The 55,588-nt window shown below is 42.6% G+C and carries 45 protein-coding genes (1 of these 45 cut by a window edge); 26 read left to right on the top strand and 19 right to left on the bottom strand.

Translation table 11 applies throughout. The features are described 5' to 3' along the window. The 17 genes from DQW11_RS20255 to DQW11_RS20340 form a co-directional block, all read left to right on the top strand. A protein-coding gene (locus DQW11_RS20255) for a glycosyltransferase family 2 protein (RefSeq protein ID WP_113925997.1) crosses the window boundary here: on the top strand, positions 1-522 show its 3' portion. It extends 216 nt beyond the left edge of the window; 522 of the gene's 738 nt are visible here — the last part of the coding sequence; the start codon falls outside the window, past its left edge; the stop codon is at positions 520-522. After that, positions 515-2,767 (top strand): lipid-A-disaccharide synthase N-terminal domain-containing protein, encoded by a 2,253-nt coding sequence (locus DQW11_RS20260; RefSeq protein ID WP_113925938.1) that lies wholly within the window; start codon positions 515-517, stop codon positions 2,765-2,767. The genes DQW11_RS20255 and DQW11_RS20260 overlap by 8 nt, the downstream gene beginning before the upstream one ends. 77 nt (positions 2,768-2,844) lie before the next feature. After that, the gene (locus tag DQW11_RS20265) at positions 2,845-3,513 is read left to right on the top strand and encodes a response regulator transcription factor (protein ID WP_113925939.1); all 669 of its coding nucleotides are present in this window, start codon (positions 2,845-2,847) and stop codon (positions 3,511-3,513) included. After that, a complete protein-coding gene (locus DQW11_RS20270; protein ID WP_113925940.1) occupies positions 3,510-4,889 on the top strand; it encodes a sensor histidine kinase in 1,380 nt (459 codons plus the stop codon). The genes DQW11_RS20265 and DQW11_RS20270 overlap by 4 nt, the downstream gene beginning before the upstream one ends. Positions 4,890-5,207: 318 nt before the next feature. After that, positions 5,208-5,831 (top strand): hypothetical protein, encoded by a 624-nt coding sequence (locus DQW11_RS20275; protein ID WP_113925941.1) that lies wholly within the window; start codon positions 5,208-5,210, stop codon positions 5,829-5,831. 10 nt (positions 5,832-5,841) lie between these two features. Further along, a complete protein-coding gene (locus DQW11_RS20280; RefSeq protein ID WP_113925942.1) occupies positions 5,842-6,381 on the top strand; it encodes a YceI family protein in 540 nt (179 codons plus the stop codon). 32 nt (positions 6,382-6,413) lie between these two features. After that, positions 6,414-9,551, top strand: a complete 3,138-nt coding sequence (locus DQW11_RS20285) for an efflux RND transporter permease subunit (protein WP_113925943.1) — start codon at positions 6,414-6,416, stop codon at positions 9,549-9,551. Next, positions 9,535-10,746: a TolC family protein gene (locus DQW11_RS20290; protein WP_113925944.1), complete on the top strand. Its 1,212-nt coding sequence runs from the start codon at positions 9,535-9,537 to the stop codon at positions 10,744-10,746. Before DQW11_RS20285 ends, DQW11_RS20290 begins: the two co-directional genes overlap by 17 nt. A 3-nt stretch (positions 10,747-10,749) precedes the next feature. Beyond that, positions 10,750-11,886 (top strand): efflux RND transporter periplasmic adaptor subunit, encoded by a 1,137-nt coding sequence (locus DQW11_RS20295; protein ID WP_113925945.1) that lies wholly within the window; start codon positions 10,750-10,752, stop codon positions 11,884-11,886. Positions 11,887-12,087: 201 nt separating this feature from the next. Then, complete coding sequence (locus DQW11_RS20300) at positions 12,088-12,549, top strand: DUF2231 domain-containing protein (protein ID WP_113925946.1); 462 nt, start codon at positions 12,088-12,090, stop codon at positions 12,547-12,549. Between the two features lie 532 nt (positions 12,550-13,081). Continuing rightward, positions 13,082-15,586 (top strand): cation-translocating P-type ATPase, encoded by a 2,505-nt coding sequence (locus DQW11_RS20310; RefSeq protein ID WP_113925948.1) that lies wholly within the window; start codon positions 13,082-13,084, stop codon positions 15,584-15,586. Positions 15,587-15,743: 157 nt separating this feature from the next. Continuing rightward, complete coding sequence (locus DQW11_RS20315; protein WP_113925949.1) at positions 15,744-16,922, top strand: MFS transporter; 1,179 nt, start codon at positions 15,744-15,746, stop codon at positions 16,920-16,922. 496 nt (positions 16,923-17,418) lie between these two features. Further along, complete coding sequence (locus tag DQW11_RS20320) at positions 17,419-17,784, top strand: hypothetical protein (protein ID WP_113925950.1); 366 nt, start codon at positions 17,419-17,421, stop codon at positions 17,782-17,784. 67 nt (positions 17,785-17,851) lie between these two features. Continuing rightward, on the top strand, positions 17,852-18,139 hold the full coding sequence (locus tag DQW11_RS20325) for a hypothetical protein (RefSeq protein ID WP_113925951.1): 288 nt from the start codon (positions 17,852-17,854) through the stop codon (positions 18,137-18,139). 377 nt (positions 18,140-18,516) lie between these two features. Further along, positions 18,517-19,953 (top strand): NADP-dependent isocitrate dehydrogenase, encoded by a 1,437-nt coding sequence (locus DQW11_RS20330; RefSeq protein WP_113925952.1) that lies wholly within the window; start codon positions 18,517-18,519, stop codon positions 19,951-19,953. 263 nt (positions 19,954-20,216) lie between these two features. After that, complete coding sequence (locus DQW11_RS20335; protein WP_113925953.1) at positions 20,217-20,912, top strand: DUF1003 domain-containing protein; 696 nt, start codon at positions 20,217-20,219, stop codon at positions 20,910-20,912. 20 nt (positions 20,913-20,932) lie between these two features. Continuing rightward, positions 20,933-21,280 (top strand): hypothetical protein, encoded by a 348-nt coding sequence (locus DQW11_RS20340; protein ID WP_113925954.1) that lies wholly within the window; start codon positions 20,933-20,935, stop codon positions 21,278-21,280. A gap of 209 nt (positions 21,281-21,489) precedes the next feature. Here the strand turns inward: DQW11_RS20340 and DQW11_RS20345 are convergent, their stop codons facing one another. The 5 genes from DQW11_RS20345 to DQW11_RS20365 all read right to left on the bottom strand — a co-directional run bounded on the left by DQW11_RS20345 (position 21,490) and on the right by DQW11_RS20365 (position 28,538). Then, positions 21,490-22,017: a hypothetical protein gene (locus tag DQW11_RS20345; protein WP_113925955.1), complete on the bottom strand. Its 528-nt coding sequence runs from the start codon at positions 22,015-22,017 to the stop codon at positions 21,490-21,492. After that, positions 21,998-23,650 carry a SulP family inorganic anion transporter gene (locus DQW11_RS20350; protein ID WP_113925956.1) on the bottom strand — a complete coding sequence of 551 codons (1,653 nt, stop codon included), beginning with the start codon at positions 23,648-23,650 and terminating at the stop codon, positions 21,998-22,000. Before DQW11_RS20350 ends, DQW11_RS20345 begins: the two co-directional genes overlap by 20 nt. A 3-nt stretch (positions 23,651-23,653) precedes the next feature. Continuing rightward, positions 23,654-25,534: a proton-conducting transporter transmembrane domain-containing protein gene (locus DQW11_RS20355; protein WP_113925957.1), complete on the bottom strand. Its 1,881-nt coding sequence runs from the start codon at positions 25,532-25,534 to the stop codon at positions 23,654-23,656. A gap of 2 nt (positions 25,535-25,536) precedes the next feature. After that, on the bottom strand, positions 25,537-28,029 hold the full coding sequence (locus DQW11_RS20360; protein ID WP_113925958.1) for a YbcC family protein: 2,493 nt from the start codon (positions 28,027-28,029) through the stop codon (positions 25,537-25,539). A 92-nt stretch (positions 28,030-28,121) separates the two neighbouring features. Next, on the bottom strand, positions 28,122-28,538 hold the full coding sequence (locus DQW11_RS20365; RefSeq protein ID WP_113925959.1) for a hypothetical protein: 417 nt from the start codon (positions 28,536-28,538) through the stop codon (positions 28,122-28,124). Between the two features lie 327 nt (positions 28,539-28,865). On the opposite strand from DQW11_RS20365, the gene DQW11_RS20370 reads away from it, so the two are divergent. Genes DQW11_RS20370 through DQW11_RS20380 form a run of 3 tightly spaced genes read left to right on the top strand, consistent with a single transcriptional unit; the run spans position 28,866 to position 30,715 of the window. Next, the gene (locus DQW11_RS20370; RefSeq protein WP_113925960.1) at positions 28,866-29,513 is read left to right on the top strand and encodes a Crp/Fnr family transcriptional regulator; all 648 of its coding nucleotides are present in this window, start codon (positions 28,866-28,868) and stop codon (positions 29,511-29,513) included. A 7-nt stretch (positions 29,514-29,520) separates the two neighbouring features. Continuing rightward, complete coding sequence (locus DQW11_RS20375) at positions 29,521-30,435, top strand: DnaJ C-terminal domain-containing protein (protein WP_113925961.1); 915 nt, start codon at positions 29,521-29,523, stop codon at positions 30,433-30,435. Continuing rightward, complete coding sequence (locus tag DQW11_RS20380) at positions 30,422-30,715, top strand: chaperone modulator CbpM (RefSeq protein ID WP_113925962.1); 294 nt, start codon at positions 30,422-30,424, stop codon at positions 30,713-30,715. The genes DQW11_RS20375 and DQW11_RS20380 overlap by 14 nt, the downstream gene beginning before the upstream one ends. Positions 30,716-30,766: 51 nt before the next feature. On the opposite strand, the gene DQW11_RS20385 is transcribed toward DQW11_RS20380, so the two are convergent. After that, complete coding sequence (locus DQW11_RS20385; RefSeq protein WP_113925963.1) at positions 30,767-31,699, bottom strand: sugar phosphate isomerase/epimerase family protein; 933 nt, start codon at positions 31,697-31,699, stop codon at positions 30,767-30,769. Between the two features lie 120 nt (positions 31,700-31,819). On the opposite strand from DQW11_RS20385, the gene DQW11_RS20390 reads away from it, so the two are divergent. After that, positions 31,820-32,857, top strand: a complete 1,038-nt coding sequence (locus DQW11_RS20390; protein ID WP_113925964.1) for a DUF481 domain-containing protein — start codon at positions 31,820-31,822, stop codon at positions 32,855-32,857. Between the two features lie 320 nt (positions 32,858-33,177). Here DQW11_RS20390 and DQW11_RS22315 read toward each other — a convergent pair whose 3' ends face one another. Then, the gene (locus DQW11_RS22315) at positions 33,178-33,327 is read right to left on the bottom strand and encodes a hypothetical protein (protein ID WP_157966164.1); all 150 of its coding nucleotides are present in this window, start codon (positions 33,325-33,327) and stop codon (positions 33,178-33,180) included. A 170-nt stretch (positions 33,328-33,497) separates the two neighbouring features. Here DQW11_RS22315 and DQW11_RS20395 point away from each other — a divergent pair, with 170 nt between their 5' ends. After that, positions 33,498-34,253: an LOG family protein gene (locus DQW11_RS20395; RefSeq protein ID WP_113925965.1), complete on the top strand. Its 756-nt coding sequence runs from the start codon at positions 33,498-33,500 to the stop codon at positions 34,251-34,253. Positions 34,254-34,316: 63 nt separating this feature from the next. Then, positions 34,317-34,643 (top strand): DMT family transporter, encoded by a 327-nt coding sequence (locus DQW11_RS20400; RefSeq protein ID WP_113925966.1) that lies wholly within the window; start codon positions 34,317-34,319, stop codon positions 34,641-34,643. Positions 34,644-34,820: 177 nt separating this feature from the next. Here the strand turns inward: DQW11_RS20400 and DQW11_RS20405 are convergent, their stop codons facing one another. The 4 genes from DQW11_RS20405 to DQW11_RS20425 all read right to left on the bottom strand — a co-directional run bounded on the left by DQW11_RS20405 (position 34,821) and on the right by DQW11_RS20425 (position 40,232). Continuing rightward, the gene (locus DQW11_RS20405) at positions 34,821-35,861 is read right to left on the bottom strand and encodes a zinc-binding alcohol dehydrogenase family protein (protein ID WP_198669936.1); all 1,041 of its coding nucleotides are present in this window, start codon (positions 35,859-35,861) and stop codon (positions 34,821-34,823) included. A gap of 166 nt (positions 35,862-36,027) precedes the next feature. Continuing rightward, entirely contained in the window at positions 36,028-37,950 is a 1,923-nt protein-coding gene (locus tag DQW11_RS20410) for an alpha/beta hydrolase (protein ID WP_113925967.1), read from the bottom strand. Positions 37,951-38,232: 282 nt separating this feature from the next. Then, on the bottom strand, positions 38,233-39,153 hold the full coding sequence (locus DQW11_RS20420) for an RraA family protein (RefSeq protein WP_113925969.1): 921 nt from the start codon (positions 39,151-39,153) through the stop codon (positions 38,233-38,235). A gap of 188 nt (positions 39,154-39,341) precedes the next feature. Further along, on the bottom strand, positions 39,342-40,232 hold the full coding sequence (locus tag DQW11_RS20425; protein ID WP_113925970.1) for a glycoside hydrolase family 16 protein: 891 nt from the start codon (positions 40,230-40,232) through the stop codon (positions 39,342-39,344). Positions 40,233-40,543: 311 nt separating this feature from the next. On the opposite strand from DQW11_RS20425, the gene DQW11_RS20430 reads away from it, so the two are divergent. Beyond that, a complete protein-coding gene (locus DQW11_RS20430) occupies positions 40,544-41,035 on the top strand; it encodes a barstar family protein (protein WP_113925971.1) in 492 nt (163 codons plus the stop codon). A gap of 800 nt (positions 41,036-41,835) precedes the next feature. On the opposite strand, the gene lepB is transcribed toward DQW11_RS20430, so the two are convergent. Continuing rightward, complete coding sequence (gene lepB, locus DQW11_RS20440; protein WP_113925999.1) at positions 41,836-42,933, bottom strand: signal peptidase I; 1,098 nt, start codon at positions 42,931-42,933, stop codon at positions 41,836-41,838. Positions 42,934-43,379: 446 nt separating this feature from the next. Here lepB and DQW11_RS20445 point away from each other — a divergent pair, with 446 nt between their 5' ends. Next, the gene (locus DQW11_RS20445; RefSeq protein ID WP_113926000.1) at positions 43,380-44,414 is read left to right on the top strand and encodes an outer membrane beta-barrel protein; all 1,035 of its coding nucleotides are present in this window, start codon (positions 43,380-43,382) and stop codon (positions 44,412-44,414) included. A 108-nt stretch (positions 44,415-44,522) separates the two neighbouring features. On the opposite strand, the gene DQW11_RS20450 is transcribed toward DQW11_RS20445, so the two are convergent. From DQW11_RS20450 to DQW11_RS20480, 7 genes are all read right to left on the bottom strand, one after another. Next, positions 44,523-45,350, bottom strand: coding sequence for a ZIP family metal transporter (locus DQW11_RS20450; protein ID WP_113925973.1), 828 nt, complete (start codon positions 45,348-45,350; stop codon positions 44,523-44,525). A gap of 217 nt (positions 45,351-45,567) precedes the next feature. Further along, the gene (locus DQW11_RS20455) at positions 45,568-45,987 is read right to left on the bottom strand and encodes a DsrE family protein (protein WP_113925974.1); all 420 of its coding nucleotides are present in this window, start codon (positions 45,985-45,987) and stop codon (positions 45,568-45,570) included. Positions 45,988-46,060: 73 nt separating this feature from the next. Next, positions 46,061-48,469 (bottom strand): TonB-dependent receptor plug domain-containing protein, encoded by a 2,409-nt coding sequence (locus DQW11_RS20460; RefSeq protein ID WP_113925975.1) that lies wholly within the window; start codon positions 48,467-48,469, stop codon positions 46,061-46,063. Positions 48,470-48,600: 131 nt separating this feature from the next. Next, positions 48,601-49,863, bottom strand: coding sequence for an NAD(P)/FAD-dependent oxidoreductase (locus tag DQW11_RS20465; RefSeq protein ID WP_113925976.1), 1,263 nt, complete (start codon positions 49,861-49,863; stop codon positions 48,601-48,603). 138 nt (positions 49,864-50,001) lie between these two features. Next, positions 50,002-50,478 carry a nucleoside deaminase gene (locus DQW11_RS20470; protein ID WP_113925977.1) on the bottom strand — a complete coding sequence of 159 codons (477 nt, stop codon included), beginning with the start codon at positions 50,476-50,478 and terminating at the stop codon, positions 50,002-50,004. Positions 50,479-50,779: 301 nt separating this feature from the next. After that, positions 50,780-51,520, bottom strand: a complete 741-nt coding sequence (locus DQW11_RS20475; protein ID WP_113925978.1) for a LytR/AlgR family response regulator transcription factor — start codon at positions 51,518-51,520, stop codon at positions 50,780-50,782. Beyond that, positions 51,517-52,593, bottom strand: a complete 1,077-nt coding sequence (locus DQW11_RS20480) for a sensor histidine kinase (protein ID WP_113925979.1) — start codon at positions 52,591-52,593, stop codon at positions 51,517-51,519. Before DQW11_RS20480 ends, DQW11_RS20475 begins: the two co-directional genes overlap by 4 nt. Before the next feature lie 267 nt (positions 52,594-52,860). Between DQW11_RS20480 and DQW11_RS20485 the strand changes: the two genes are divergently transcribed. Beyond that, positions 52,861-55,374, top strand: coding sequence for a TonB-dependent receptor domain-containing protein (locus tag DQW11_RS20485; protein WP_113925980.1), 2,514 nt, complete (start codon positions 52,861-52,863; stop codon positions 55,372-55,374). Positions 55,375-55,588 lie beyond the last annotated feature (214 nt).

The raw sequence follows: 55,588 nt of genomic DNA on the forward strand, positions 1-55,588 counted from the left end.
CTAAGTGCAGCAATCAAAGCAGGATTCGATTATTCCACCACAAAATGGGTCGGTTATCTCGATGGAGACCTTCAAACCACCCCTTTGGATTTTCTCAAATTCGAGCTTTTCCTTGAGAATTATGATTTGATCACAGGAGAGCGTCAGAATAGAAAAGACAGCATGGGCAAAAAGTTGTCCTCTTCATTCGCTAATTGGATTAGGGATGGTTTTTTGAAAGACGGCATGAAGGATACCGGCTGTCCATTGAAAATCTTCAAAAGAGAATTTGTATTGAGTCTTCCTTATTTCAATGGATACCATAGGTTTTTTCCTGCCCTGACGCAGATTTATGGAGGAAGTGTAAAAGTGATTCCAATCCGTCATTTCCCCAGAAAAGAAGGGAAATCCAAGTTCAATGCATTTAATAGGATGATTCAGCCCCTGTTGGACCTGTTTTTGGTTTTTAGGCTCAAGCAAAGAAGGATTACCTACTCCGTCAAAGAATCAAGGACCTTCAAATCAGAAGTGTACCATGAATAATTTTTTGGTGCTTGGTTTGGGTTTGGTTGCCCAAGGCCTCTTCGCCGGAAGATTTGTAGTACAGTTGCTTCAATCCGAAAAGTCCCATAAAGTCGAGTCTCCTGCTTTGTTTTGGCAATTGAGCTTATTGGCCTCCTTCCTTTTGATTCTTTATGGCTTTATCCGCAGCGACATCGTCATCGTGGGTGGTCAATTTGTCGGATATCTGGTCTATATCCGAAATCTTCAAATCAAAGGAGAATGGAAAATTTTGCCTTATTCCATCAGGTTATTGGCCTTTTTGCTACCACCTGTTTTATTACTGTTTCTGATTTTTGGGGTGAATTACAACTGGGAAAAATTTATTGCCAACCCTGAAATTGAAGGATTATTATTGACTTGGGGAACCATCGGCCAGCTGATTTTTACCTCCAGGTTTGTGGTTCAATGGTTGTATTCAGAAAAACTCAAAGAATCTGCTTTCCCGGTTTCTTTTTGGTACATCAGTATTTTAGGTGCCGTGATGGTGGCTGTTTATGCTGTTTTGAGACAGGATGCAGTCTTATTTATAGGTCAGGCTTTTGGTCTACTCGCTTATTCCCGAAATGTTTTCCTTCATTTCAAGCCTTATTTCGACAGAAAGATTTCTTTGGTTTCAAAATTTGAAAAATACCGGTTTCCTGCCCTTATGATTTTTTTGGGAATGGTGCTGTATTTCAACCTTGGCAATTGGGAGGTAACGGAGAGCAGTGAAGCAAGGTATGCGCAAATACCTAAGGAAATGATCGATTCCGGTGATTATATCCATCCTACTTTGATGGGAATCTACCATTACCATAAACCCCCAATGACTTATTGGATCACTGTTGCTGCCTACAAATTATTCGGTGTATCGTCGTGGTCGGCCAGATTTTTTTTACAAATCGCGATTCTGATTCAGGTTTGGTTGGTTTACCAAATTGGAAAGATTTTACTTCCGGACAAGAAATCTGCTTTTTTTGCAAGTCTGCTTTTCGCCTCTTTCCCCATATTGATAATATCAGGCAGGGCTTTGACGACGGATGGGTATTTGGCAGTTTTTGTGTTGGCAGCCATGTATGCTTGGTTATCGTATCTCAAAAACCCCAAAAACAGATACCTCCTGATTTTCTACCTGATGTTGGGTTTGGGGTTTTTGACAAAGGGTCCTGTGGTATTGATTGTTCCGATTTCGGTATTGATATTTCAGAAATTCTACCAGAAAACAGCTTTTGGAAAACCTTGGATCCATTTGTTGGGGATTTCTATTTTCCTTTTTATTGGATTAAGTTGGTTTGTTTTCCTTTACTTGGAGGATCGTCAGTTTCTGGATTATTTTGTATTCAAACATACGCTCCAAAGGTTCTCCACCAATACTTTTAGCCGGAGTCAGCCTTTTTGGTTTTATTTTGTCATTGTGGTGGCGACGGCTTTTCCTTGGGTTTTGGTAATCCTTTCAGGGACCAAAAAAATTATCCAAAAAAGAAATCCCCAAAGCCTCATGCTGTTGGCATGGATATTTATTCCCTTGTTTTTTTTCTCCCTGAGTCAGTCCAAACTTGTCCTCTATATCCTCCCGATATATCCCGCCATAGCTTTGGCCGCTACGTCTGTGTGGATGGGATTGCCTGATCGGAGCCAAATGATTTGGGACAAAATTCAGTTCGTTTTCCAAATTCTGGTCATTTCAGCCTTAGCTGTCAGTCCTCTTTTTGAGCCAAAGATTACCCTGAGTTACAAATTTTTCTTTATCCTAGTTGTCACTGCTTCACTATTGGTTTCCATGCGTCTCATCGCAATCAAGTCCATGGACAGGGCCATATTGACAGCATTTTTGTTTTTCATGGGGATTACCGCTGCGTCCACCTATTTTATGGGGAATAATCCCGGTATGGTCAATGACAGAAAAAACATTGCTGCTTTTATCCAACAGGATTTACCAGATATGGAAAATATCCTGATCTATAACTACAGGTCGCCCTCAATGGCATTTTTGACCGATAAAAATATCATCTCACTGTTTGACGGTGCCGAGGATTTGAACAGGGAAACCCAATTCCAAAAAAACGAAGACTGGAAAGCCAACCTCATCAACCTCCAGGAACAACCGGATTGGCTGGTCAAAAAACTTCCCAAAAATGCTGTTTTGATGGTAAAGAAAAACCACCTTCATCTTGAAATCATCAAAGAGGCAGGAAAGGGATTTGGAAACTCAAAGGAAATGGATGGTTGGGTTTTGTTTTATTGAGCTGATTTCTTCTACTTGTTGTTGGTGGAGAAAAGGGTAGAATTTGTAATTTGTGAAAAAAGAAAACCTGTAGAAAAATGAGGATTTTGGTAATTGAAGATGAGCCCGGCATTTCGGGATTTTTGAAGCAAGGTCTGGAAGAGGAATCCTATGCTGTTGATGTCGCTGAGGAAGGAAAACTTGGTTTGGAATTGGCGTTGACCGGAGATTATGACCTTCTATTGATAGATTGGATGCTGCCCGGACTGAGTGGGATTGAAATTACCCGGACTTTCAGAAAATCCTTTTCGGATACTCCCGTGATATTTCTCACGGCAAAAGACACCGCAGATGAAGCGGTTTTTGCCCTGCAGGCAGGTGCAAATGATTATATCAGAAAACCTTTTCATTTTGAAGAACTACTCGCCAGGATCCGGGTGCAGCTACGGACCAAATCCGGAGAGCAGGTGAATTTTACCCTTGGGCCGATTGTCCTTTATACCGAAAATCACCGGGTGGAGAAAGATGGAAAGGAAATCATTCTTACCCAAAAGGAGTTTGCGCTCCTAGAATACCTCATCAGAAACAAAGGCAAAGTATGCAGAAGAAGCCGAATCATCGAAAGCGTTTGGGATATCCATTTTGAATATGATACCGGAGTGATCGATGTTTTTATAAATTCCATCAGAAAGAAACTCGGACTCACCAAAGAAGACAACTACCTGCAGACCATCAGGGGAGTCGGCTACATTGCTCAGGAAATATGAATTTACCCTACAAAATCCGGCTTTCCATTTATCTCTCCGGCGCATCATCGCTGATCGTGTTGGTTGCTTTTCTATTGATTTTTGGGGTAGCCAAATGGACCCTGCTCAGGACTATTGACAAGGATTTGGCTTTGGAGACAAAAGTTCATCAGGATCAGATCACGATTATCGATGGGAGTATCCGGTTTTCTCACAAAGACGAATGGGAGGAAGAAGAACACAAGGAAATCCAGTTCCATCCCATTTTTATCGAAATTGTAGACAAAGAAGGAAATCAGCTGGACAAATCCCCCAACCTTGGAAACCTGAGGCTTGGTTTCATTAATGGTCATTCTTCCCAGGACAATGGGTATAATCAGTTTATGGGCAATCAGGAATTGCGGCAAATGCAGATTGCGCTCAAGCACGAGGAAAAGATTGAAGGCTACCTTTTGGTCGCTACTTCTTTTGAAGAATCAAGAAACTTGCTCAATAACCTCCGGACAATCCTTTTTGTATTGTATCCGCTTATTTTGTTTTCGCTTTTTTTGACCATGAGGATTTTGGCCGGGAAAAGCATTCAGCCTGTGGATAAGATTACCAAAAGGGCAAAAATGATTTCCCAGAAAAACCTCAATGAGCGGATACAGCTACCTGTCAACAACGATGAAATTAAAGCACTCACTGTCGCGATCAATGATTTGTTGGAAAGGTTGGAAAATGCGATGAAAAGAGAGCAGCAGTTCACCTCAGATGCTTCCCATGAACTCCGGACCCCGCTTTCTGTCCTCAAAGGAAACTTTGAGGTTTTGATCCGAAAACCGCGAAGTGAGGAAGAGTATGTTTCCAAAATCAAAAATGGTCTTGACGAAATCGAAAAATTAGAAAGCATCATTGACCAATTGTTGGCCTTGGCAAGGGTCCAAAAAGATGCCTGGGATATCCATGAAATCGACCTGGAAAGTATCACCCTCGAAGTCACTGAATCCATCCGGAAAAGTGAGGGTAGGAAAATCCGGTTTACAAATCAATCCAAGGAACCACTATATGTTTTTTCCAATGAAAAATCACTTTTTATCATATTGACAAATCTCATCCAGAATGCCCTGAAATATTCTGAAAACCATACGGAGATTTCGGTTACCATTTGGATTGAAAATTCTACAGGAATCCTGGAAGTAAAGGACCATGGAATCGGAATTGAAAAAGAGGCGCAATCCAAAATATTCAATCCGTTTTTTCGTGAAAATTCCCAAGAGCTTGGCAAAATACAAGGCTCAGGATTGGGACTTTCTATTGTTAAAAAATTGTGTGACCACCTTGGGATATACATTTCATTGGAAAGTGAAAAAGGTCAGGGAACCGCGATACGACTTATTTTTCCTGATAAGGTTTGATTTAGTAGACCATAGATTGTGGTCGATAGTCCATAGCCTACAACAATTTTCCTTCATCTCACTTTTATCTATTTTGTGGCAGGATAGCGCATACTCATATCAAAATATTTACAATACCCCTCAATTAATCAGAAGCAAAAATTGAATGGATATGTAAGACACTTCGGTCTTCAGTTCTGTTTGTGGTAGAATTTTTGGCACTTGGCAAATAATAGGATAACCATTCAACTTTTTAAGCAAACCTTAAGAAATCCCTAAGAAAGGCCAAAGGTTGTCGGAGATACATTTGAGTCATCAAAGGTTTTTACTCTGTACACCATGAAAAAAATAATTTCGATCATCACCCTTTTCTTAGCCATTTTTTCTTCCGGGTTTGCCCAGGATGTGGACAGTCTTCTCCTGACTTTGGATGCAGAGGTGGAAGAACCGGTTCAATTGCTTCCTGACAAAATCATGTTTACACAAAGGATATTTTGGGGCGAAAGAGGACTCATGAGAAGAACCGGCATCATGCCGCTCAATGAGGAAAACAGAATGAAGGAACTTAAAATCCGGAGAACAATGCTGGTAACTCATCAGATTCTAGGCTATGCGACCCTGGCAGGAATGATCGCCCAAGGCATTGTCGGAGGGAAGCTGTACAATGGGGAAACCCAACTCAAGGATGCCCACGAAAGCCTCGCTGCCGCGGTCAACATCGGATACTTTACGGGTGCTGCCTTGTCTCTCTTTTCACCACCACCATTGATTTCCAAGCAAGTCAAGGGCCTCAATTCCATCAAAGCACACAAAATCCTGGCATCAATCCACTTTACCGCCATGGTTGCGACCAATATGTTGGCCGAAAAAGCTGAAGATCCCAAATATGCCAAAATCCACAAAGCAGCAGCATTTACGGCTTTTGGAGCATTTGCAGGAGCCACCATCGTCATGAAATTTTAAAAATATACCTATGAAAATCTCCCTAATGATAGTTGGTCTTGCCTTGGGTATCGCCGCGGTCATGCCCTCTGTCAGCATGAAATCCAAAAAAGAAGCATCGTCGATTTCCTACAGCGCCCACCATTCCCTCCATGATTGGACCGGCGTCAACAAGGACGTCAATGCGGTGGTTGTCTTGGATGATTTGGCGCAAAAAGTAGAAAAAGTTGCCGTGAGTGCATTGGTTGCAGGTTTTGACAGTGAAAATTCGAGCCGAGACTCCCACGCTTTGGAAGTATTGGAATCCTTGAAATATCCCAAAGTCCAGTTTGTGAGTACTTCGATCACTCAAAACAAGGAGGATTTGGATGTAAAAGGGAACCTCACTTTTCATGGTATCACCAAGCCGATTCAGTTTAAGGGGAAATTCAATAAGCAGCAAAACGGGATCGTCGTAGAAGGTGAATTTCCTGTTTCCCTGGAAGAATACAAAGTGGAGCGACCAAGCTTTATGTTGGTGAAAACCGATGACCTGATCACCATCTCTTTTCATGTGGAATTTTATCCTTAATCCATCGCCATTTTAATTAAAATTTTGAAACCATGCTAGATAAAATCATCCGTTGGAGTGTAGGAAACAAGATCATTGTTTTTCTATTCATCTTGGGTCTTATAGGCTTTGGCTTCTATTCTTTGTCACAGATTCCTATAGGTGCGGTTCCTGATGTGACCAATAACCAGGTTCAGGTTATCACCACCTCCAGAAACCTTTCTACCGAAGACGTGGAAAAATACCTGACCTATCCTATTGAATTGGAAATGGTCAACCTGCCGGGAGTCAAAGAAATCCGGTCGGTTTCCAAATTCGGGCTTTCGGTGGTGACCATTGTTTTTGAAGACAAAATAGGCACCTACCTGCCCCGTCAGCTGATTGCCGAAAAAATCAAAACAGCCGAGCAAAACATTCCCGCAGGATTTGGTCAGCCATTTATGGGTCCAATTTCCACTGGTCTGGGAGAGATATTCCAATACATCATCGATGTCAAGCCTGGGTATGAGGACAGGTACAGCCTGACTGACTTGAGGACGATTCAGGATTGGGTAGTCAAGAGACAGCTTTCCGGTATCTCAGGTGTGGTGGAAGTCAATACTTGGGGAGGATTCTTGAAGCAATATGAAGTGGCTGTCAGTCCCGAGCGGCTCAAAGCCATGAACATCGACCTTCTCCAGGTTTTCAAAGCATTGGAAGAAAACAATGCCATCGCAGGGGGTGGCTATATTGAAAAAACAAATGAATCCTTTTTTATCCGGGCAGAAGGTCAGGTAAAGACTCTGGAAGAAATCGGAATGATTGTAGTGGACAGCCGAAACGGTACTCCCATCTACGTCCGGGACCTTGCAAAAGTCGGCTTTGGCCATGCCAATAGGTTTGGCGCCATCACTGCTAACGGTCAGGGAGAAAAAGTCCTTGGTCAGGTAATGATGCTCAAAGGGGCTGATTCCAAAGCGACCATTGAGCGCGTCAAAGCAAAATTGGAACAGATAAGTCCCACGCTTCCGGAAGGAATTGTGGTCAATGGCTTTCTGGACCGCAGTGATTTGATCGGCAAGACGACGTTCACCATTGCTGAAAACCTGATTTTGGGCTGTTTGATTGTGGTATTTGTTGTGGTGCTGTTGCTTGGAAATTTACGTTCCGGCTTGGTGGTATCTTCGGTCATTCCTTTGAGTCTGCTTTTTGCACTGTCACTCATGTACCTATTTGGGGTTGATGCCAATCTGATGAGCCTTGGTGCGATCGACTTTGGTATCATCATCGACGGTGCGGTGATTATCGTGGAGTTTATAGCCTTTCAGCTTACTGCCAAGTATGGAATATTATTGGGACTTTCCAAGGAAGAAACCAGAATCCAAAAAGACAAGATTGCTATAGAAAGTGCTTCCAAAATGATGCATTCGGCTGTTTTTGGTCAGATCATCATCATCATTGTTTTTATCCCCATTCTGTCTCTTTCCGGAGTGGAGGGAAAAATGTTTGGCCCGATGGCGCAGGTTTTCAGCTTCGCCTTGTTGGGAACCATGATTTTGGGATTGACCTATGTTCCCGTGGTCTCCTCTCTTTTTCTCAAAGCCACTGACCCAAATAAAAGGAATATCACCAGCAGGCTGATAGATTGGATTAATAGCCTTTATCAACCCTCCATCGAGTGGGCGCTAGACAGAAAAAAGACAGTTTTGGCTTTGGCAGCCGCATTGTTGGTTGTCTCATTTGGGATTTTCTCCCGCATGGGTGCGGAGTTTATCCCCACTTTGGATGAAGGGGATTTTGTTATCCAACCTGTTCTCAAGACAGGAACTACCTTGAGCAATACCATTGCTACTACCACCGAGATTGAAAAAATACTTCTCGGATTTCCTGAAGTGGACCAGGTCGTCAGCCGTATTGGCGCTGCCGAAATCCCCACAGATCCAATGTCCATGGAGGAAAGTGACATTATCGTGACATTAAAGCCACCAAAAGAGTGGACCACAGTCTCTACCAAAGATGGTTTGGCGGATGCTTTTAAGGATTCGCTTTCGGTCATTGCAGGCTTGGAGTTTGAGTTTACCCAACCCATAGAAATGCGGTTCAACGAACTGATTACCGGAGTAAGGGCTGATTTGGCGATCAAAGTTTTTGGCGAAGACCTGAATATCCTCAACCAAAAAGCCAAAGAAATAGAAGCCGCCATCCACGATGTCGAAGGCGCGGCAGACATTATTGTGGAAAAGACAGCAGGCCTTCCTCAGATGAAGATCAGGTATGACCGGGAGAAAATTGCCAAATATGGCATCAACATCAGCACCTTGAATGACATCGTTACGATGGGATTTGCAGGAAAGGCCGCAGGGACTGTATTTGAAGGGGAAAAGCAATTTGACCTGGTGATCAGGTTTGCAGGTGAATTCCGAAAGGACCTGGACAATATCCGTCAGGCTTCCGTGAACCTTCCGGATGGCAGTTCTTTGCCACTCAGTGAGTTCGCGGAAATTTACCTGGACAAAGGTCCTGCAAAGATTTCCAGGGACGGATCAAGAAGAAGGGTCGTCATCGGGGTCAATGTCCGAAACAGGGATTTGCAGTCTGTGGTGACAGATATCCAGGCCATCATCCAATCCAAGGTCGAGCTTCCGGATGGCTATTACATTGATTATGGAGGACAATTTGAAAACCTCAACATGGCAAAAGCCAGGCTGATTATTGCCGTTCCCATTGCCTTGGCGTTGATATTCCTGCTTTTGTTTTTTGCTCTTTCTTCGATCAAGGAAGCCTTAATGATCTACACTGCCATTCCTTTTTCTGCAGTGGGAGGGATTCTGCTGCTCTATTTTAGAGGCATGCCCTTCAGTATATCGGCGGGAGTAGGATTCATCGCACTCTTTGGAATTGCGGTACTCAATGGCATCGTCCTGATCGAGCATTTCAAAGAACTCCAAAATGAACACGATGGGGACCTGAAATCCCTGATTTTGAGAGGGACCAAAGAGAGGCTGCGGCCTGTCTTATTGACTGCCGCGGCGGCTGCAATGGGATTTTTGCCAATGGCAATTTCCACTTCAGCAGGTGCGGAAGTGCAGCGGCCTTTGGCTACGGTCGTAGTAGGCGGATTGATTTCAGCGACATTATTGACCATGATTGTCCTCCCTGTATTGTACACCATGTTTCATTCAAACAAAAAAAACCATGAACTCCTACCATAAATTTATTCTCCTTTTGGTTGGCCTCATGTGGGTATTTCCATTTAGCGCTTTTGCTCAAAAAGAGTCGATCAATATTACTTCTGCCATAGATTCGGCTTTGCAAAATAACCTTGGATTAAAATCCGCCCAGCAGAAAGTAGAAGCCACCAAGGCCATGATTCCTATGGGTTTCAACCTTGACAAAACACAAGTCTTTTACCGTCATGACCAAAATGACATTGCCGAAAACGGGTATTCCAACACAGTATTCGGAATCAGCCAAAGCATGCTGTTTCCTACTGTCTACGGAAGTCAGAGAAAGGTATTTGAAAACATGGGGATGGTAGAGCAACAGCAATACCTGCTGACGCAAAACCAGATCATCAAGGAGGTTTCACAGACTTATTATACCATTGTTTACCTCCAAAAATTGGAGGACAATTACCGCTTCCTCGATAGCCTTTACCAGCAGTTTTCTATTGCTGCCAACAGGCGGTATGAACTTGGAGAAACCAATTACCTGGAGAAATTAACGGCAAGGAGCAAAATGAGAGAGCTTGCAGTAAGATTGGCACAAACGGCAGAAAGCAAAAACCAAGCTTATGTGATGCTCGATCAATTGATCCAATTGGAACGGGAATATGAAATCCCCGATCAGGATTTATTGCCTTTGCCGGTCCAAAATTGGGATTTGGAAACTCACCCCGGGATCCAATTCTATCAGCAGTCCATCGCCCTCAGGCAAGAAAATGTCACCTTGGAAAGACAACGACTTTGGCCGGATCTCTACGGCGAGGTTTTTCGTGGGACCAATACCGGACCCAATGCGAGGATTTATCCCGGAGTACAGGTGGGAGTTTCCATTCCGCTATGGTTTGGTGCCCAAAAGGCAAAAATCAATTCAACCAAGTATGAATTGGCGCAAACCAACTATGCTTCCGAAAACTACACCTTTCAACTCGTCAACAAGAGAAAGCAGCTGGAAATAGAACTGCAGAAATTCCAGGAAGCAATTTCCTTTTACACAGAAGAAGGACAGCAGCTCAGCAAACAGCTCATTGCTCAAGGAAATCAGGCTTACAAAGGCGGAGAAATCGACTTCTTCCAATATGTGTTGCTGATCGAAAACTCCCGGAACATAGAGGTCGATTACCTGCTCAATCTCCAAGGTTACAACATGACTGTTTTGGAAATCAATTACCTTATCAATCCCTGAATCATGAAAAATCTTCCCTACATATTCCTTCTTTTTGCCTTGACTGCGGTAGTTTTTGCCTGTGGTCCGGACAAAGAACAATCCATTGTGATCCCCGAGGAAATGGATGCCAACGAAATCATCATCACGCAGTCTCAGTTTGACAAAGCCGAAATGGAATGGGACTCACTTTCCGACCATTCCTTTTCTGATTTTATCCTGACCAATGGCAAGGTCAATATCCCTGCCGAAGGCCGCTTTGATGTCAGTTCTTATTTTGGAGGAAATATCGTTCAGTTTGATTTGCTGGTAGGTCAAAAAATCCAAAAGGGACAAGTGCTCTTTGTCATCGAAAATCCTGAATTTGTGCAGATGCAGCAGGATTACCTCGATGCAGTCAGCCAGCTTTCTTACCTCAAGTCGGACTATGAGCGCCAAAAAACCCTAAATGCCGAAAACATTTCCTCTCAAAAGAATTTTGCGAAAGCAGAGTCCGATTACAAAAGTACTTTGGCCAAAACTGAAAGCCTCAGGAAGAAACTCCAATTGGTCAATATCTCCACGACCCAATTGGACGCTTCCAAAATCACGTCAAGAGCCGCTATCTATGCACCCATATCGGGTTATATAGAATCTATCAAAGTCAATCAGGGCACTTACCTGAATCCTTCTGATATCGCCCTGACCATCATCAACAAAGACCATCTTCACATCGAGCTCAATGTTTTTGAGCAGGATGCCATCGCTTTGGAGATGGGACAGCCGGTCACTTTCTACTTACCTGATAACAAAAGCAGGGAGTTTGAAGGGAAAATTTTCCTCATAGGCCAATCCATCAATGAGAAGAGGATGCTCAATATCCATGTCCATTTGGACAATGAAAAAGAAGGAAATCTTCTCGTACCGGGGATGTTTATCGAAGCCAAAATCGGAGTCAAAAGTGCAGGAAAAGCAGCATTGCCCATCTCCGCTGTGATCAATTCGGATGAGGTAAATTATGTCCTGGAGCTGAGCCACCAAGAAAATGACCTCTTTTATCTCAAAAAAACCAAAATCGAGGTAGGCTTGCAAGATGGTCAGATGATCGAAATTTTGTCTGAAAATGCATTCAAACCAGGTACATTATTCCTCTCCAAAGGAGGTTTTCAATTGATAAAATAAAACTATATGGTTACACTCTTTCTTGAAAGTAGACAAAATTCACTGCAAACAGGACGCCTGCCTGACCGGTAGGCAGGGAAGACCGATGACGGAAGACAGATGCCACGGCCATTTTAGCATCCTTCCTAGAGTTATTTTGTGGTCCAGTTTAAAGTACAATTGTCTAAATCTATTTAATAAAAATTCTAAATCCACACCATCATGAATAATGCACATCTTCATCTTATTTTGAACCATTTTCCGATCATTGTTCCCATCATCGGGTTTTTGGTCATGATTGCAGCCTTTGTTTTCCGGTCAGAAATCCTCAAGAGAACCGCTTTGGCCATATTTGTTTTTGGGGCATTGTTTACCTTTCCTGCTTTCGGAACAGGAGAGGATGCGGAAGAAGTGATCGAAAACCTTCCGGGCATCGAAGAAAGCGTGATCGAAAACCATGAAGAGACTGCTGAGACTTTTGCATACTTTTCTTATGGCCTAGGCATTTTGTCATTGATCGGTTTCTGGGCTAATTGGAGGAAGAAAAAGTTCTCTAATTTATTGGCGACAGTGGTTTTGGTATTTACCGTAGTGGTTTTGTTTTTTGCTTTTCAGACAGGGTCAACAGGAGGGGAAATCAGGCATCCTGAAATCCGGGAGGGTTTTACTGCTCCAACGGAATAAAGGATGAAGTAAAATGGATGAGGGATGAAGTAAAATGTTAGGAGACACAAACTTTGGAGGAGGAAAGATCCCAAAGGGATCAAAATATTTTATTTACACTGGGTAAGGAACGCAACCCGGGGATAAGGAAAGAGACCAGCGAGTCCGGATTTTGGCAGAGGAAAATATGAAGAGAGAATCAAGCCTTTCGCCAAAAACATGGAAGGTCAAATCAGGAAATTCAATTCGTCGGGCATTTTGATACAATATTCAACTCCTTCAGAGTTGGCCTGACCTTGATCGCACTCGATCCCCGGTCCACTATAGCGATCGGGAGCAACCCGGGGTAAGTAAAAATTTGACCCCATTCGGGGTCAAAAATTATTCCTCGTTTCTGATATTTTTCTCTGTGCCCTCTGTGTGCTCTGAGGTAAATCTCTTTCTTTTGCTCCCCTTTCCAAAACCTTCTTTTCCTTTTCAGTAAAAGAAAAATTACCCTGCGGTAATAGGCCATTAATGTTTAAATTAGAATTCTCATACATTTTTAGATCTTATGGAATACAAAGGACTCAGTGATCATGAAGTGATTGCAAACCGAAAAGCTTATGGAAGTAATGTTTTGGTAGAAGAAACCAAAAATCCCATTTGGGGAATTTTGCTGGAAATCATCAAAGAGCCTTTGTTCGTTATTTTACTCGTTGCGGCTTCCGTTTACTTCATTCTGGGAGAAACCACGGAAGGGTTCATCATGTTGGTGGCCATCGGATTGGTTTCAGGCATTTCCATTTTTCAGGAAAACAAAAGCCGCAATGCAGTCAATGCCCTCAAGAAACTTTCAAGCCCCCAAGCCAAAGTTTACCGCAACGGGAAAGTCATCAGCATTCCCACCGAGGAAATCGTTGTCAAAGACCTGATCCTGGTCGAGGACGGCAACTTGGTTCCTGCTGACGCCAAGATCATCGAAGCGCATGATTTTTCGGTCAATGAAAGTATCCTGACAGGTGAGTCTCTTTCACTGTCCAAAGACCACCTTTCGGAATCCCCCATAATTTTTCAGGGAACAATGGTGGACACCGGCAACTGTGTCGCCGAGGTGCGGGCAATCGGGAGAAAAACAGAACTGGGAAAAATCGGCACCAGTCTTGGGGAAATCGAGCAGACCAAAACCCCTCTACAGACTCAAATCAAGAGCTTTGTGAAATCAATGGTCACATTTGGTGCCATTGCTTTTCTGTTGGTTTGGGGCATCAATTATTACATTTCAAGAGATATTTTGAATGCCTTACTTCAGGGGCTGACTTTGGCGATGTCGATTTTGCCTGAAGAAATCCCCGTCGCCTTCAGCACTTTTATGGCATTGGGTGCTTATCGGCTTTACAAAAGCAAGGTGATTACCCGCAGCCCGTATACAGTCGAAACCCTCGGTGCCGCTACCGTCATTTGTACCGACAAGACCGGAACGCTGACTGAAAACAGGATGGAACTCAAAGCAGTCTTTGATATAAAATCGGGCGCGCTGCAGGATTTTGCAAAAGACAGTCCGGTATTCAACGAGACATTGGAATATGCACTTTGGGCATCAGAGATTCTTCCTTTTGATCCAATGGAAAAATCCATCCATGCTTTTTATGAAAAGATGGCGCCAAGGGATGAAAGGAAAGCGGCAAAAATGCTTCATGAATACCCACTTGGAGGAAAGCCACCGATCATGACGCATATTTTTCAGAAGGGAAATGGTGAAAAGATAATCGCCGTCAAAGGAAGTGTAGAGGGAGTCCTTGGGCAAAGCCATTTGTCGGAGGCTGATTCTAAGGTGGTGGCTGCACGATTAGAGGAGTTTACCCAAAAAGGTTTTCGGGTCTTGGCTATAGGCAAAGCAGACCCTTCAATTCAGGCATATCCCAAAACCCAACAGGAATTCGACTTTGAGTTTTTGGGTTTGGTGGCATTTTATGATCCGCCAAAGAAAAATATTCAGAAAGTCCTAAATTCATTTTATAAGGCAGGAATCGAAGTAAAAATGATTACTGGAGATTATCCCCAAACCTCAGCGGCGATAGCTGTTCAGGTGGGTTTGAAATCAGATGGGTCCATCATGACCGGAGATGAAGTGATGGCGATGGAGGAATCTGTTCTTAAGCAAAAGTCCAAAGAGGTCCACGTCTTTGCAAGGATGTTTCCTGAAGCCAAACTCAAAGTAGTCGAAGCCCTCAAACAAAACGGGGAGATCGTCGCCATGACCGGGGATGGTGTCAATGATGGCCCTGCACTCAAAGCAGCCCATATTGGCATTGCGATGGGCAAGCGGGGCAGTGAAGTGGCCAAGTCAGCCGCGGCACTTGTGCTGATGGATGATGACCTTGGACACATGACCGAGGCGGTTGCTTTGGGAAGGAGGATCTATGAAAACCTCAAAAAAGCCATTCAATACATCATTTCTATCCATATACCCATCATACTGATTGTCCTGCTGCCTTTGGTTTTGGGTTGGGAATTTACTTTGATCTTTACACCTATCCATGTCATTTTTCTCGAATTGATTATGGGACCGACCTGTTCAATTGTCTTTGAGAATGAACCCATCGAACCTGATTCCATGACCAAATCTCCGCGCAAGATGTCCCAAACTTTCTTTTCCTGGGCAGAACTTTCTTTGAGTGTGGTTCAGGGATTGGCTATCACAGGGGCATGCTTGGGTTTTGGGTTTTACCTGATGGATTCCGGTCAGCCTGAAACTACAGTCCGGACCTTGATTTTCACCACTTTGGTATTCAGCAATATCTTCCTGACTTTGGTCAATAGATCTTTCTATTTTTCGGTATTCAAGACGCTGACTTATCCCAACAAACTTATCCCCATCGTATTGGGAATTTCATTTGGATTGTTGGTTATGATTTTGACTGTTCCGGCCTTTATGAAGGTTTTTGATTTTGAGCCTGTAAATTTCAATTTGTTGCTCTTTTCATTGCTGATTTCTTCTGTCGGGGTATTTTGGATAGAAGTGTGGAAGTTTTTTAAAAGGAAAAAGGAAGTCGGAAATTCAGAGTTAAGAATTTAAAATGAATAATGACACAAACTCCCCTGCGCGTCCTTTTTTTTAATTTCCACCTGCTTTAGCTGGTGAAAAGATTGAAAGCAAAACGAAACAGTATCACTGTCAAGAAACAGGGTAAAAAAATAATTTTGAAAAGAGAGAAATTGGTCATGATTAAGACATGAAAAAAGAAATACTTTCCCGCAATGTGATCGTTCTTTCATTAGTCAGTCTATTTACAGATGTGGCTAGTGAAATGCTCTATCCGGTAATGCCAATTTACCTCAAAACCATAGGTTTTTCTATCATATTGATTGGGGTTTTGGAGGGTTTTGCAGAGGGGCTTGCAGGACTTAGCAAGGGGTATTTTGGGAAAATGAGTGACAATACCGGAAAGCGCTTGCCATTTGTCCGTTTTGGCTATGCCCTGAGTGCCTTATCCAAACCACTTCTCGTTCTTTTTGCTTTTCCCGTATGGGTTTTCTTTGCCAGGACTTTGGACCGTTTAGGCAAAGGAGTCCGTACAGGTGCAAGGGATGCTTTACTCTCGGATGAAGCTACTCCCGAAACCAAAGGACGTGTTTTTGGTTTTCATAGGGCTATGGACACTACGGGAGCTGTGGCTGGTCCCTTGCTTGCATTGATTTATCTCTCCATTTGGCCTGAGGATTACAAGATGCTGTTTATTCTCGCATTTTTTCCGGGGATTTTGGCTATTGGGTTGACCTTTCTGATCAAAGAAAAGAAGGTCATAGAAGCCAAACCAGTCAAAAAAATCCGGATTTTAGAATTTGTCAAATATTGGAAAGAAAGCCCTGCTGCTTACAAAAAATTGGTTGCAGGGTTGTTGTTTTTTACTTTGTTCAACAGCTCTGATGTGTTTTTACTACTCAAAGTCAAAGAGGCAGGATATGGGGATACTTTTGTGATTGGAATTTATGTGTTTTACAATTTAGTCTATGCCGTATTTTCATACCCTTTGGGAAGTCTTGCAGATAAATGGGGGATGAAAAAAGTGTTCACTTCAGGTCTTCTTGTTTTTGCTTTTGTTTACATTGGCTTTGCATTTTTTGAACATCAATGGATGTTTGTTTTTCTTTTCTTTTTTTATGGCATCTTTGCAGCAAGTACTGAAGGAATCGCAAAAGCATGGATCAGCAACATCAGCGATCCTTCCCAAACGGCCACTGCGATTGGTACTTTCACTGCATTTCAAAGTGTCGGAATCCTGTTTGCCAGTTCATTTGCAGGTCTGATTTGGTATTCTTTTGGTGCGGAATATGTTTTTTTGTTTGGTGGAATAGCGGCTTTTGTGGTAGTGGTATACCTTCAGCTAGTTAAAGAAAAGAGAAGTTTTTAAAATAGTTTTTGGCGAAACCATTTTTCCCTTGATTTTAATTTCCTCCTGCTTAAGCTGGTGGGTTGATGGGTAGCAATTGTTTTTGGGCTTTAGCCAAAAAGGAAGGAATATTTTATAACGAATAATGTTTGTTAAAGCACAACCATTTGCGGCAAAAGCGAAAAGCAATCAAAAATTCAGAAGCACATTTCCTTAGTTAATTGACACTTTTCGACGAATGATCATGAAGGGATCAAATAATAATAACCCCGAGGAAGGAACGCCACTCGGGGATAAAGGCAAACTAGACGGTTCTGGTTTTTAGCCGAGGAAATTTCAATCGGGAATTAGGCATTCCGCCAAAAACAAGCAGGTTCAAAATTCTGTGCGCCCCTGTGCGGAACCTTTTATTCATTTGTGGATCGATCTCCTGTAATATATCTTCCTTCTATAATTAAATTCATTCCAACCGCAAAAGAGACAATTAAAATTATTAACTTTTAACCTTATCTGGGTAATGAAAAAAACATTCCAAGGATTGGGAATACTGTCTCTTCTTTGTTCCTTCATCTTTCTTACGTCAAGTCATAATGGGTCAGAAATCACCCATGGGGATAACTTTGATTTTTTAGAGAAAGAAAGTGATAACTCTTCCACAGTTTCAGATTGGCAGGGATATCTTTCTCAAGAGGGACTGATTGAAAGAGGGCATGGGTACGGCGAGATTATCGACGAGGAAAAGATACCCACAGATAATTCCAATTACTTTTTGATTGTTTCCTATAAAAATTTAAGGAAGTTCACATTTCTCAAAACATCTCTGGTTTGCAATTTTTTCCTTGAGAAAGACCTGCCCGTTTTTTACCGCAATCTGAGGATATAGGATTTACTTTTTTGTACCTGCCTGATGGCACAGTAAAAAGTAAATTCACACATCAATCCTTCCAAGTATGAAATCTATATCCCATATTGATATGGCTGAATTTGGCGTATCCAAATTTGCCAAAACAGAAGTACTTCCTGATACTGCACAAAAAGATGAAAGAAAGTTTCAGCTTTTGAGAGCTATGCTTCTCCATTTCATCGAACACCAGACAGTCAAAGTATGTATCAAAAATGAAAAGGACGAGATCTTTTCTATTGAATGTTCTGTCATCGCCGTTACCGATGAGCATTTGATGCTCAAATCCGGTCTCGTGATCCCAATAAAAGCCATATGTTCGATTGAATTGGTTTAAATCAGAATCACAGCCGTTCCGGAAGCATTATTTCGGAACGGCTTTTTTTATTGGTAATCAAAAGCTGCAGATGATTTTCTTGCCAAGACCCTGAATACTTTTTCTGGAGTATAATATTGTGCCCAATTCATCCTGTTTTTTTTTATAAATATGCTGCCCCTCAGGATTGCTTAAGTAATAAATCCTTTTCTATCACCCTTTTCGAAACCTACTTTTTTAGCGTCAAAAATTGATTTCCCTAATTGGAATATTAACCCGAAAATAAAGTGTAAAGGTTATTTTTATATAAAAAATATTAATAATAAATATTAAAAACATAAACTTTTATTTATGTATTTATTGCTCCAATTTTGGATTGTAAAAAACATATCCTCATCATGAAAAAAATCACAATTGCAAAAGGCGATGGTATAGGTCCCGAAATAATGGACGCTACCCTTGAAATTATCCTTTCGGCGGGTGCCAAAATCGAAATTGAAGAAATTGAGGTGGGTGAAAAGGTTTACCTTTCCGGCAATACCTCAGGGATAGCAAATTCCTCTTGGGATATCATCAGGAGAAATAAGGTTTTTTTGAAGGCTCCGATTACAACCCCACAGGGAGGAGGCTACAAAAGTCTTAATGTGACTACAAGGAAATTTTTAGGATTGTACTCTAACGTGAGGCCTTGCAGGAGTCTACATCCCTTTGTGGCGACCAAGCACCCTGTCATGGATGTGGTGATCGTGCGCGAAAATGAGGAAGATCTGTATGCAGGTATAGAGCATCAGCAGACAGATGAGGTCATCCAATGCCTCAAACTTATCAGCAGGCCCGGTTGTGAAAAAATTGTCAGGTACGCTTTTGAATATGCCAGGCAGCAGAACAGGAAGAAAGTGACCTGCTTCACCAAAGACAATATCATGAAGCAGACGGATGGGCTTTTTCACAAAGTTTTTGATGAAATCGCAAAAGAGTATCCTGAAATTGAAAACGAACATTGGATCATCGATATCGGTGCGGCCAAGTTAGCCGATAGCCCGGAAGCATTTGACGTGTTGGTCATGCCAAACCTTTATGGAGATGTATTGTCTGATGTTGCAGCTCAGATCGCCGGATCTGTAGGACTTGCCGGATCGGCAAACATCGGAGAGGAATGTGCGATGTTTGAGGCGATTCACGGATCGGCTCCCCGCAGGGCAGGGCAAAATGTGGCCAATCCTTCCGGTCTGCTTCAGGGTGCAATCATGATGCTCAATCATATAGGACAGTCGGATGTGGCAGAGAAAGTTCAGAATGCATGGCTCAAAACCATAGAAGACGGCATCCACACCTACGATATCTACAAAGAAGGGGTAAGTAAATTAAAAGTGGGAACGAAGGAATTTGCCCAGGCGGTAGTGGCCAGATTGGGTCAAAAACCACAGGTATTCCCGGCGGTCCATTATGACAAAAACATCCCGATGGTCTTGCCAAAATATAAGAAAAGACAGCCTGCCAAAAAGGAATTGGTGGGAGTAGATATTTTTGTGCATTGGAACGGCACGGATGCAGATGAGTTGGCAGGTATGGTTCAGAAAATGAATTTTGCAGATATCAAACTTTCCATGATCACCAACAGGGGAATTAAGGTTTGGCCGGAGGGATTTGAGGAGACCTTCTGCACAGACCATTGGAGATGTAGATTCAAACCAAAAGACGGTGGGTCCATGGCTAAGGCGGCTATCATAGAGCTATTGAATAGTGCTTCACTGTTAGATATAGATGTGATCAAAACCGAGAACCTCTATTACTTTGACGGAGTCCAAGGATTCTCTTTGGGGCAAGGCCAATAAAAAAATAGCATTTCAGATTATCATAAAGGAAAAGGGTGCGGATCAAGATCTGCCCCCTTTTTTATTTAAAAAGGAAATTACCCCATATCATACCCTCTGCTACATTTGGTAAATTCGGAGGATGGAATACCTAAGGCAAGTTCCTTACGGCCTGTTTGCTTTTCATTTGCAATTCTTTTTCTGATTTTTGAAATAATGGGCAGGAATCAGGCAAATTCAACCCCCTAATGTCTAAATTCAATAAAAAAATCTGACTGTTTACTATGGAAGTAACGAGTTATATCAGCAACCAAAAAATTAAAGGAGCCGAATCCGTCCGAGGGCATGACCTGAGGGAGGGGCTTTTCAATCTGATCCAAGCCGAACATCCCGGTTTTGGGATGGACAGCTACCTTTCACTGGAAGAGTTGAACAAATACCGGCGCCATTTTATGACATCCTTGATTTCCGAGGAAAAAGGGGAAATGGTCATGTTGGACCGGTCTGTGATGGATGCAATCAAGAACAATTCCATCCTCTCAGAAAATATCCATGATGAAACCGATCCTCCTCTTACCCTTGGACAAAGATTGGCAGATAAGATTGCGACATTTGGAGGAAGCTGGACATTTATAATCGTTTTCTTTTCCTTTATCATGATTTGGATGATGGTCAATATCTGGGTTTTGGCCACAAGGCCTTTTGATCCATTTCCTTTTATCCTTCTCAATCTGATCCTGTCCTGCCTTGCTGCCATCCAGGCGCCAATCATCATGATGAGCCAAAACAGGCAAGAGCAAAAAGACCGGCAAAGAAGCGAACACGACTACAAAATCAACCTGAAAGCTGAGCTCGAGATCAAATTGCTAAGTGAAAAAATTGACCATTTACTCGTCCATCAAAGCAGAAAACTATTGGAAATACAAGAACTCCAAACCGACTATCTGGAGGACCTGATGAAGAAAATCAATAATAAATAACCTTTACCCGCAATTTAAGAATGAGACTTGAACACAAAAGCGAAAAAGTCATTTCCAATTTGGCCTTTTTGAAAAGACAGGTAAAATATTTTGTTTTTGTCATTGGCTTAGTCCTGTTTTCTCTTGGGATTGGAATTATGGGTTATAGGTTTTTTGGAGGGTTGGATTGGCTTGATAGTTTTTATATGTCTTCTATGATTCTCACAGGAATGGGACCGGTGGCAGAAATGACCACTGATGAAGCCAAATGGTTTTCTTCTTTCTATGCCCTTTACAGCGGGATTGCGTTTTTGAGCATCACTGCTGTTTTCTTGGCACCTGTTATCCACCGGATTTTTCATGTCCTCCATGTTGAAAATTCTGAATAACAATTTTCAATTAAAATATACAGGGAGAAAATAAAAGAAGCTGCCACAATGCTTGCAGCAGCCTCAGTAGTAATTCAAAAACCGATTCATAAAACTAAAAAATCACCTAACCTTTTTCAATTTAGATTTACTGAAATCAAAATTCTTCCGAATAGAAAATCGGATCATCTTCGCAAAGGAAGTACGGTTGAAATGGATGTATTTTTCCTTCAGTTGTTTAATTCAAACCCTTCCAATTCATACACCTTATAATTGTTTTTGAAGACAATTCCTTTTATCGGAGGAATTGCTCTCAATTCCTGAAAGAAATAATCCTTCAGGTAGTTTTCAAGGTAATTGAATTGGTACCTCAAGTAAACCATTGCAGTAAACAGGCTATCGGAATATTTTAACCTGTCATTTTCCAAGACGATCTTGGTTTGGGCGAGCACCTTTGCAAAGCCATAAGTTTCCTTGTTTTCTACAAAATCCTGGATAACCTGTTCCTGGATTTGACAAGGATGGTCTGCCAATAGGATTATCTGCTTGTATTGGAAGGTTTTTATGGCCGTTGCGATCTCCTGCATCGTGTATTCCCCGGCCGATTCAAGGTTGAGTCCAAACACCGAAAGAAGTGTCAGGTTAGAATTGGATCTCAGGTAAGATTCGGCTTTCCAGTCATTGCAGGCAATGATCAGGGTTTTGGTTCGGATACTTTTGATATATTCAGTTAAAGAATCAGTGAACGGCTTTATCATGACTTTTTCTTGTTTTGAGTTTCCTGCCTGACAAGTGGTGGTCTGAATTTTTCTTCAAATGGTCCATCCCGCAAAGTTGAAACTTACCGCCTTCATGTTCATAATCATGCTGATAGTGGTGGAGGTTTTCCAATACGGTATGGTCAACCAGGTTGGAATTGGTAAAATCTATGCGGATGCTTTTTTCCCTCGGAAGCGCATCCAATGATTTTTTCAATTTGATATAATTACTGAATACCGCTGAGTGAAAAACATCCACCGTATAGACATCCTCATTGAGCGATACCGTAAACAATGGCTTGAAAATGTATTTTATCGGAAGTCCATTGGCCAGGTGGATGATAAATTTGGTCAGGATACCCACCCCAATACCGATCAGTAAGTCGGTGGCAAGTGTAAAAATGATTGTAATCAAAAAGACTGCAAGCTGTTCCTTGCCGATTTTGTAGGTACTGTAGAATGACCTTGGAGCAGCCAATTTGAAACCGGTATAGACCAACATTGCCGCCAGGGCAGCCAATGGGATCTGATGGATCAGCATTGGGAAAAAAGCAACAAAGATCAGGAGAAACATGCCGTGGAAGAAGTTTGACCAGGAAGTTTTACCTCCATTGTTGATATTGGCCGAGCTTCGGACGATTTCCGAAATCATGGGAAGGCCACCGATAAATCCTGCCAGGGTATTTCCAATTCCCACACCAACCAAATCTCTGTTCATGTTGGACTTTCTTTTGAATGGATCCAATCCATCAATAGCCTTAGAACTCAAAAGAGATTCAAGACTGCCCACCAAAGCAAACATGATGATGTACTTTATCGATACCATCGAATACACTTGGGAGAAATCCGGGAAGGTGATGGCAGAAAGCAGGTTGTCAGGCAAGGTCACCAGGAACTTTGGTCCGATGGTATATTCATGTCCATCCAAAAACAGGTAACTGTGCTCATGCTCCAAGTCAAAATACCTGCCGATCGGTATGGCTACTAGGATGACAAGCAAAGGGGCCGGTACCATCTTGAGGTATTTGTTTTTGAGCAAAGGAAATGTAAACAGGATGAGCAAACTAATAAACCCAATCAGTGCAATTTCCGGATTCAGCTCACTAAAGGCATGTGGGAGTTCTGCAAACAATTCCAAAGTTTCACTTGCCTCAGGCTTTACACCGATCATGGTAAACAACTGCTTGGCTATGATAATAATCCCTATCGCTGCCAACATCCCATGGACCGCTGCTGATGGGAAGAAATCTGCGAGAACACCGGACTTTACCCATCCGAAGATGACCTGTAATATTCCGGCGACCACTACTACTGCCAGGGTGAGTTTGTACCCAAGCATTGCATCACCCTGTCCGAGTTCGGTGACTGCACCGAGGGCAATGATGATGAGACCCGCTGCTGGACCTTTGATGGTCAGTTGTGAACCACCAAGGAATGTCACGACCAAGCCGCCGATGATCGCGGTAAATATCCCCGCTACTGGGGGAAAACCGGAAGCCATCGATATGCCGAGACAAAGTGGCAATGCGATAAGAAATACAAGAAAACCAGAAGTGAGGTCTGCTCTCCAGTTTTGTTTGAGTCCGGCGATACCGGTCAAAGGGATTTGAAATTTGTGTGTTAGTTTAGACATGGCTTAAGATGATTTGAGTGCATTTTCGTGGTAATTTTTAATGTGTGGGCCTAGGTATAGGCGGGAGTATATCCGAATCAGGGCGATGCCACCGATGATGAAACTCACCGAGTCAAAGAAGGCAAGGAAGTATTGGTCTTCATGGATATGGCTAAAGATCAAATCTACCCCGATGAAGGTGGGTGAGATCGGAAAAGCCATCAATCCCAAGGTTGCAATGAGGAAGAACAGTGCCTGTCTTGGATACTCATAGACGTGACCGTAGTATTGGTTCATATCGAAGTGATCCGGTTCTTTTTTCCTCAGGTTTTCTAACAGAAAGTATCCGATGATTCCAAAAAAGGCCACCCCGCTGAGGTATATCAAGGTCTGACTGTAATCGAAAGTCTCGTTGAATGATACAGCAAGTGCAATCATGAAATGGTTGGCGATGACGAGCATCCACGACAGCCTTGGGTAATTTCTTTCAGAAAATGCCTTGAATACCATCATCATCCCAACAAAGGCCAATACCCCAGGGATAAATTCCTTAATTTCTACGGGAATGTACTCCTGATGGAAATACAGATACATTCCTATTGCATACATGGGGAGAAAATAAAGTAGTAGATTCCTTGGTGTGAGGAAATCAAGCCTGTGTCCGATTTTTTTGATGGGCGAAAACACCCATTTGTTCATAAAGGTGTCCAGGTTCCATTCTTTCAGAGAAAGGATATAAAGACTGTATTCCAACCGTTTTGGAAAGGTGTCTTCGACACTCACTTCTTTTGGTTTGAAATGGTAAAACTGATCCCTTATCATGTAGCTGACCACCGAGGGGGATACGAGCAGCTGATAGGTTCTTAGGAAGGCATTACCGGCAAAGTGGATCAGCGCCAATACTTGCAGCCCCAAAGCAACTTCAATAAACATGATGCCTATCTGTGCGATGGATGCATAGGCAATCTGCGACTTGATGGAAGACTGCACCCTGGCAATGGGATATGCTACCAAGGCGGTAGCCAATCCAAGAAGGCCGATCAAGATCCTGACGGTGATTTGGTGCTCCCAAAAAGGGAATGTCCTGAGCAGCAAAAACACACCAAAGTGTACCGATAGCGACCCATAGAAAATCGCACTCGAAGGGGTAGGTCCTTCCATCGCCCGGGGAAGCCAGGAAGAAAACGGAAGTTGGGCGGACTTGGCAGCTGCCGCAACGAGGATACCCAATGCGATGAACAAACCAATTCCGCCATGTTGGGAGAGATGTTCGAGCACAAGCTGTTCATTGTTCAGCTTGAGGAAGGTGATGTTTTCATGCCATAAATGATGGCTTGCCCACATCGCCAAAATGATCCCGATATCCCCGATCCTGTAAATGGAAAATACCCTCACTGCATTTCTGACCGGCAGATACCTGTTGCGGTAAAATGCAATCAACAGGAAAGAAGATATTCCCAACATCTCCCAACCGATGAACAGCGTCTCAAAATTGCCTGCAAGAATGGTCAAATTGTAGGCGAGGTAGAAGAAAAGGATGGAGTTGAAGAAGCGCTTGTATCCTTCCTCCAAGTGCAGGTAATACCTGCTATATCTGGTAATGAGGAAAGTCACAAATGCCCCAACAAAGAGGTAAACAGCAGTGACTTTATCAAAATAGAAGTCTATCAGGAACTCGTAGTCATGATGGCTGTATAAGGCAAATTCTGAGATATTAACAGGCTGTCCCCGGAGGACAATGAGCCAATAACCTATATATCCCAAAATAGAAGCCAACTGAAGGCTGATCGTCACGATAGCCAACCTCGATAGAGAAGATTCGTTTTTCTCAGGAAGTAACAGGGAAAGCAGAAATCCCAAAAAGGGAATGACCACAAAGCTGCTGATGATGATTTGGTTTTCCATAATTAGTTCAGCAGGTAGACAGGTAAATTTTCAGAAGACGAAACCAATAGTGCGTCCAGATTTTGGACCTTTTCGATTTGCTTTGTCAATGGCTTGTAAGGGACAAATTCCCCTCCTTTGAACAGTAAGGCTTCTTTGGTTTCGGGATGGATAGCAACCAATCTCACCCAATCATTGGCAAACCATTCGTAGGTAGCATCATGGGTTTTGATGGTTTTGAGCACCGTTTCGGGGTAATGCTCTACTGTTATGAGGATACGGAGGGGATCATGGATATTGATCATCTGCCTTGGTAATCCCGGTCTAAGGTCGCCGTCCATGCCGTTAGCGACACCGATCAGCCCCATGACATTATGGGGAAGTTTGCTTCCTGCACCGAGCCTTTGGTTGTCCACCCTGGAGAAATAATATTCGAGGTTGATCCCGCCACAAACCGGTGCCACGGCTTTGACAATATTCAGCAGGTATTTTCCTTCAGGATCGATGCCATAGTCATAGGAATTGAGGAAGGCCCTTTTGTCCAAGAACAAATGTTTGTTGGACTCCCTTTTTCCAATGACACAGAGTGCATTCGTAGCATGGTTCCATTCAGGTCTAGGCTCGAAAAGCGACAATGCCCTGAGTTTTACCTTCTCGCGGACCTTGGCAGCTTCTTGGGTAGAATCCACCGTATCAAATCTCCTTGACCTTTCTTTGGAATTGTAATCAAGGGCGATTTCAAATGTCTGAAGGTTATGGGTATGGCGGAGCAGATTGGCTTCAGTCAGCACCTCGGTGTCATAAAATTCCATTTCGTCCCGGGTGGTGTCATGTAATCCTCCTACAAATTGGGTACTGTTAGGAATGATAATCCCACGTTCTTCCAAAGCTTTTCTGACCTTGGGATGGTTGCCAAAATAGGCGCCTACTCTTGCATTGACTGAACCCGAGCGTCCGCTGCAGGCGCCACAATCGTACCCTGCATAGTGGGTATTGTTGACCGAGCTGGCTCCGTGTCCAAAGATGTATACCAATGGAGCAAAGTCTTTGACAAGTCCGATGCCTTTGAGCATTCCTTCCAGACTGTTTGTCATTTCTTCCAGCGTAAAACCCACCTGCAGCCCATGGTACTTTTGATCCGTGGATTTACATTCGATACTCAGTTTTCCTTTGGGATCCATATGGCTGAAGGATGACACCATCGCGGGAGTCGGGCCCGGCCACAGGATATTTTTGGCCATTTTTATTGCCGACCAAAATCCCATGGTCTGGGAAATCGCCCATCCGCCAAATATCCCCTTGGTGTGCTTGCTGAAATGGGAGTCTTTCTCATGTCTGAGTTTGGCCTCTGATTCACGGATGATATGGTTGGGAGTGACCGGTGCAGGACACACTTTGGTCATAAACTTGCTGTGCTCGGGCTGGAAGAAAAACGGGATGTTGAAAAAACCCGCAGTGCCAAATGTCTGACAGTCCGGAGCAAAACGCTCGATATACCTTCTGATGGAGCAACACCTGTCATCAATACAAAAGATCGCCTGGAAAGATGTGCCTTCTTTCCTGAAATCCTTTTCATGACTGAGTTGAAGTCCGCGTATAACCTGGTCAAAATAAGTCCATTCAAAAGCTTCCTGCCAAAGTCTGAGGACCTCGTAGTATTCTTTTTCTTCCGGTTTTTCCAGAATCGGAGTCAGGTCCTCAGGTAGATGCTTGGCCAATGGATCCCAATTTTCACCCAATCTTCTGTCGAGTGCATCTATTTCCAAGAGGCATTCCACAAAGATCAAGTCATGGAGACTGATAGTTTTTTTGTCCAACAGGCTCTGTGGCTGGTGTTCCAACACCGATACCATGCCTGACCAACCCGGATGGGCAAACTGCTGGTCAAAGAGGTATTGTCTGAAATAGGCTTTGCTTCCCACCAAAAGATCAAGCAACTGATCCAAACTGGTTTTGGGGTCGAAAAGCAGATTTTTGGCCCTGTTGGTTTTGAAAATATTGGTAAAACTATTGGATTCGAGGTTTCGGATGGCAGAGACAAATCCCTTGGAGGGTACCGGAAACTTCCAGATGGCGATGCCTTGATCCAGATAGCTTCCCAGCAACCTGAAAAGCGCCGAATGCGTTTCTTTGTCCAGGTTGACATGGTGGTGGCTCTTCCAGACTTTTCTCAACCTGCCTACGATGGCTTCAGGCTGGTTTTTACAGTCTTTGTGGACCATAGCCTCTTTCCATTTGGCCGATTCTTTTTGGCCTTTTTGCTCAAGGATAACCCTGTCAAGAATGAAGTCATTGATTTTGTTTTTGGCATACAAGTCCCTGAATGATTCCACAGAAAGGTAAGTCTTGTATCCAAAGTTTTCTGCCGCAGCCTGCAATGCCTTGTGAAAAGGAAGGTGCTGAAAGGCATGTAAGGTATTGTGGTGCACAAAATCCTTTAAAGGAGCTTGCGCAGGAAGGAAATGACCCAATTCATGAATGACATGATTGAGGTCAGATGACACGTGTGGCGTCATTTGTCTGAATTTAGATGGGTAATAAAATAGAAAGGTATTGGGGGCAGGTATAAAGTGTTGCCCTGATAAATGGCCTTAGCGGGTCAAAAAACTTATGCTAAATGTACTCGGAGACTATGGAATAAAATGTAAAGCGGGGCTTTTCCTTCGAGGGAAGGAATTTTTAAAGATTGACCTGCAGCCCCTGAAATCAGAAAAAAGCTGCCCACCGAGAGAAATCTATTGCTCCCTAGGGTAAGGTCAAAGTGTGATTCAGATTCAGATTCTGTTTTTTCCTCTTTTTCTTCTTTCTCAAAAGTGGCGAGGTCTGCAAAATGGAGGTTTTGAAATGAAACACAGGGAGTGGAAACCTTGGTATTGTTTATTTCATAAAAAGTACCTTCTTTTTCAGAAAGGCTGATGTCAAAATTAGCCGTTAAATGAAATCCGATTACCAAAAACATCGCAAACAGAAAAGGCTGCAATGAGCTTTTTCTGAAGGCGAAGCTAGAATCGGAGTTCTTTAACATTATTTTCAAAATCAAGCCTGAAATTTAGTCTTTTCTCAAATCAAATCCATTGAAAGTTGAAAAAATAATAATCAACATTATTTCAATCTGTAAAACTACTCCAATTGGATTTTAAGAACTGTATCAAAAATTACATTTGGAGGAGATTGTAATCTAATTTTTTACGCTCTTTCTCGACGGCACTCTTTTTCAAAAATGAGGTATTTTTTTTCTCGATAGCAGGCCATTTAAATGTTCCTTTTTTGTATTTTTTTGGAGGAGAAAGGGTTAAATTACATATGCAAATCCGGAAGGATAAGAGCAAATCAATCTTGAAAAATTGAAATTATGATGGGTGCAAAAGGTGACTTGAAGGGACTGTTGGCTGCCAATTTTTCTCAATTTGAAAAAGAATTGTTTGAAGAAATAGCCAAAGAAGGACAGTTGGTCCTATTTCCGGAAGGAGAATTGATGATGGATATCGGACAGCGGATCGAGCTTATTCCCCTGTTAGTCCAAGGGACTGTGAAAGTTTTCAGGGAAGATGAAAATGACCATGAGATTTTCCTGTATTTCCTCAAAGAAGGCGAAGCATGCGCCATTACGCTGATATGCTCGGAGCGGGAAGGGTATTCGAAGATCAAAGCTATACCCGTAGAGGACACGATTGCCATCACCCTTCCCATCAAAAAACTCGACGAATGGATGTTCAAGTACAAATCCTGGTACTACTTTGTCATGGACAGCTATCAGGACAGGTTCGAAGAGCTCCTCAAAGTCGTGGAAGAAATCGCTTTTCACCAAATGGATGAAAGGCTGCTTGCCTACCTACGCAAATCCGTCGAAGCCAACCATTCCAAAACCATCAAAGCCACACAGCAGCAAATTGCCCATGAATTGAATTCTTCCCGCGAAGTAGTGGGAAGGTTGCTCAAAAAACTGGAGCATAATGGAACTGTCAAAATCGGCAAACATCTGATTGAAGTCATAGATTAAAAAGAAAATGGAATTTATAGATTATTACAAAATCTTGGAGATTGATAAAAATGCAAGTCCTGAGGATATCAAAAAAGCCTACAGGAAGCTTGCAAGGAAATATCACCCCGATCTCAATCCCGATGACAAAAGTGCCGAAGCCAAATTTAAACAGGTCAACGAGGCCAATGAGGTACTCAGTGATCCGGAGAAAAGAAAAAAATACGACCAATACGGAAAGGATTGGAAGCATGCCGAGGAGTTTGAAAAAGCAGGTCAGAGACAGTCCCGCCCAAGGGGACAGGCAAGCAGCAAGGCATATTCAGGACATTATACAGAAGAAGACTTTTCGGATTTTTTCAGTTCTATGTTTGGAGGAGGCGGTGGCTTCCAAGGTTCGGGTAAGGAAAATCTAAAATATAAGGGAGCGGATTACAAAGCCGAACTCCACCTCAGGCTCTCGGATGTCTACCAGACCCAAAAGCAAACATTGACAGTGAATGGGAAAAATATCCGCTTGACTATCCCGGCAGGAGTGGAAGACGGACAGTCCATTAAGATCCGTGGCTATGGAGGTGAAGGAATGAACGGTGGACCATCGGGAGACCTGTATGTCAAGTTTGTGATCAAGAACGATACCGGCTTTGTCCGTGAAGGGAATGATTTGTATGTCAAAGTCAATGTGGACCTATACACAGCGATCTTGGGAGGGGAGATCACCGTGCCTACCATGGATGGAAAAGTCAAACTCAAACTCAGCCCCGGAACCCAAAGCGACACCAAAGTCCGACTCAAAGGCAAAGGTTTTCCCGTTTACAAGGAAGAAGGAAAGTTTGGAGACCTTTATGTGACTTACAAGGTAGAAATCCCAAAAAACATCACGGAGCAGGAAAAATCACTTTTCGAACAACTAGCCAAACTCACAAACCATGATACCAACTAACCAAATCAGCATCCATACTTTCTGCCAATACCATGGCATTGAATCCGGGTTGATTTTCACCTTTCAAGAACTTGGGTTGGTACAAATCGTCGAAGAGGAAGCCGGATTTTTTCTGGAAGAGGAGGCTCTTAGCCGAGTGGAACAACTCGTGAGGCTGTACAAAGACCTTGACCTCAGTCCTGAAGGAGTGGAGGTTGTGATGGGGCTTTTGGGCAAAATCGAACAATTGCAGGAAGAAAACCGCTCCCTGATCAGAAAATTGGGGAAGTGGGAGAAATAGTCATCTTCCCCTTCCAAATATTAAATTATTCCTATCAGAGAGAAGCCCAAGCTACCTGATTTCTTGTTCCACTTTCCAGATATATTCTGCGCCGGATTTGTATTGCTCAGCAGTTTGCAGGTGCTCCATCATCAGGGGAACTTCCGGGAATTTGCTCAGTTCGCTGAGGAATACCCTATAATCCATCTGACCAAGACCGGGCTGCACCTCGTCGAATTGGGGCATGAAAGTCTGTTTTTTTAGAATCAGATCTTTGGCGTGACAGCTTTTTATATGAGGGCCAAGCTTTTTGAAACAGTCTTTGATCAGGTCTCCGTTGCGGAAAAAGACAGCAGGACTGACCACCATATTGACAGGATCGAGATGCACCGCAAAAGCTTTCCGGTCAATGGCCTTGATCAGCCTCAGGTAAGCATCTGCTGACTCTGGAAAAATCCAGGGCATAGCCTCCAAGGTATAGAAGGTGTTTTTTGGCTTGACTTCATCGATGATTTTTCGGGTCGTCTCCACAATCATGTCAAAAGTATCGTCCGAAAAATTTTCTTGATGTGGTCCTGCCCATATTTCGGCGTCCCTCGATCCGGCGATGTTGACGCAGCATTTGGCTTCGATCTGATCGGCAAGGTCAAGGGAGGCCACACATTTTTCAAAAGCTTCTTTGGCGGTTTTTTTGTCAGGGCTGATGGGATTGGACCAAGCACCCACTTCCGCAATGAGTATTTCCGCTTTGTCGGCTGCTTTTTTGTAGGCTTTGATGTCATCCTTACCGGCATCCAATCCAACAGGGCAATAAGCCGCTCTATAGCCGGTGTTTTTCACAGCCGCCACCCAACTTTCAGGCGAGTCAAATTTTTCGAAGATCGGACCACCAAGCCGTAGTTTACTTTTGGCTTGGAGATCGGATCCTATGGAGGGAAAAGCAGCCAATAATCCCGATCCAAAGAGGGTTAGAGAGGTGACTTTGGAGAATTTGCGTCTGTTCATGGTTTTTTGCTTTATTTCAAATTGAAATCATGATTTATTTTCAGTAAGATTCCTTTTCAATTTTCCTTAAATTAACTTTAAATCAACTTTATTTGAATGAATTAATTTATAATTTAAAGCATGAATCGGAGGTTTTTTTTTGTTTTTATATGTTGTCAACTGTTCGCCATCTCCTTCAAGGCCTTGGCACAGGAAAAAGATACACTTTTTCTCCGAAATGGGCAGATCATGGTCGGGAAACTGAACAGTATCAGTCTCGGCATCATCCAATTTGATGACATGGACCTTTCTGTCCAGAATATTAAATACCATAAAATCAAAACCATCAAGGCAGGCATAGCCACTTATCGGATTCAGACCATAGACCAAGCCGTGTATTATGGCGTTTTGAAACCTTCCACAAATTATGGAGAAGTGATTGTGGATGATGGGTTGGTATCAAAGCCCTATCCCATCGTCAACATTTTCAACCTTGTTTCCTTAGAGAAAAAATTCATCAAAAAAATCAAGGGAACTGTGTCCCTCGGTTATTCCTATACCAAGTCAAGTGACATCGGAAGGACCAATATTGATTGGAATTTAAGATTTACAGAACAAAAATACCAGGTGGAATTTGTGGGTTCATTTATTTTTACCAATAACCAGGGAGTAAAAACACGCGACCGTGAATCTGTGGGTTTGGGCGGTTATTATAATCTGAATTCGGTGCTTGTGGCAGGATTGGGATTGAATTATCAAAGAAACATAGAGTTGGGATTGGCAAGCCGTATCCAACAGGCAGTTGGGTTTGGACGGAGGTTTTTATTCAAAAGCAACCTTCAGGGAACGTTGAGTTCAGGAGCAGTAATCAATCAGGAAAGAAGCTTGGAAGGCAGCTCATCCGGCAATCTTTATGAGATTCCACTCCAATTTAAGTTGGATTATTTCCATTATGCTGCGCCCAACCTTTCCTTTACAGTTTTTCCTAAAGCATTCTTGGGATTGAACCAGAACGGAAGAAAAAGATTTGACGGGGAGACGAGGATCAATTGGGAAGTGATCAAAAACCTGGATTTAGGGCTTCAATTTTACGCCAGTTATGACAATCAGGCATTGGAAGGAAGCAATACCAATTTTGACTACGGTATCGTTTTTAATGTGGGTTATAAGTTTAAGTAAAATATTTTGATCCTTTTCAGGATCTTTTGCACCGCCAATGTTTGTGTCTCCACAAACATTCCAAATTCTGAATTATTCATTCTTTTCGGCTATAACCTAAAACACCAATGGTTTTCATTAAGCCACCAGCTAAAGCAGGTGGCAATCAAAACCTATCACACGCTGCTACTGAAATTAATTTCGCCTTTTTTTGCTTTATCCCCGAGTTTCTCCCGATACTTATCGGGATCACTCGGGGTAAATAAAATATTTTGATCCTTTCAGGATCTTTTGCACCGCCAATGTTTGTGTCTCCACAAACATTCCACATTCTGAGTTATTCATTCTTTTCGGCTAAAGCCCAAATTCCTCTTTCTATTCCTTAAACCACCAGCTAAAGCAGGTGGCAATAAAAACCAATCACAAGCTGCTACTGAATTTAATTTATAATTTCTCATTCTGAATTCTTCATTTTTTCTTTCTCCGCTCATATTTGTTTCACCCCAAATCTTATCCTTTTTAATTCATGCTGTCTAGGTATTGGAGAAAAGTCATGCTCCTAAGAGAAAAGGCATAATCCTTTTTGCATAAATTTTTTTTACTGCAAAGGGAACCATAAATTTCCCAAGTCAATTTTCACAATTGCAAATATGTTTGCCCCATGATCAAAGAAGATGTTAAAGGGTTTTCACCCTTAGTCAATCCCGAAGAAGAGGATTTTTATGCAGGACCCCAGACCAGGTGGAAGGATTTTAAATTTGTCATCAAAGTGATGATGGAATTTATCAGGGGATTTAGGATGCTGCACTTCGTGGGGCCCTGTGTCACTGTTTTTGGGTCGGCAAGATTTGAAGAAGATGACAAATTCTACAAGCTCGCCGTCAGGGTGGGGGAAAGTGTCAGCAAATTGGGATTTACAGTCATGACAGGCGGGGGTCCCGGCATTATGGAAGCCGCTAATCGGGGAGCAAAAAATGTCGGAGGCAAATCCATAGGTTGCAATATCATACTGCCTTTCGAGCAAAGGCCAAATCCTTACCTCGACAAGTGGATGGATTTTAACTTCTTTTTTGTGAGGAAGGTGCTGCTTTCCAAGTACAGTTTTGCCTTTGTGGTTATGCCGGGGGGATTTGGGACATTAGATGAATTCTTCGAAGCCTTGACCCTGATACAGACCAAAGTCATGCGCAGGTTTCCGGTTGTGCTGATGTGCAGGGATTTTCACCATGACCTGTATGCGTATGTCCAGCACTTGGCCGAGTATGGCACGATCAATAAGGAAGATTTGGAATTGTTTTTACTGACTGATTCGGTGGAAGAGATGGAGGAACATATTCGCAAATATGCCATCGATGCGTATGGGCTTCGGAGAAAGACAGTCATCAAGCCTGCCGCTATTTTGGGGGAGAAAGGGTGATTTTGCCTCGAAGATAATTTTTCCGACCATCTATTGACGAACTTTGCACAAAAACAAAAACAGATGAGTTGGATCATATTAATCATTGCAGGATTATTCGAAGTAGCATTTGCTTTCTGTTTGGGAAAAGCCAAAGGCACCTCAGGAAATGAAATGTACTTATGGTATGGCGGTTTTGTTATCGCGTTGGTTATCAGCATGGGGCTTTTGATCAAAGCCACGCAAACGCTGCCAATCGGTACAGCCTATGCGGTCTGGACCGGGATTGGGGCAGTGGGAACGGTTCTCGTTGGGATATTTGTTTTCAAAGAACCCGCTACTTTTCTTCGGATATTTTTTCTGATCACTTTGATCGGGTCCATTGTAGGACTGAAGGCAGTCGCCCATTGAGGCAATCCGGAGGAATGACAGAATCCCAAACCGAATCGAGTTTTTTTGATTAAATACCAAAAAGTGGTCAAACTCCTCAATTGCTTTGGGCAATTTCCTATGGAAAAAAAAGAAAATGACAGGATTTAAGCCGATCCTAAAAGGTCCGAGCCAAAACTTGACAGGGCGTATTTTCTGTTATTTCAATTCCACCATCGCCTTGATCACGCCATTCATTGGATCCAAAAAAGACTCAAATTTTTCGGGAAGGTCCTGAAAGGAAACCCGATGGGTGACCCAAGGCCCGGTGTCCAGAATGCCTTTTTCTACCAGGCTAATAATTTCGTCAAAATCCTTTCCAAGTGAATTCCTGCTTGCCATCAAGGTGATTTCTTTCCTATGAAAAAGCGGATCAAAAAATGTAAAATCACCTTGGAAAAGACCGATGAATACGATTTTGCCACCAAAAGCCACATAATCAAAGGTACTTTTCATGGATTGGTGATTGCCTGTAGCGTCCAAAACGACTGTCGGTAAGTCACCGTCAAAGACTGTTCTTAGATCCTCAATGACTTTGTCGGACTTGGCATTTACAATTCCATCCACTTTGAGGTTGGTTTTGCAAAAGTCAAGTCTTTCCTGATTGATGTCCATTACCACTGTTTTGGCTTTACTGATTTTTGCAAATTGGATGGTAGCAAGGCCTATTGGTCCGGCACCGATCACCAATACTTTATCATCCTCCCTGACATCCGCCCGCTTGATGGCATGGAATCCGATGCTCAAAGTTTCGATCAGTGCCAGTTGTTCATAGCTGAGTTTACCGGATTTATGAAGGTATCTGGCAGGCAAAACAATGAATTCCCGCATCCCACCATCTTCATGAACGCCAAACACGGAAAGGTTTTCTCCACAGTTGGTTTTGCCCCGCCGGACAGCCTGGTCTTGCGTGCTGTTGAAATAAGGTTCTACCGCGCACCTGTCTCCGATTTTCAAATCAGTGACACCGGATCCAATTTCCAAAACTTCGACACCGAGTTCATGTCCCAAAATCCTTGGATAAGAAAAAAAAGGCTGTTTGCCCCTGAAAGCGTGGAGGTCTGTACCGCAAATCCCGATCCGATGAACTTTCAAAAGCACCTCGTCGGGCTTGAGTTCAGTAATCAAGGTTGTCTGTATTTTCTCCAGATGACCCGGTTCTTTCAGTATGATGGCATTTATTTCTATATGCTTTTTCATTGTGGGCTGCTGGGGATTTTTAGAGTTGCTAATTAGATTCCAAAATGCTACTTATCCATTAGCGTTTAGGTTGGTCTTTTGATTCAACCCCTTAGGGGTTGGATATTTATAGATCATTCATTTTTCTATAAACAACCGACTCCAAAGGAGTCGAACTTTTCCTCCTCTATTCCTGAAAAAGCAACGGAGCAAAAGTGTAGAGGTCATTTCTCCAAACCGGCCAGGTATGTCCACCCGGATAGTCACGATAGGTGTATTTGATGCCCATTTCGTCAAATTTCGCCATCATCACTTTACAGTTTTCATAAGCAATATCTTCCTTTCCACCCATGGAAATCCAGAATTGTCTGAGGTTGTCATTGATCTTGGCTGCATTAGTTTTCATAAAGGCATATTGTCCATCGGAGATTTCTGTTTGCCTTGATTGGATCCAACCCGAACTGAAAACTCCGAGATAGGCAAACATATCCGTATTCTGTACTCCTGCATACAAGGTCTGAATGCCTCCCATGGAAAGACCTGCCAAAGCACGGTTTTGAGCACCCGCCAAGACCCTGTAATTCTTTTCCACAAAAGGTATAATGCTTTCTTTCAATTCCCTTTCAAACATTTTCAGACCATTTTCATTAAAAGCTGCCATTGGCATATTGCCGTCAGGCATCACTACCAACATGGGTTTGGCTTTTTTTTCAGCGATAAGGTTATCCAAAATCAGGTCTGTTTTTCCCTGCGATGCCCAACCCCGTTCGTCTTCACCACCGCCATGCAAAATGTACAGTACCGGAAATTTCTCATTTGTTTGGGTATCGTATCCGGGAGGAGTGTAAAGGTAAAACTGTCTCCACTGACGTAAGGCATTGGAAAAATACCTCACCCTCCGTACCTCACCATGCGGTACTTCTTTCAATGCATAATAGTCGTCTCCTTTAAATGGCACTTCAATCCCGCTTGCTTTTCTTCCCATTCCATAAAAAGTTTCACTTGCCGGATCGGCTATTGCCACACCATCAATGATCAGGGAATAGTAATGAAATCCCTGCCCAAGGGGTTCGGTGGTCACTTCCCAGATGCCTTCTGCACCTTTGACCATGTCATACTTTTTGCCAAGGTCAAGTTGGACGAGATTGGCTTCAGGGGCTTTGATTCTAAAGATTGCCCTGCTGTCAGGCAGGATTTGGGGAAATTTTGCATTCCGGACATTGGTGGAAGCAGGAGTTCCCAAAATGCTGTAATTGTTAAAAACAGACTGGTCTACCGGCTTGAACAAAAGCTTCGAAAACATATACAATCCATTTTTCCACACTTTAAAATCATGGACTCCCGGCTCAATATAGTAGATGTGCGGCACGTCCTTTTCAACCAAGTATTCATGGGTTCTCTCACTGAATCGGATGAGATTGTCCGCATCACCGCAGGATATAAAGAGCAATTTCAGTTTGTCTTTGGCGTCTTGGGGATCGGGGACGAGAACTGATGGCTCTTTGGTATTGGGGGCAGAGGAGAATCCGCCTACCCAAGCGAATTTGTCAAGATTGCCAAGTCCAAAATTCAGGGATTGACCGCCTCCCATGGACAACCCTGCAATAGCGCGGTTTTCCCGGTCTTTGAGAACAGGATATTTTTTTTCGATAAATGGAATCAGGTCAATCAACAAATCCTTTTCAAAAGTCGCAAAAGCTTCGACTTTGTCCGGTGCCATGATATTGCCGGTAGCCCTGTCATCCTTCATGGCGCGGCCGTTTGGCATGACCACGATCATTGGTTCAAGCTTTCCGTCCGCATACATATTGTCAAGGATAACCTGCGGCTGTCCGTGGGTAAGCCATTCTTTTTCATCTCCACCGATTCCATGGAGCAGGTACAGCACAGGGTATTTTTTGCTTTTGGAGTAGGAGGGAGGGGTATAAATGATTGCCCTTCGTGTGACCCCAACAGTCTTGGAATTATAGCTGATGGTATCGATTTTTCCTTTTGGAATGTCATTTCTGACTACATCAAAGCCTTGAGGGGCTTGTTTTTCCAAGTTTTGGGCAATCCCATTTCCGAAGGTCAAAATCATGCAGATAAAGAGATAAGTCATTTTTTTCATAGGTCAGTAAGTCTATAGTCCACAGTCGACAGTCCACACTTGTCCGCCGAGGCGGAGCCACTGCAATGGATTTTCAATCCGAGTGCCAATATCATTTCCAATATCCATTAATATCCATTTATAATTTCCATTATTAACTTTTTGAAATATCAACCAATATCCTTTTTCAATATCCATTAATATCCATTTATAATATCCATTAATATCCTTTTCCAATATCCACTAATATCTTTTTGAAATATCCATTAATATCCATTAATATCCTTTCCAATATCCTTTCAATCACCAAGTCCTCTTACTCATCATCTGATCCAATTCTGCGGCAGTCATGGTTCCGAGTTCCGGATGTTTTTTTAGCCAAGTCAGAAATGCAGCTTTGATTTCTGGAGTCCATTGGCTGTCGATTTCGCCTGTGCTGTAGACACCTTCCCTTACCATCTCGAATCCGAATTGGTCTTTGCGGATAACAAACTCGGCTGTGCTGACCACCTGCTCCGCCATATGGGCGGGAACAAACAGCACGCCTTCAATGGTAGCGATCACCAAATCACCGGGAAGAACGATAGCCCCTCCAATTCTGATGGGCGTATTGAGTCCCATCAGGACCATTTCCTCTGTAAATGATGGATGAAAATCACGGACGAAAGCATTGAATCCTTTGATGTTTCTGATTTCCTGCAAATCCCTCGCAGCCCCATCAAAGACAACGCCATTGCCTGATTTACTTAATATAGAGTTTGCAAGGGTTGCACCCATGATACTTCCTCCGCTGATTTTCCCATAAGCATCTGCCACGTACAAATCACCTTTTGTAAGGATATCGATGGGCCAAGCGTTGGTATTTCCTTTTCTACCTTGGGTTGCTCCACGGGCTTTGATGTTTTTTTCTACATCCGGACGGCTTGGCATATACATGGCGGTCACTGCCCTTCCGGTCATTATATTTTCGTTGACAGTTTTCCAACCTCCCTCATATTGGTTGAGATAGCCTTCATTTTTCAGGACAGTCCATGCATCGTCCACCATGATGTGTTTTGCCCGCTCCAAAAGGTTATCAGGAATTTTTGGTCTACCATCCGGAAACCGCTCCCCTTGCCATGCTGAGGTAAGGAATAGGATTTCCTCTTTGGAGATGGTTTGTGCGGAGACCACGCTTGTCATCGAAATAATGGCAAAGAGAAAAATCGGGAAAAATGATTTCATTGTAGGATTGATTTTTGGGTTTAAATGAAAGTGTCGCATAGTAGGCTGTTTATAGGTTTTAATATTAATGGCTTCCTGATTAGCGGTATAGCCAAATCTACAAATAAAATGTAAGAGGTGTTTTTGGCTGCTTTCGCTGGGAGTAGATGGTAGCTATACGCAACCTAATTCCCCGTAAATGGTCAGAGTTATTTTGAACCATCTTTAAAAGGCTCATAAGACATCCAATCTACCTCCAGTTCATATGGACGAATAGGTTTTTCAAGAGAATTAGGATTGGTTTCCACAGACCAATCTTTGGTATGCCAAAAGTTCATTCTGTACTTGGTACGGTGTTGAGGTATTCCTATGGTAGTGCCGTGATAATCCCATAACACTAATTTCTCCCCACTGACAGGATGGACCATCCACCAAGTGATGCGGTCTTCATACCAATCAAAACCATAAGTATAAAATTTTGCCGAAGCGTCATAATCCTCAATGGCTTCAATGGTTGCAGGCTGATTTTGGATTCCTGATAATGGCGTCCTAAAGCCTGTATCAGTTTCTCTGTAAATGGTTTCATAAACGATTCCTTTGGCAAGATTGATGATGCGGCCAACTCTCCTCAGCGCACCGGATTGTCCGGTCCATGTGCCGACATATATGATCGTGGGATCCGCAAGCAGCCACTCAAAGTCAATCTCACTCAAACCTGGAGCGCTATCTACATCGTAGGTGAAATAACCGACAACTGCACCGACATTGGGTTGAATGGACTTTGCCTCAGGAACTTTCAGCCGGGCGGAGTAAGTCCCAAAATGAGTGAAGTCCTTTGAGATGATTTCCGGTCCACGACCTGCGCCTGCACTGTCCTTTGGATCGATTTTGAAGGAAAGGATTTTGGTACCAGGTTCTAAAGGAGAATTTACTCCTAGCTTATATTTGAATTCTGATTTATTTCCGGTTGAGCCATATCTAAAGTGGATAGAAGTAGAATCCGAAAAATCCTCCTTAAATGAACTGTGATACTTGTCTGTTTGGGAAATGGCAATGAAAGGAATTAAAAATAATATCGCTGATAAGATTTGTTGTTTCATAATGGCTTCCCGATTGCGGTATAGCCAAATCTACAAATAAAATGTAAGAGGTGTTTTGGGTTTAGCTACAGCTAGGTGAAGATTGTTTCTTTACCTTTTTATTTAGTAGAATTTGTAATTCCAATAGTCAGGAATTACCTTTCCATTAGAGCTTTTTCTTTTAAATTCAATTGCAAATTGGGATGGATAAAAGTATGGAATTACAAATTCACCCAGTCCACCATCAATCGCTATATTTCACCTAGTTAGGGAAGATTTATAAATCTTTATCAACCCAAAATTTCATTCTAGAATAAATTGGAATACAAAAAATGAAAGACCATAGCTTAGATTTTCAAATACTCCGTGATGGTGGAATCTCAATGTATCATAAAATTGAAATTCTTGAAGTCGACTTAGAATGGTTTGAGAATGAGAAATATAAGATTTATGATATGAACGCATGCAAGTGGAGTGTCTTGAAGGCGCATAAAGAAATCAAGGAAAAGTTAAACTTTCCAGATTACTACGGAGAAAACCTAAATGCATTTAATGACTGTTTACGTGACATGTATTCTATTTCTAAAAAAGGACTTGTGATTGTTTTTCGGAAATTCGATTTTTTAGCAGAGACTGATAGGGATTTTGCAACCGGACTGCTTGACATCATTTCAATTCAATCAAGGGAATGGCTTTTAAAAGGTAAAAGGCTTATATGTCTCATTCAATCGACTGACCCAGATTTATATTTTGAAAAGATCGGAGGGGTATCACCGAGATGGAACGGCCAAGAGTGCTTTGATTCAAAAAGGCGAGGTAGTTAAAATCACACTCAGCTAGGTGAAGATTGTTACTATACCTTTTAATTAGTAGAATTTGTAATTCGATAGATCTGGAACCATCTTTTCTTTGAGTGTTTGGATAAATGGTCCAATTTCATCCCGATGGCGAAGTGGAGTATTTTCTACTTTAAAGAAAACTTACAATGGAACACTTGCGGGCAGGAAGAAATTTTTCCGGGCCGGCGTGGCACTGTGTGGGGGAGGATTAAAATTTCTTGTCCCGATAATTATCGGGATTGGTTACTTTTTGTTTCAAGACAAAAAGTGACAAGAAAAGAAAACGGAAAAAATATGGTGGAATGATTGAAATTTAGAAACCATCAAATTTTAGTAGGTTACAGATTGGTCTCGATTCTAGGTTTGTTTCCTAAAAAATACCTAAACTCCGGATTGGAATAATTCAAAGTAAATTGAATTATCAGCCTTCCCTGTTTTTGGTGGAAACCCAATTCCACACTTTAAAATTTTGCACCCAAAAACCAATTACACCACATTTTTATAACCCCGAGCTGCGGTGCATGGAAATTGTTGAAAGTATAAAAATTAGAATAGCACCTTGCACGGGGCTATTAATATTTTGCCCACTTCGGGGCTATTTGTCGAAAGTAGTTTCTGCTTTAAGCGAATTTGTTAATAGGCCTTCTTTTTATTTTCATCAGTTTCTGCTATTATTTGGATAGCCAAATTGAATCCCAATTCCATTAATCGAAAAAAGGGTGGAATTAAAAATTCCACCCTTTCCAAGAATCCAAATCGTTCTTGCTTTCCAAAATTGGACTTCCTCATTCAATTCCCATAAATATCCTTTCCCATCTGATCCGATTCAAACCTGTCGCTTCTACATTTTTTGAAAACAAGACCATGACCGGTTTGCCGACGATATGATCCTCTGGGGCAAATCCCCAATATCTGGAGTCTATAGAATTGTCCCTGCTGTCTCCCATCATAAAGTAATAATCCTGATTGAAGGTGTATTGGGCCATTGTTTTCCCTCCGATTTCCAACTTCCCGGCCGATATTTCCACTTTATCCTCACCTTCATACTTCTCGATCAATTCCCCATAAAGGTCCAAAGTCGTTGCATTGATTGGTATTTGCATTCCTTTTTTCGGTACTGTCACCGGGCCGTAATTGTCTTTGGTCCATAGATTGGCCATGGAGGAGGGGAATAATTCCAAACCTGATTGGGTGTCTGAAGGTGGGTGAATGGAAATATTGAAGGGAGCTGATTCTATTTTTTCCAACTGTTCCGCGGTCAGCAACAGGCTGTAGACAGGTGTATTTTCTTTAGTATATCCGAGGAACCAATAATCTTCGCTGTCCAAACCGAATGCCTCTACTTGGTGGGATTGAAGCGGATATTCGGTCAACATTTCATAGCGGAATTTCATACCGGGAGGATTGGGTATCGCTTTTCCATTGACAAAAATCTGTTTGTCCCGGATTTCAAGCACATCACCGGAGATGGCCACACAGCGCTTGACCAGATAAGTCATGAGGTCCATTGGCCTTTCTGTGGGTTCAAGCAGGTCTTTGGGAGCGTTGAATACTACTGTTTCGCCTCTCTGTACCCCTCTCATTCCCGGAAAGCGAAAAGTGGGGAGTTGGATCCAATCCAGGTATGAGGGAATTTCTGTTCCCCAAATTTTCTGATGGGTTAAGGGTACCTGCAAAGGCGTGGTAGGTGTCCTTGGACCGTAATGGACTTTGCTCACGAGGATATAATCACCGACCAAGAGGGAATTTTCCATTGAGCTGGTCGGGATTACAAATGCTTCCGCCAGGGACCAACGGAAAAAAGTGGCGAATACAACTGCAAAGACTATGGCATTTCGCCATTCAGTCAGGATAGTTTTTTTTTCTGTGGTAGAGGATTTCATGGCAGGGGAAAATTTGTTGGTCAATAATGTGAAAGACTAAAAATAGGAAGTCAAAAAGTCAGATGCTACTCCAAAACCCTGATTTAAGGCTATTTAACAATTGACAACCATATGGTTCAAAAAATATTTACTTTACCCTAGCGTATTTTTTAGGCCTCTAAATCGGTAAAACCAGTAATCCCCTTTTGGTTATTTTTTTTCACTTACCACATGACGTGCGTATTTACAGCTACCCAATAGATAAAACAGTTTTGGAACATTTTGGAAAAATACTTGACGGCGATACAATTTTTAGGCCTTTTTGCCCATGAAAAAATATTTATATTGAACCTTGAAGTAGCTTGGGATAAATTCAAAAAAAGATTCACATGAAGAATTTACTTATCATTTTTGGATTTTTTTGCACTATGTTTTCCGTACAAGCCCAGGTGACAAACACGGGTCTCATGGATACCACCTCCGGTGAGAAGATCGGGAATCTTACCTTTGGAGCATATATCGATTCATATTATGGATATGATTTTAGCAGACCTGTAGAGGGCAATGTCCCTTATTTTGTTTCTATGAACAGACACAACGAGGCCACTATCAACTTGGCCTTTGTTGATATCCGGTATCAATCTGATAGAATTCGTGGGCGGTTTGTTCCTGGATTTGGTACTTTCATCAATGCCAACAATGCTGCAGAACCAGGTACACTCAAGAATATCTTGGAAGGTTCAATAGGGTATAAACCCTTTAAGAAAAAAGATATCTGGATTGATTTTGGTGTCCTAGGCTCGCCTTACACCAATGAAAGCGCCATAAGCCGGGACCACCTCATGTACACCCGAAGTTTTGCACCGGAATATGTGCCGTATTATGTGACTGGGGGAAAGGTTACAGTTCCCCTCAATAGTAAGGTGACCGCCTACCTATATCTACTCAATGGTTGGCAGCAGACCCAGGACCTGAATAGTGGCAAGTCCCTCGGAACCCAATTGGAATACCGGCCAAATGACAAAAACCTGTTTAACTGGAATACCTACATTGGGGACGAGCGCTCTGAAATCAATCCTGATAACAGGATGAGGTATTTTACAGATGTATATTGGATTTATAATGACGGCGCCAAATGGAGTTTCACAAGCAGTGCTTATGTAGGTTTACAAAAAACTTTTCAAAACAGGCCTACCTCAAGCAGTCTCTGGTGGCAATACAATTTTATTGCCCGGCACACATTTACGGATCAAATATCCTTATCTGGGCGGGTTGAATATTTTTCCGATCCAAATGCCATTCAGATTACCCCGATCACCTCAGCTGCAGAATTCCAAACATTCAGTACAGGACTTACTCTCAATGTCACTCCAGCCTCTAATTTGATGTTTCGCTTTGAGGGAAGGTATTTCCTGTCACAGCAGGACGTTTTCTTTGACGCATCCGAAAATACTGTAAATTCCAAAGTCTGGCTAATTTCAAACGTTACCTTTTCATTTTGACATAGAAGATTGGGGAAAAGAAAAAAAATATTTCTAGTTTGCTTCCACCGGTTGCATTTTCGATTTCGCCGGTTAATCTTAAACCAAGTAGCAAAACAAACAAAAACGCTACCCCAAAGCCACATCCAAAATCATCATGACGGTAAATCCCAACATGAATCCCAACACTGCCAAATCAGTGTACTTGTCGCGCTGTGTTTCGGGAATAACCTCTTCGACTACAACATAGATCATCGCGCCGGCAGCAAAGGAAAGCGCATAAGGCAATACATTCTGCATGTGGATGACCGCAACAGCACCCAAGACACCGGCAACAGGTTCTACGACAGCGGATAACTGTCCGTACCAAAAGCTTTTTCTCCGGCTTACTCCCTGTCTTCTCAAGGGTGCAGCGACAGCCAAGCCCTCAGGAAAATTTTGGATGCCAATACCGATAGCCAAAGCCACTGCTGCAGAGATACTCGCCCCTTCCATGCCGTTGGCAGCTGCGCCAAAAAGAATTCCTACTGCCAATCCCTCAGGGATATTGTGCAGCGTAATCGCCAAAAGCAGCAAAGTAGACTTGTGCCATTTGGTGGCGACACCTTCGGTCTCTTCTTTGTTGAAGTTGATGTGGAGGTGGGGCATGAGCTTGTCCAACCCAAATATGAAAAAACCGCCCAAAAGGAAACCGATCGCAGCCGGCAACCAAGGCATAGTCGGATACATTTTTTCGGAATGTTTGATGCTCGGCGCTAAAAGTGACCAAAAACTCGCCGCAATCATCACCCCTCCCGTAAATCCAAGCATGGTGTCAAAAACCGCTCTGTTGATGGTTTTGAAAAAAAAGACTAAAGATGCGCCTAAGGCAGTCAAAAACCAGGTAAACAAAGTCGCAAGCAAGGCGGCTTTGACCGGTCCAATCTCAGTTGCATAAATTTCAATGGATTCAAGCATTGGAAATTGTTTCCACAAAATTATCCAAGTTTTTTGAATAGTAAGAAAAAAAGAAAAAGGTAGTAAGGAATCAATTCTCCCCGATAATTAAACCTTGGTACATATTAATATTCTGAATGGCTCAAATCATTAAAACCCGGACTGAAGTTCGGTTGAGCCTGCTGTCGTCTGTGGACTATGGACTGAGGACTAATTGACCTTGATATGGCCTTCTCTCTTATCCCCCTGCCTTGATATAAATCCAACCGGCTTCCTGCTTCATGACAAGTTCGATGATGGCAGCAGGGACAAATCCCGCCAAGGGCAAAAACTGCTCTTTTTTCATTTCCCTTTGCTTCAAAGTGTTTTCGCAGATAACAAAGACCACTCCTTTGTCCACCAATTTTTGCAGATCACTTTCAAAAGGATTATTCGTTTTGCTGAGCAAATCTATACCCATTCCATGGGTGACCACTTCGATTTTTGCGTTGGGAGCTGCAGTGAGGACGTTATTGAGCTGTCTTATAAATTTCTTATGAACTTCCTGTTCACCGTCTGTCAGTTGAAATAAGATTTTATGCTCAGCCGTGGAGACAACCTGCGCGGAGGCAATGGCAGTAAATACCATCAAAAGGAGCAATGTGAGGGAAGTTCGCATGATTTTTTTCTGTTAAGCTACGGTTTATCTTGTTATTATTTCGTGATTTGAGTCACGGATTTGGGAGTTATCCTCAGAAATTGGCCATCAGACTCAGTATAAAATTCCTGCCCGGAGCAGCAATTCCGGAGCTGTAAGTCCTAAACCTGATGTCGGTGATGTTTTCAAATCCGGCACTGATGGTCAGGTGCTTATGGGCTTGGTACATTCCTTTAAGGTTCAACGTTGCCCAAGAAGGACTATATGGGTTTCCATTGGCGTCGATGGCATATAATTCGGGTTTCCCCCTTTCTTCAAGGGGAAGTTGTTCGAAAGAAAACCCACCGGAATATTCAGAAAATAGCTGAACAGTCAGTTTTTCCTTTCGGTATTCCAACCGGCTTACGCCAAAAGTCGGCGGGGCATGTCGGGTGGGACTTTGGCTTCCATCATCGGTTTCTTCTGTTCCTTTTTGGAGATTTAATCTTGAGGAAAAGGTCAGATTCATCGGTAATTTGATTTCCAAAGCTGCCTGTAACCCAAGGATTCGGACGAAAGCCGCATTTTGCAAAGCCAATACTTTGCTCATTTCGCCGTCGTAAAGGATACTGTCCATGCCGTTGAGGGTGTACGCCCTTCTTACCAAGGCATTGTCCAAATGGGTATAATATCCGGTGAGGTCGATCATCATCCAATCCCCAAAAACTTTTCCTATGTTTAACTCCAAATTATAGGCGTACTCGGCTTCCAAGTCAGGATTCGGCACCATGACTGTTCCCGGCTCAGAGTCAAAAACTTTTCCAATATCGTCTACATTCGGTGCCCGGAATCCTGTGGAGGCATTGACATGTACTGTCCAATCCGGTGCAGGCGTATACACCCAACCTGTGTTTGCCGTGAGCGCACCTTCCCTGTTGTTGCTTTGTTCAAAAGGAAAGGGATAAAAATCCATGTTGTTACTGAAGTCGGCTTTCAGTCCAAAGTAATTATACCTCAGACCTGCCTGAATGAGTGATTTTGTAGTGAGTTTCTTTTGGTAGGAACCATAGGCCGCATAAGATTTCCATGTCGCATCGGGATACCTCGCAGGCCCTACCGAAATTTCCCCGGAACGGATATTTTCATCCTGCCCGGTCGATAGAACATCATTTTGAATCAGTTCCAGGCCGTAAAAAAGCTTGGCATTTTTTGGGAAGGTCTTCAGAAAATCAAGGTTGGCAGAATATGCCATGACCTCTTCGGTTCTTGTTCGCCGGATAGGATCGTTGAAGTTCCGGTCAATCCTGCTTTCTCCGAATTTTTGGAGGGCAAGATTCAAGGTAACCTGATCAAAGGCTTTGGAGTCAGAAGTGTGTGAAATCTTCAGGTGGTTCATCATCCAAGATTGGGGCCCATATTTCCATTCCGCACTGCGGGGTTGGCCATTTGGCCTAAACCGGATCAACCTGTCATACCTGGAAAACGTGGAAGTTTCCGAATAATGGAATCCATATTGAAAATCCCATTTTTGATTGGGAGCGAATCTGATTTTTTGCATCAGGTTGAGTTGGTTGTAGCCTGAAGGAACCTGGATTTTGGGATTGGGATTTTCAACCAAAAGGTCTTGGTTGTTTTCGGTGACCACATAAGTTGGCCGCAAAAATTCCTCGGGACCATTGCTTCCCATCTTGAGGTCGTCAAAATTATGGCTACTTATACTGGTGACCCCGGCCCATTTTTTATTCCCATATTTCAGGTGGATATGCCCTGTTTTTTCGCTGTTGGCCGTGCTGGTCCGGAGGGTAACATTGCCTGAAAGGTATTTTCTTTCAGCGATTTGGGTCTGCAGTGTTTGGAAACTCATCACTGCCCCGATTGCATCAGAGCCATAGATGATGGATCCCGGACCAAAAAAGACTTCCGTACTTTCCGTAGCAAATGGATCCAAGGAGATGACATTGTGGAGGTTACCGCTTCTGAAAATGGCGGTATTCATCCTGACACCATCGACGGTGTATAAAAGGCGGTTGGTCGAAAAACCCCTAATCATCGGACTTCCGCCTCCCTGTTGGCTTTTTTGAACAAAGACCTCACCCGAAATACCCAATAAGTCGGCTGCCGTTTGGGGATTGAGGAGATTTCTTTCTTCGGTCGTAATGGTTGTAATTCTTGCAGGAATTTCCTGACGGGATTGACTCCATTTGGTAGCGGACACTACTGCTTGTTGCAGTGTTATTTCCGAGTGTTCTAGAAAAACCTGAAAACCTTCACTTTCAAGTTGGCGGTAGCTTTTGGAAACCGGGATATAGCCAAAAATCCGGATGTCAATTTTTTCCTGACCCTTGAAAGTGCTTATATCGGCCTCACCCTGAGCATTGGTATGTACCATGAGTTTTGCTTTTGGGGAAGCGATAGTGACAAATTCCATCGGGATATCCGAACCTGACTCCCGGACTGAAAGTATCTGACCAAAGGCCGTATTGAATTGAAATAAAATCAAAAGCAATAATCCTGTTCTGAGCATTCATTTTAAAATTCGCTCGGGAAGTTAGGCAACTTTTGAAAAATAAGAAGTGGAATTTATGTGAAAGCAAACCTGAAGGGACGGCGTTTCTGAAAAATAAAATGGCCCGGTGTCTCTCCGGGCCATCCCTATCAGGCTCTTCCTCTGAGCATCATGTCCCAATACATTCTTGGGAGTACATATTTTTTGAGCAGCCACATGCTGTATTGCTCTTTGCTGGTATCTACAAAAGTGGAGATGAGCGGGTCACTGTCTCTGACGTTGTCATATTTGAATTCTGCCAATACCATTTTGCTGTAGCCCGTTACCAAAGGGCAAGAAGAATAACCCTCGTATTTCATTCCTCCTACTTTATTTGTCTTTATCAGGTGAATTAAATTGCCCACCACCACAGGAGCTTGCTTTCTCACGGCAGCACCGGTTTTGGCAGTCGGCAAGGCAGCTACATCACCCAAGGAAAAGACATTTGGAAATCTCAGGTGCTGAAGTGTGTTGATGTCCACATCCACCCAACCTTTGCCCGGGCCTTCTTTCATGGAGATGGGGGAGTTCCGCACAAAATCCGGAGCCTGCTGAGGTGGTGCAAGGTGAAGCATGTCGTAATGGATGGTGATTTCGGTTTCTCCACCCATTTTTTCCATGATTCTGGCATCTAGTTTTTTGGAATATTCATCAAAGTCGCCCTTGATATATTTGAAAGTGATTTCTTGTTTGGCGCCGTCAATTTTGACCGGGGCATAAAATGTCTTGAGGATGATATCCCTGTCGGCAATGATTTTATTCAATGTTTTGGCATAGACCTCAACCCCAAAAATTACTGTGCCCGGTGTCGCAAAAATCACCTTGGTCTTGTCCCGGACACCGGATCTCCTGAAATATTCCTCAGCCATGTACATGATTTTTTGTGGTGCTCCTCCGCATTTGATGGGAGTGGTAGGCTGGGTAAAAACCGCATTGCCGCCTTTAAAATTCTGCAGAACTTCCCAAGTATGTTTTGGATTGGTATAGTTGCTGCAAACGACGCCTTTGTCCATCACTTCAGATAGTCCGGGCAACAATTCGGGAGCCATGATCAGACCCGGTGCCAAAACCAAAAAATCGTAGGTAAGGTCTCCGGATTTAACTGTTTTCACCATGTTTTTTTCCGGTATCAACTCGGTAGCCTTGTCTTTGACCCAAGTAACTCCTTTGGGAATATACCTGGCTTCTGACCTTTCCGTGTCTTCAAATTTGTATGTTCCCGCTCCCACCAAGGTCCAGGCAGGCTGGTAATAATGTTTTTCGGAAGGTTCGAGAATGGCTACCTGAAGGTTTTTATCTTTGTTTCGAAGCTGTGCTGCGACAGTTATTCCGGCAGTTCCTCCTCCTATGATCAATATCTGATAGTGTGCCATGGATATTTTCGTTTTTTATATTATAAAAGTAGTAACCTGAAAAAATGGAAACAGTGATATTGATCACGTTTATACCATATTTTAAAAAAAATTAGAATAATCAAAAACCGGATTTGGTTTAGAAAAGGGGAGGGATTTTTAATACAGTGATTTGTTGTCAAGCAATTCCCATTCCTTGAAAACCTTTTTGGCTGCTTCCTTAGAAAGTTGGGAAAAAGGGATTTTCCTTTTATTAAGAGGCAACTCCAATTCCTCATAAATAAACTGGTCATCGAAGCCTATTGCGGCAGCATCCTTCTTGGTATTGGCAAAAAATACCCTCTCCGGTCTCGCCCAATAAATGGCTCCAAGGCACATAGGGCAAGGTTCACAGGAAGTATAGAGGTAACAGCCTTCCAATTGAAAACTTCCCAGGTTTTTGCAGGCATCCCTGATGGCGACCACTTCCGCATGGGCAGTAGGGTCATTGGTGTCCAAGACGGAATTACATCCCTGACCGACTACCTTCCCGTCTTTTACAATAACACATCCAAAAGGACCACCTTTTCCCTGCACCATTCCTGACCGGGACAAGTCAATGGCCATTTTCATGAATTTTTCGTGGATTTCTTCCATGGGGATTTTTTTAAGTATCAAGTATCAAGAATCAAGAAACGAGAACTGAGTACCAAGTATTAAGTACCAAGTACCAAGATTCAAAGGTAGAAGATCAAGGTTTCATTTCCGACCTGGTATCAGTTAACCAAATAACCCACTAGTCTTTAACCAAATAACCATTAACCACTACTCCAATTCTCCGATATCTTGACAACCCGAACTTGACAACTTGACAACTCGATAACAATGACAACCTGACAACAATTACAACCACTACAACAATTACAACCAAATAACCATCAACCAAATAACCATCCCCTCACCCAATCCACTTACCCAAAAATTCCATAAAGGCATCTTTGTAATTTTCGCTGACGACAATCTGGGCATGTCCGATGTGGATGACATTCCGTGATACCGAGTCAATATGGTCGAGGTTGATGATAAATGAACGGTGTACGCGCATGAAGTTGTCGGATGCCAAAAGTTCCTCCATACTTTTCATGCTAGTGAGGGAGAGTAGGGGATTTGGCTTGTCTTTCAAATGTACCTTGACATAGTCCTTGTAGGCTTCGATATGGGTGATGTCTTTGAGCATCACTTTGACGAGTTGGTATTCTACTTTGAGGAAAATATAATCCAGCTGTTTTCCCGGTTCTGCTTTGGTGACTGTGTTTTTGCTTTGGTTTTCAAAAAACTGATACGCCTTGGTGGCTGCTTTCAAAAACTCCTCATAACTGAAGGGTTTGAGCAGATAATCCAATGCATCTACTTTGTATCCTTCGACTGCAAACTGGTTGTAGGCCGTGGTAAAAATTATTTTGGGTTTTTTGGAAGCGGTTTTTCCGTCGAGGATCCTGGCCAATTCCATTCCTGAAAGGTCCGGCATCTGGATGTCCAAAAAAATCAGGTCCACCTCATGTTGGTTGACATAACCCAAAGCCTGGATGGCATTGTCAAACTTGGATTGCAGGCTGAGAAATGAGGTTTGTTCTATGAATTTGGCAACCAAATCCAAGGCCAAGGGCTCATCATCTACCGCAATACATTTGATGGTCATGACAGGTCTATTTTCAGAGTGATCTTAAATTGGTTTTCGGCGTTTTCTTGGTCGATATCCAGTTTGTATTTGCCAGGATAGAGAAGGTCAAGTCTTCTGATGGTATTGGTCATCCCGATTCCGCTAGCACTTCCTTCAGGCGTATTCTCTGTTGATTTGAAAATCGTATTTTCAGTATGCAGTACAAGGTAGTTTTTCTCCCTTGAAAGTGAAATAAGAATATTGCTTTCTTTTTGGGAGCTGATGCCGTGTTTGAAGCAGTTTTCAATAAATGGTAACAGCAGCATGGGTGCGATTTCAGCTTCTTCGATTTTTTCAGGAATCTGAAGGTCTAATTTTACTTTGCCGGTCAGCCTCAGTTTCATCAACTCGATAAAATCCTTGATAAACTCATTTTCCTTGGTCAGAAGGGTTTGGTTTTTTTCGGTTTCATAGAGTACATACCGCATCATCCTGCTCAGTTTCAACAACGCCGTTTTGGCCTTTTCCACATCGATATTGGTAAGGGCGTATATATTGTTGAGTGTATTGAAAAAGAAGTGTGGGTTGATCTGTGCTTTGAGATAGGATAATTCGGAATTGATCTGTTGCTGTTGGAGTTCCAATCTCACTTTTTCGTCAGACTGCCATTTTTGGACCGCACCGATACTGGTACTGATTCCTACTGACATACTGAAAATTATAAAATTGAACAAATCATAGCGGTTAAAGAAACTTCTGTTGGCTACATAGGGCACGCCCGGCCTAAAAGCTTTGTGCATCAATTCCGGCATGTTGGTGTACTGATCATATAAAATGAAAATGACCACATAAAATAATCCACCAAGAAGATTCAAAATTAAATACAGGGAAGTTTTGTTTTTGAACAGCACATTGGGGATCAGGTAGAAAAAATTGAAATAGAAGGTTAGAATAAGGGATGCAAACTGTAATACTTGCTTGATCCAATATTCATTGGGACGCTCAACCTCTGAACTTAGCGGAGAAAGCAAAAAGATGACTGATCCAAATAGACTCCAGCCCAAGATATGGATGAGAATAGGCAGACTTTTTTTGATAGTGATCTCAGGCATGATACAGATATTATGTAAATGTGATGTAAACTAATCGAAAGTTTTGCGGTTAAACCACAACAATCTACCAATCAGGCCATTTAGTCGCCCAAATGGGAGATTTGGAGGTTAAGTGCCAAAAATGAGTAAATAAATGGACTTATCAGGCTTTCCATGCCTTTGGTCGATGCATTTCCACTCCCTATCTATTTGATTTTTTTTTGATTTCAATCAGATATTCCTTTGTTGAGTAATCTGTCCAAAAGACAACCACAAAATTTTAAAGTGATGAAAACTGCAATCCAACTATTATTTGTACTTCTCCTTACCATAGGAATCAATGTCTCTCAAGGACATGCCCAAGGATCAAAGCCTGAATATAAAATATCAGGTAAGGTTCTTGACAAATCCAACAACCAGCCTGTAGCTTATGCTGCAGTTTCTTTGGTAGATGCCGTAACACAGCAGAATGTGGCCGGCGCTGTTGCCGATTTTGACGGGGTATTCATTATCTCCGGTTTCAAAAAAGGAAACTATATCGTCCAGGTAACTTTTATGGGTTTTCAGGCCATTACCTCGGGTCCACTTGAAGTGACGGATGAAAAAACGTCATTTGATCTTGGGTCTCTTTCATTGGAACAGGAAGCTGTTGCCCTTCAGGAAGTCACTGTCATGGGACAGCGTGACCTGATCGAGGAGAAGGTTGACAGGACCATCTACAATGCAGAAAATGACAAAACGCTTGTCGGTGGCGATGCTGCTGATGTATTGAGAAGGGTTCCGATGCTGTCAGTGGATATGGACGGAAACGTTTCTATGAGAGGAAGTTCAAGTATCTTGGTATTGTTAAACGGAAAGCAGTCAGCCATAGTAGCGACCAACGTGGCTGAGGCATTGAAGCAGATTCCTGCTGAAGAAATCAAATCTGTAGAAGTAATCACTTCCCCATCTGCCAAATATGATGCAGAGGGTACAGGTGGTGTCATCAATATCATCACCAAGAAAAACAACATTCAGGGCGCTTCATTAAACATCAACAGCAGCGTGGGATATAGAGGTTCTAACCTTGGATTGAATGCAAGTTTGAAGCAAAAGAAAATGTCCTGGACATTGGGAGGTTTTGGTAGGTCAGGATACAATATCCTTGGCTTTTTTGAGAACCAACAATACATCACCAATGCCGATGGAACTACCCGTAACATTTCCCAATACGCCGACACCAGAAGCAACATGCTTTTTGGCAGGTATAATTTGGGTTGGGATTATGAAATCAACAAATACAACTTCTTGACCGCTTCAGTAAGTTACGGAGTACGAAATATGAGAAACAGACAGGATGGTCTGTTGACAGATACTTATTTGGATGAGGTGTTGCAAAGTTCATTGTTGAGAGATGTCAATACAGACAACCTTTCAAACAACATTGACCTGAACTTCAACTACACCAAGTCTTACGAGAAAAAAGGTAAGGAATTCAGTATCTCCGGTTTGTTCAGCCAGAATAACCTGACCAACGATTTCATCAACAGCGAATACGATAGCAATTTTGAAAACATATCGAGCAGGATCAAAAACCTTAACTCAGGTATCAACCGTGAATTTACCCTTCAGTTGGATTATGTAACTCCTTTGGCGGAAAATCAGATTCTGGAATACGGAGCAAAAAATATCCTGAGAAAAGCTGTCAGTGACTTCGCTTATTTCACAGCCGAAGGTGCAGATGGTGAATTTGTACAAGTGGATGATGTGAATTTCTCCAACGAATTTAGCTATGACCAGAATGTGACTGCGGCTTATGCGTCTTACACCACTAATTTCCTTAAGAAATATGCCTTCAAAGGAGGTATGAGGTATGAATATACCAGCATTGCTGCGGATTTCTCTAACTCAGAACTTGACGGTGAGATTCCTTCTTTTGGCGTGTGGGTTCCAAGTTTGAACCTGAGCAGAAAATTGGAAAAAGGAAATATGATCAAAGCAGCCTACAACAGAAGGGTGCAGAGACCATCTTTGAATTTCCTGAATCCCAACATCAATGCCGCCAACCCGCAGCAGGTTTCCCAAGGTAACCCGTTGTTGGAGCCGGAATTGACAGACAATTATGAAATGTCATATAGTACCTTCTTCAAAGGTTCAAACTTGAATTTCACTACCTACTTCAGAAATACAACAGGTTCTATCCAGCCTGTAAGGACGGTGAGACAGGACGATATCATTTTCACAACCTATGAAAACATCGGACAGGAAAAAGCTTATGGATTGTCGGTATTTGCCAATGTCAACCTTTCAGGCAAGTTTTCTGTCAACGGTAGTGTGGAAGGATATTTCGCACAATTGGATAACGGTCTGACCGATCCCTTGTATGCAGCATCCAATGACGGTTTTGTATTCAGCGGAAGAATATTTGCAAACTATACATTACCAAAAGATTGGCAGGTACAGGCTTTCACTTTCCAAAGAGGAAGAAGGGTTGAATTGCAGGGAACTTCAGGCGGATTCGGAGTATATGGTTTGAACTTCAACAAATCATTCAATGAAAAAAGAGGTTCAATCGGTTTTGGTGCTGAAAACTTCTTTACCAAAGTATTTACCATCGACAATGAGCTGTTCACGCCAACAATCATGCAACAGAGTACAGTCGGTTTGAAAAACATGAACTTCAAGATCAACTTCAACTATAGAATAGGAAAACTGTCAGTTGACGGACCTTCTAGGAAAAAGAAAAGAGGAGTGACCAATGACGACCTTAAAGAAGGTGGAGACGGCAATAGCGGTGCAGCCACCGGCGGAACAAACAATTGATAAATAGTTAAATGATTGGGTAATAGTTATTAATTAGCCGCTAGGTTTTGCCTAGCGGTTTTTTTGTTTTTATGTATATCTTCCTTCTTACCAGTATAGGATTGCTTAAAGAATGGTCTCGTCCGCGATAATTATCGGGATCGACCACCGGAATTTTTTGTTATTGTAGGGGGGTGGTAGAAATGCGGCTTTGCCGCATTTCTACCACCCCCCT

Origin of the sequence: Cognataquiflexum aquatile, from assembly GCF_003316845.1 — a bacterium.
In the GTDB taxonomy this organism is placed as follows: Bacteria; Bacteroidota; Bacteroidia; order Cytophagales; family Cyclobacteriaceae; genus Cognataquiflexum; species Cognataquiflexum aquatile.

Excerpts from the sequence above, each read along its gene's own strand:
- DQW11_RS20260 (WP_113925938.1), top strand. The coding sequence starts at position 515 with ATGAATAATTTTTTGGTGCTTGGTTTGGGTTTGGTTGCCCAAGGCCTC.
- DQW11_RS20265 (WP_113925939.1), top strand. The coding sequence starts at position 2,845 with ATGAGGATTTTGGTAATTGAAGATGAGCCCGGCATTTCGGGATTTTTG.
- DQW11_RS20270 (WP_113925940.1), top strand. The coding sequence starts at position 3,510 with ATGAATTTACCCTACAAAATCCGGCTTTCCATTTATCTCTCCGGCGCA.
- DQW11_RS20275 (WP_113925941.1), top strand. The coding sequence starts at position 5,208 with ATGAAAAAAATAATTTCGATCATCACCCTTTTCTTAGCCATTTTTTCT.
- DQW11_RS20280 (WP_113925942.1), top strand. The coding sequence starts at position 5,842 with ATGAAAATCTCCCTAATGATAGTTGGTCTTGCCTTGGGTATCGCCGCG.
- DQW11_RS20285 (WP_113925943.1), top strand. The coding sequence starts at position 6,414 with ATGCTAGATAAAATCATCCGTTGGAGTGTAGGAAACAAGATCATTGTT.
- DQW11_RS20290 (WP_113925944.1), top strand. The coding sequence starts at position 9,535 with ATGAACTCCTACCATAAATTTATTCTCCTTTTGGTTGGCCTCATGTGG.
- DQW11_RS20295 (WP_113925945.1), top strand. The coding sequence starts at position 10,750 with ATGAAAAATCTTCCCTACATATTCCTTCTTTTTGCCTTGACTGCGGTA.
- DQW11_RS20300 (WP_113925946.1), top strand. The coding sequence starts at position 12,088 with ATGAATAATGCACATCTTCATCTTATTTTGAACCATTTTCCGATCATT.
- DQW11_RS20310 (WP_113925948.1), top strand. The coding sequence starts at position 13,082 with ATGGAATACAAAGGACTCAGTGATCATGAAGTGATTGCAAACCGAAAA.
- DQW11_RS20315 (WP_113925949.1), top strand. The coding sequence starts at position 15,744 with ATGAAAAAAGAAATACTTTCCCGCAATGTGATCGTTCTTTCATTAGTC.
- DQW11_RS20320 (WP_113925950.1), top strand. The coding sequence starts at position 17,419 with ATGAAAAAAACATTCCAAGGATTGGGAATACTGTCTCTTCTTTGTTCC.
- DQW11_RS20325 (WP_113925951.1), top strand. The coding sequence starts at position 17,852 with ATGAAATCTATATCCCATATTGATATGGCTGAATTTGGCGTATCCAAA.
- DQW11_RS20330 (WP_113925952.1), top strand. The coding sequence starts at position 18,517 with ATGAAAAAAATCACAATTGCAAAAGGCGATGGTATAGGTCCCGAAATA.
- DQW11_RS20335 (WP_113925953.1), top strand. The coding sequence starts at position 20,217 with ATGGAAGTAACGAGTTATATCAGCAACCAAAAAATTAAAGGAGCCGAA.
- DQW11_RS20340 (WP_113925954.1), top strand. The coding sequence starts at position 20,933 with ATGAGACTTGAACACAAAAGCGAAAAAGTCATTTCCAATTTGGCCTTT.
- DQW11_RS20345 (WP_113925955.1), bottom strand. The coding sequence starts at position 22,017 with ATGATAAAGCCGTTCACTGATTCTTTAACTGAATATATCAAAAGTATC.
- DQW11_RS20350 (WP_113925956.1), bottom strand. The coding sequence starts at position 23,650 with ATGTCTAAACTAACACACAAATTTCAAATCCCTTTGACCGGTATCGCC.
- DQW11_RS20355 (WP_113925957.1), bottom strand. The coding sequence starts at position 25,534 with ATGGAAAACCAAATCATCATCAGCAGCTTTGTGGTCATTCCCTTTTTG.
- DQW11_RS20360 (WP_113925958.1), bottom strand. The coding sequence starts at position 28,029 with ATGACGCCACACGTGTCATCTGACCTCAATCATGTCATTCATGAATTG.
- DQW11_RS20365 (WP_113925959.1), bottom strand. The coding sequence starts at position 28,538 with ATGTTAAAGAACTCCGATTCTAGCTTCGCCTTCAGAAAAAGCTCATTG.
- DQW11_RS20370 (WP_113925960.1), top strand. The coding sequence starts at position 28,866 with ATGATGGGTGCAAAAGGTGACTTGAAGGGACTGTTGGCTGCCAATTTT.
- DQW11_RS20375 (WP_113925961.1), top strand. The coding sequence starts at position 29,521 with ATGGAATTTATAGATTATTACAAAATCTTGGAGATTGATAAAAATGCA.
- DQW11_RS20380 (WP_113925962.1), top strand. The coding sequence starts at position 30,422 with ATGATACCAACTAACCAAATCAGCATCCATACTTTCTGCCAATACCAT.
- DQW11_RS20385 (WP_113925963.1), bottom strand. The coding sequence starts at position 31,699 with ATGAACAGACGCAAATTCTCCAAAGTCACCTCTCTAACCCTCTTTGGA.
- DQW11_RS20390 (WP_113925964.1), top strand. The coding sequence starts at position 31,820 with ATGAATCGGAGGTTTTTTTTTGTTTTTATATGTTGTCAACTGTTCGCC.
- DQW11_RS22315 (WP_157966164.1), bottom strand. The coding sequence starts at position 33,327 with ATGAGCGGAGAAAGAAAAAATGAAGAATTCAGAATGAGAAATTATAAA.
- DQW11_RS20395 (WP_113925965.1), top strand. The coding sequence starts at position 33,498 with ATGATCAAAGAAGATGTTAAAGGGTTTTCACCCTTAGTCAATCCCGAA.
- DQW11_RS20400 (WP_113925966.1), top strand. The coding sequence starts at position 34,317 with ATGAGTTGGATCATATTAATCATTGCAGGATTATTCGAAGTAGCATTT.
- DQW11_RS20405 (WP_198669936.1), bottom strand. The coding sequence starts at position 35,861 with ATGAAAAAGCATATAGAAATAAATGCCATCATACTGAAAGAACCGGGT.
- DQW11_RS20410 (WP_113925967.1), bottom strand. The coding sequence starts at position 37,950 with ATGAAAAAAATGACTTATCTCTTTATCTGCATGATTTTGACCTTCGGA.
- DQW11_RS20420 (WP_113925969.1), bottom strand. The coding sequence starts at position 39,153 with ATGAAATCATTTTTCCCGATTTTTCTCTTTGCCATTATTTCGATGACA.
- DQW11_RS20425 (WP_113925970.1), bottom strand. The coding sequence starts at position 40,232 with ATGAAACAACAAATCTTATCAGCGATATTATTTTTAATTCCTTTCATT.
- DQW11_RS20430 (WP_113925971.1), top strand. The coding sequence starts at position 40,544 with ATGAAAGACCATAGCTTAGATTTTCAAATACTCCGTGATGGTGGAATC.
- lepB (WP_113925999.1), bottom strand. The coding sequence starts at position 42,933 with ATGAAATCCTCTACCACAGAAAAAAAAACTATCCTGACTGAATGGCGA.
- DQW11_RS20445 (WP_113926000.1), top strand. The coding sequence starts at position 43,380 with ATGGATACCACCTCCGGTGAGAAGATCGGGAATCTTACCTTTGGAGCA.
- DQW11_RS20450 (WP_113925973.1), bottom strand. The coding sequence starts at position 45,350 with ATGCTTGAATCCATTGAAATTTATGCAACTGAGATTGGACCGGTCAAA.
- DQW11_RS20455 (WP_113925974.1), bottom strand. The coding sequence starts at position 45,987 with ATGCGAACTTCCCTCACATTGCTCCTTTTGATGGTATTTACTGCCATT.
- DQW11_RS20460 (WP_113925975.1), bottom strand. The coding sequence starts at position 48,469 with ATGCTCAGAACAGGATTATTGCTTTTGATTTTATTTCAATTCAATACG.
- DQW11_RS20465 (WP_113925976.1), bottom strand. The coding sequence starts at position 49,863 with ATGGCACACTATCAGATATTGATCATAGGAGGAGGAACTGCCGGAATA.
- DQW11_RS20470 (WP_113925977.1), bottom strand. The coding sequence starts at position 50,478 with ATGGAAGAAATCCACGAAAAATTCATGAAAATGGCCATTGACTTGTCC.
- DQW11_RS20475 (WP_113925978.1), bottom strand. The coding sequence starts at position 51,520 with ATGACCATCAAATGTATTGCGGTAGATGATGAGCCCTTGGCCTTGGAT.
- DQW11_RS20480 (WP_113925979.1), bottom strand. The coding sequence starts at position 52,593 with ATGCCTGAGATCACTATCAAAAAAAGTCTGCCTATTCTCATCCATATC.
- DQW11_RS20485 (WP_113925980.1), top strand. The coding sequence starts at position 52,861 with ATGAAAACTGCAATCCAACTATTATTTGTACTTCTCCTTACCATAGGA.